The following is a 57,671-nucleotide window of genomic DNA, read 5'->3' on the forward strand; positions in this document are numbered from 1 at the left end:
GCTAGCTATAGATAACAGAAAACTATCTCTATTCATGCTTGAATAACTGGTCAACCCTTGAAATTGCTTTTTTATGACTTTTTCAGCAACCCCTATTTATGGCGGCTCAACTTCACCGTTATAAGGCTTCGTTATTTATGGCGGCTCAACTTCACCGTTATAAGGCTTCGTTTTTGGTTGGGACGATACTTGAGCCGCGTCTGCTTGAATTCAGCAGCAAGTTACTGCAATGATATCTGCGTCCGGTTAGCGCGAACGTTATACGTCGTTATAATAGCTCCAGAGGGTGCAATTGCATAGGTCAAAGTAGGGCGATCGCCTATCGCCGTAGGCTAGGTTGACAACAGGAAACCCAGCATCACTTTTCTCTGGCAGTACTAACCAGAAGCCAGATTCCACTTTAAGCTGCAACCGTGGATGCGATCGCAAGGCTAAAATGAGAGGGCGATCGCTTCCTTTCACCAGCCCTCAAACGAGGAGATTCTCAAATGCCATTAGCTGAACTCATGTCACAGACCCTACCAGATTCAAGCCAATATGGATGAGGTTTTCCGACTTGTGTGTACACAGTAAGTCTTTAGACCGGAAAGTGTCAACCCCACAATCTCCTACCTGCTTTCCCATTTAATCTTTCGTGAGTATCTGCCAATAAAGCTGGAATATCTAACTTTTCTGGACACCGAGGCAAACAGTCACCGCATTCTGTACAACGATCGCCTTTCATACCAGGGAACCAGTGACCTGCATTTTCAAACATTCCGTAACGATATTGTCCATAGTCTTTCATGTCGTATGCCACTACGAGATTACGTAAGCGCAATACCTCTGGAATATTGATATTTTCTGGACAGGGTAAACAAGCATAACACTGGCTACACTTATCAGTTTCCAAGGTAACTTTTTGGTGATTTTCTAAACGCCAGAAAGCAGAAATTTCTGCTGATTTTAGCTCTCCATCATCGTCAGCAACTTGCAAAGGTTCCATTAATTCATCTGGGTTTGCTGGCCCTATACTTAAAGTAGTAATACGGTTATCAGCAAGTAAAAATCGATAATTTAATTCTAAGGGTGAATACGGGTAACACAGGTCTTTAAGGGTTTGGGGTGGCGTGTAAAGGCGTCCTCCCTTATCAGCAGGGGAAATAATAAAAATGCCCATATCCTTATCGGCAGCTGCTTGAATCGCTGGTGCATGCCGTTGAAAAAAATAGTAATAATGCAGATTGACAAATTCAAAAAAATCTGTATTTATTGCAGCCTGAATTAACTCTAATGACCCGTGGGTGGAAAAACCAACGTGCCGGACTCGACCATCAGCAACAGCTTCCTCTACGGCTTGCATACAGCCATTTTTGGCTTGCACCCACTCCAAATGTTGCCAAGTGTTTAAACCATGAACACCTAAGCAATCCAAATAATCTAGCTGTAATCGTTCTAGGGATTCGTCGATGCACCGACGCATGGAGTCAGCATCAGCTGTCGCTGAGATTTTGGTAGTGATGTAAAGCGTTGTTCGGGGTACTGATAACCCAGCTTTTAGCGCCTGACCAAGATACTCCTCGCTTTTGCCGTAACCTCTGGCGGTTTCTAGATGATTAATTCCTAGCGCTAAGGCTTGTTCGATGGTCTGGTGAGCGTTTTCAACAGAAGCCAGGTAGCGCATTGTTCCCAGAGAAAAAACCGAGAGGCGCAGATTCGTTTTTCCAAAGCGTCGGTATTGCATCTTTAACAAAGAGTTAGGAGTTAACAGTTAACAGTTAGGAGTTGAAGCAAATAACTCATAACTCATAACTCATAACTCATAACTCATAACTCATAACTCATAACTTTGATTTAGCTGTCGCCATTACCAAAGCGCTTGATCAAATCTTCAGGACGGAGATTGGAAATAAATTCACGGAAGGCTTGCTGTTCGGCTTCATCTGCATCGCGGTCAACGGGGATAGAAGCATCGGCAATAACTTCTTCCATTACCCAAATTGGTGTATTTGTACGGAGGGCAATAGCGATCGCATCGCTAGGACGCGCGTCAATTTCTTTTTTGACCTCGCCTTGCTGGACAATTAAAGCTGCATAAAATGTATCCTTTTGCAGGGAATGAATAATTACCTTTTCTAGAGTCATGTTCCAAGTCTCTAGAAGATTCACAATCAGGTCGTGAGTTAAGGGTCTGGGAGGCTTCTGATTCTCCAGTGCGCCCATAATGGCCCTAGCCTGTTCCTGACCAATGTAAATTGGCAAAGCTCGCCGATCTGAAGAATCTTTCAAAAGTACGATTGGGCTGCGGGTTATGGCATCTAATGCTATGCCAGCGACTTTCATTTCAATCATTGGCTAGGCCTCTACAATCCTTTGAGAACCTTGGATGCTGTGTAACAAATAGTACCCCTTTTTAGGCGGTTTGGCGAGAGCAATAAACATAAGCATTTGTTCTCTATAATTGCTTCTATTAAACTCCGAACTTGTGGTGAAAACCAGAGTAAGTCAAATTGGTCTTCTTAAACAATAACCTTCTTACCCAAGTATGCCTTGTGAAGGATGCTAATGTGTTAATGTTCCTATCCGAAAAAAAGTCAGAAAATATACTTGGATGTTCTAGATTTATGTGACAATTACCAATTGATTTCTGCCAAAATTAGGCCATAAATAGAGTTAGTTTGACAAAAAAGCCGTGTTTACAGGATTAATCCAAGCATTAGGAACGATGGAACCCCTGGGGGGGGATTCTTGGCAAATTACTTGCATAAGCAATTCGTGTAAAGTAATTATGCAAGATTTGGCCTATGGTGATAGTGTTGCTGTAGATGGTGTTTGCCTGACAGTAGAAAAAGTTTTAAAAGACGGGTTTATCGCCACAGCTTCACCGGAAACGCTACGCCGCACGACTCTCGGAGGTGAGCCAACCCAACAGAGATATGTCAATTTAGAAGCGTCGCTAAGAGTGGGTGGCAAAGTTGGTGGTCATTTTGTGATGGGTCATGTAGACGGCATTGGGCGATTGCTAGTGGCAGAACAAACGGCGACTTCTTGGGAAATGACCTTTATTGCATCTGATGCGATCGCACGGTACATTGTCCCCAAAGGTAGCATAGCTGTCAATGGCATCAGTCTCACAGTCGCAGGATATGAGCCAGAACTCTGCCAATTTAAGGTGTCGGTAATTCCCCTCACATACACCGAGACAAATCTTCGCTATTTGGTGGCTGGCAGTTTGGTAAATCTAGAAGGGGATATTCTCGGCAAATACGTCGAAAAATTCCTTCATTCTGGCAACCCACACAGCAAACCCTCTGATGACAATAGTATAGATGGCATTACACCCGCATTCTTAGCAGAACACGGGTATCTCTAACATTTTAGATTTTGGATTTTGGATTTTAGATTAATTTAAAATTTAAAATCTAAAATCCAAAATTTCCAATCTAGCTGCCCGGTTGCTGGCTAACCTGAGCAGTTTGCAAGCCTCGTACTAACTGGCTGAGGGCGCTTTGTAATTCCACGCCTGGATCAGTAGCAACCCACCCATCTTGTGTTAAGTGGCGGACTTCAAAGTGCAGGTGAGGACCTGTGGAAGCCCCGGTGCTGCCAACTCGCCCGATGATGGTTCCAGGTTGTACCCATTGTCCAGGTTGAACAAGGATTTCTGACATGTGACCGTAGAGAGTTTGTTCAGCAGATTTGTGATTTAGGATAACGGTTAAACCATAACCACCCATCCAGTTAGCAGTTTCCACTTGACCAGCAGCAGCTGCCAAAACAGGTGTTCCCGTGGGCGCACCCAAGTCTGTACCAGCATGGAAACGTTGATTACCTGTGATTGGATGAACTCGCCAACCAAACAAAGAAGTAATCGGAGCGGGAATAGATAATGGATACATCATTCCCGTACCACTATAGGCAACTCTCACGGTGGAAGGCATTTGCGGCAATACTGATGCCAGCGAGAAGTCGTAAGCTACAGTGCCAGGGCGGGGGGCAATGTTGCCATCTGCCATTGGTGGAGGTAAAGTCCCACCACTCGGCGTGATGGGAGTTGCACTCACTGTTGTCGGGCTGAACTCGCCAGGACTCGGAATAAACCGATTCGGGCGAAATGCGCTCTTGCTGTTACCAGTAGAACCACTTTGAGCAGGACGCCATCTGCTGGTGTTGCCAGTAGTTGCAACCTGGCGCACGGGTGGTACTACTGGTAATTGGGCGTTTTCACTTCTTCTGAGCCAAGTAGGTGCTGGTTTACCATTAGAATTAGCTACACTCTTCTGGGGTACTTTGGCGCAAACTGACGGCAAAATAGCTCGACAACCACTGGAGCGTTCGGTGAGAATTACAGAATTTGGTGCTTGATAAGTACCTGTAGCACCATTGTCATAACTATTAGGATCAATAAAGGCGTTATTATAATCCTTGGTTTTCCCCACTGTTGCACTGACAGGGCTGTTTGAGTTATTTGATGGTTGAGCAACTTCTGGGAGTTTTTCAGGTAAAGAGCGGGTACGGGTATTGGGTTTTTCCGGTGTCACCCTTACAGGAGTGACTTGGGAAGCTTCTACCTTTGGCTCTGACTGTCTGATAATTACAACAGGTTGGGCAGTTTCGATTTTGGGTGTAGACTGCCTAACTGGATCTTTTGATTGAGCAACCTCTGGGTTACTTAGTCTCTGTCTGAGTCTGGTTCGCCGTTGGGAAAATTCCGGTTGCGCTTGAGCCGCTTCGGGTGCAACAGCCTGTTTTTTTAAGCCGAGCGAAGTCGTACCACTTCGTGGAAGCAAGCTACGCGTAGCGTCTCGCAGAGAGGCTTTAACTGGATTTATAACTGCTGTTGTTTGGGAACTTTCAACAGTGGGAACGATGTTGTCTACTTGTGTTTCCGTTTGGGCAAACACAAAGCCGCCACTGAGGAGGCTGAAGCTACTCAGCCAACAGAGGCTCTGAGCTGGTAGCGTCGAGGCAAAACGTTTTTTGGTCAGACTTGGCTGCCATAAGTAGTGCAAACGATGATGGGCAGAATTATTGCGCTGCGTCATTTGTTCTCTCAGTTGTGTGTAATTAGTCTAAAGAGATGATGCTAGTGGTTTGTCTTGCCCAAAGAGCGAAATTTTGAACAAACCTCAGATTTAAACGGAAGATTTATGGTATCCCAAACTGATTGTACCGGGTTCAATATAAATTTCCGGTGTAATTAGTTCCTTTGTATTGTATGATTCTAAATCAACTCGTAAATTTCCTTGAGGAGTCACTCCAACTACTGTACCTGAAAGATTATTGACGTACACCCGATCGCCCATGTTTGTAAGCAAATCTAGATAGCGAGACAAGAGTATGCTTACTCCTTCTTCCCAAAGGCACTCCATACCGGATTCTATTCCCAACAAGACTGTAGAGGTGAGCATTTCCAGACAAGGAATCGGTCTGAAGTCTTGGAATGCTTGCCACGATTCCAGATTTATTCCAGTTTCTGGTACTGGGTTTGTCCAGTTAATCCCAACACCAATTACTGCTTGGGTGATTTGTCCTTTGTTTACTTTGGTTTCCGTCAAAATGCCGCCGAGTTTGCGACCATCTAAAACTAAATCGTTAGGCCATTTTATCCCAACATCTATACCGCATTGGCGCAATTGAGACGCAATTCCCCAAGCTGTAGCAAAAGTTAGCTGATAGCTGTCAGTGGCCGCTATTTTTTGGTCGAAAGAAATGGCCACGGAAACGTATAGTCCCCCAAGGGGAGAAATCCACTGGCGGCCCCATTGTCCCCGCCCAGCAGATTGATGAGTTGCGATTACTACTGTTCCCGAAATAGCTCCTTGGTTAAGTAAGTTCCAAAGGGTTTGGTTGGTTGAGGAGACGCTTTCAAAAAAGTGGAGGGAAAATGGTAAATATGTATGTTTACGCCCTGCTTGCAAGGCTGATTCCAAGTTTTGCAGATTAAATCCCACAGCAGTTAACCCAAATTCCGTTGTTCAAGTTAGCATTGATTGGCTAATGAGTGATTTCTGTTTAGGTTTGGTTGAAGATGCACACTTGGCACTGGCGCAATTGGGAAGGACTGCCCTATTTAACTTGTAGTATTCTGGAACGTTGGCATCACGGCTTTTTTACCCAGCAGTTTTGGCCGCGATCGCCACAAGTTCTCACAGAAGTATTGCAACCAGAGGCATCAGTCTATCGCTTAAAGCAGGTTCATGGCAATACTGTTCTCACCCCCCAAGAAGTTGAAAGCTTTTTAAGCTCTGCTGGGGAGGATCTAGCATCGGCAGATGGTTTAATTAGCGAGCAGCCTCTACAAGCAGTCTGGGTAGCTAGTGCAGATTGTACACCCGTGCTGATTGGGGATGTGCAAACTGGACGGGTGGCAGCATTACACGCAGGTTGGCGGGGAACTGCGAAGAAAATTGTCCCCTTGGCGATCGCTCGATTACAATCTCAAGGCAGCAAACTCGATGATTTGAGAATTGCGATGGGACCAGCGATCGCTGGTGAAGTTTACCAAGTCTCTATGGAAGTGGCTGCCGAAATTGGAGCCAGCATTATACCACACAATGATGAAGAAAAAATTTTAATCGCATTACATGAGCTACCAAATTCACCTTTACTAGAAGACCCGAATCCTGGAAAGGTACGGCTGGATGTCCGGCGAGTGAATAGCTTACAACTGGAAAATTTGGGGATTAGTGCAGAACAAATTGCGATCGCACCTTATTGTACTTTCCAAACTCCAGAGCATTTCTTTTCTTACCGCCGAGAGAAAGAGAAAAAGGTGCAATGGTCTGGAATTGTTAGCTTTTCTGGTAAAGAATCTTGCTGAATGTGTACAAATTCTTGGACGATTTAAGAGTAAGCTGTTCCACAAATAACCTTGCATAATTAGGGCGCTCATGTTGCCCACCACACAAGAGTTATATTAATTTTTAATATGCAAACTAGATATGGTTTAGCTTATCAATACCAACTATCCTGTTAACGCTTCCTTCAACAACTCACGGTGCATTAATGCCCTATCTACTAAAGATTGTATTTTCTCTGGTGATAAAGGATCACCGTTAGCATAATGCTCCATCCAAGTCAGACCAATCAAATTGGGATCATCAGGTAAACTTGCTAAATCCCACCCAGGCATTTCTAAGTCTTCCATAAGACGATTTACCTTGGGATCATAACTAAGAGCAAAACAGCGACAACCAAGAGATGCTGCCATAATTAAGCTGTGCAGGCGCATTCCAATTGCCATTTCCACGCCGCGAAACACACCTTTTAAAAGTTGCGGATCTTCTAGACACAAAATCTGGCTGACGTCTTTAAGTTGGGGTTGAATGGCTTCGGCAATACTTAAATCTTCACTTTTTTGAAATGGCAGTAGTAAAATAAAAGCTTGCGTGGCTTTTTGAAAGTCAACTAAAGCACGAGTTAAGTTTGCCAGACGTGTTTCTGTAAGTTGGGGATGCGATCGCAAGGTTACCGCAACTCTCGGCGCAGGTAAATCCCAAAGTCCTGGTACTGGTTTCGACTCCAACGCCCAAACCGGGTCAGGAGCTATGATACAAGGAATCTGCCAATCAGATAATAAAGCAGCACTGGCGCGATCGCGGACACTGACTTTGGTACAATTACCAAAAGTTTGCCGTGCCAACCAACGAGTTTGCGGACGCACTAAGGGGCCGATACCCTGCGCCCAAGCAACAGTTTTCAAACCCATTTTCTGCGCTAATGCCATCAGTCCCCCATAATAAAAGGGGCTGATAGTACTGGTAACATCTTGAATGAGACTCCCACCGCCCCAAATCAAGGCATCACTTGAGCGCAAAGCTTGTATTACAGGTAAAGGAGCCATGCGATCGTAGGTTTCTACATTGTAGCGATCGCGCGTTGACTCTGGATTACCAGAAAGCACCACAGGGGTCACATCAGATGGTAACATTTGCAAAAGCGTTGCTAACAAAGCTTCATCACCACCATTACCTTTACCGTAATACCCAGACAATAATGCCCGCATCTTGACCATTTTAGATTTTGGATTTTGGATTTTAGATTAATAGCTTTTTTTAACAGACAAGTAGGGGCAATTCATGAATCATTGGTGTGAAGTTAACGTTAAAAGAGCGGTTAGAAACCGCGTTTATACAGACGAAACCCGCCTGCACGGGTTAAAAACATTAATTTTCTCTTAGTCCGCGCAGGCGGACGAGAGTTTGTGTAGCCGCGTTCGCCCTACAGCCCTTTGGGCATCCTACGGCAGGCGTGCCGGAGGCATCATTCCATTCGCCCAGGCTTAAGTTGACACCAATGTTCATGAATTGCCCCTACTTAAGCAACTTGTAAAAGGTAGGCAAACTTCCGCCACAGTCTACTAGACTCATTTCCAAGTTTGATTTTCAACGTAGCTATCTATATAAAGATGTGAAAACTCCTAACTCCTAACTTCTAACTCCTAACTCCTAACTTCTAACTCCTAACTCCTAACTCCCCACTCCCCACTCCCCACTCCCCACTCCCCACTCTATGCACACCCTTTCGATTCCCACTTGGATTATTCATATTTCTAGCGTTATTGAGTGGATTGTCGCTATTTGGTTAATTTGGACTTACGGCGAACTGACTAATAACCGCAATTGGTGGGGATTATCCCTTGCCATGTTACCAGCTTTAGTTAGCGCTATGTGTGCCTGTACCTGGCATTATTTCGACAACGCCGAATCTCTAGAATGGATGGTAACGCTTCAAGCTACCATGACCTTAGTTGGTAATTTTACACTTTGGGCAGCAGCCTTTTTGATTTGGCGTTCTACTAAATCTCCTGACACTGTTGAACCAAAACCTATCAAATCAGAGCAATGATTTCTAAAGAAACCCTGTTTGCACTTTCACTGTTTCCCTATTTGGGTTTCTTGTGGTTTATCAGCCGCAGTCCGCAAATGCCGCGTTTAGCGCTGTATGGATTTTACGGCACTCTCGTTTTTGTTGCCATCACCATCCCAGCCGGAATTTACGCTCAATTGCATTATGGCGAGTCTTTGGCCAATGTAGATTGGTTACATGGTGGTGCAGAACTATTTTTGACCCTTTCTAATATCTTGCTTGTGCTGGGTTTTGGACAAGCTGTAAGGCAATTAAAAAAGGGATTAGGGACTGGGGATTAGGGACTCAATACTTGGAAAACTTGGAAGGGATTGGGACTTAAACCAAGTAGCGATGCCTCCGGCGAGCTATGCTTACGCACGAGAAGAAAACTCTTCCCAGTCCCCAGTGACGCGACCCGTTAAAAATGAAGATATTAGTGTTTGATGGCATTAGAGTTATGAGGAAGAATTAAATGGATGTAATTCCAGCGATTGATTTACTAGAAGGTCACTGTGTGCGACTGTATCAGGGAGACTACGATCGCTCGCAAGTTTTTAGCGAAAATCCTGCTGATGTTGCCAAACAGTGGGTAGATGAAGGTGCTACCAGATTACATATAGTTGATTTAGATGGTGCCAAAGCAGGTAAAGTAGTAAACCTGGGGGCAATAGAAGCGATCGCTCATGCGGTGTCAGTGCCCATTGAAATTGGTGGAGGATTGCGCGATCGCACCAGCGTACAACAAATATTTAATCTCGGCATACAGTGGGCAATTCTCGGCACCATCGCCGTCGAACAACCCCAGCTAGTGCAAGAACTCTGCCAAGAATTTCCCGAACAAATTATCATCGGGATTGATGCCCGTAACGGCCTCGTAGCAACTCGCGGTTGGTTAGAAACCTCAGAAGTTTTAGCAACCCAACTGGCTGTACAAATGCAAGAATTGGGCGCAGCCGCCATAATTTACACAGATATCCACCGAGATGGTACACTCACAGGCCCCAATTTAGAAGCTTTACGAGAACTTGCAGCAGGAATTTCCATCCCGATAATTGCCTCTGGCGGGGTAAGTTCTGTCACCGACTTGTTGAGTTTGTTGGCGTTAGAACCTCAAGGTGTAACTGGTGTAATTGTCGGACGTGCTTTATATACTGGAGATATTTTACTCAAAGAAGCATTACGAGCGATCGGGCCTGGGCGGATTCAGGATATTCCACCGAATCTAGGTTTTTCTACCTTTGCTTGATATTTTCTGTCTTTAGTAGAAAAATCCACACACTGACTCAGAGTACCGAGTCCAGTGTGGGATTCTTAACCAGTCCAGCTATTTGTTTTAACTAAACAGTGAACGGTACGGAGGATGAAATGGTTGTAACACTGCAACTGCGCCAGATCGACGTTCAACCAGGGCAGTACTTGACATTGCGCGAGATCAGTTGGGCAGAGTTTGAAGCAATTCTAGAAGAACTTGGAGAACATCGCGCCGCACGAGTTGCTTACTATCAAGGGCTGTTAGAGATTCGCATCCCTTCACCAGAACATGAAGTTGACAAATAATTAATCGGCGACATGGTTAAAATTCTACTTGATGAGTTAGAACTTGACTGGGAACCTTACGGATCGACAACATTTAAGCGATGCCTAGGTTGATCTGCGCCTACGCAAATGGCAGCAGGTGTAGAACCGGATAGCTATTTAGGCAGTGGGTGCGTGAAGCGTTATCTCGGTAATCGACAATACCCGTAATCTAGATTAAATTGTATTAGACTTTAAAATTTAGTATTATTTATGTCTAGTCAAGAACAAAATTCCAACCAAGCATCGAAGCAAACACAGGCTAGTGGAACAAAGAAGAAACTACAACCTCCCCCAGACATCAAAAAACCAAAGAAAACTGAATAAAAAGCTTTCTAGTTTATTGTAGAGATTTAAATTAAATTATGTCTCTACAATTCTCATTAAAAATAAATCAGGCAAGAATTCAGCACCCAGGAATCAGAATTCAGAATTTAGAAGAAATCAAGCACACTTGATATATTGATTCATCAAATGTTCTCCTGAATCTTCAACTATTCTGACTTCTGAATTCTTACAAAATCAACTTATTTGTTTTTCGCTTGAGTCTTTGCCTGTTCTAAAGCTATTTCTTTAATAGCCTGATATGAATTAACATTTGAATTACCTTCAATAGCTTTAACCGCCAAATCCTGAACTTGTTTGAGAGCAGATTCAAGTTGTTTAGAAAGATTTTGAATCCGTGTCTCTTGATTAGTAATAGTTTGTTCTAGAGATTGCAATCTTTGTTCATAGAAACGCTTTTGCCCTTCCACTTCCTTAGAATATAAATCTGATTTTACTTTAGCTTGATAGTGGGCGATGCCTTTGCCTTCTTCTGTAGCTTTTTTAATAGCTGCTTCTTTATCTTTCGGAAAAGCCTCTACCTTGGTTTTTAATTCTTCAAATTGTTTCTCTCTCTCAGAAATTGCTTTCTCTCGTTCAGCCCACTGTTTTTCTGTTTCTTGTAGTAATTCTTCCAGTTGCTTATATAGTGCTTTCTGCTCTTGTTCGTATTCGTCACTTTGCAGTTGCCTCTGGAGTTCTAAATTATATTTATACTCTGACGCATCACGTTGTCGAGTTTTATGCAAGTTTTCATTCCGTTCTTTTATCGCTCGTTGCTGTTCCTCCTGTTCTTTTCCCCAAGTATTCTTTTGCTCTAGTATTTCTTGAAATAACACTTCAGAACGCTGGCTATATTCATCCTGATAAGCTTTAGTATTATCTTCATAGGCTTGGATAAGAGTATCCAAGATATCATCAGAAATCTCTAAATTATGCAACTGTGCTAATTGCTGGATTTCTTCTTCTAAATTCCGCCTAATTTCTTCTAACTTCGAGGCTTTTGTGGTTAGCTGTTCCGATAATTCATTAGCAGAACTGCCAAAACCTAATTGAATCTTCGCCAAGCTTTCAATTGTATTATTCATCTTTTGTTGGACACTAGAAAGCTGATTCATAGGTATTTTTTGTTCTAATTTAGGCTGTTCTTTACTTCCAAATTGGTTTTCTTTGGCAACTTGATCGAGTTCCGATTTCAGTGCTGCTTTTTCTTTAGCTAACTCCTCATACGCCTGAAGAATTTCTACCTTAGTATTCTTATCAGTCGGTTTTTTCACCACCACAACAAACCTCCTCTTCAGGAATTTAAAATGATTAAGATACTAGAGACTCAAAACTATTTAGGATTAGAACTACCAAAAGCCCTCATAGCTAAGTCTTGTGCTTGTTTTAATGCAGTTTGCAACTGAGCCGAAATACCTTCTATTTGCTCAGACTGTTTCTTAATTGTTTCTTCCAGAGATAGAATTTTTTGTTCATAACTCTGTTTGTTAGATTCCCATTCTCTTTCAAATAAATCAGCCTCAATTTTAGCTTTTTGGCTGCTTTCTTTAATTGCCTCTTCCCTAGCTTTCTTAACGGCTTCTTCCATCTCGTTAGGAAACGTAGTTACTTTTTGTTCATAGTCTGCAAAGAGGGGTTGGCGTTCAGCGAATATCTTTTCTCGTTCTGCCCAATCTTTCTGTTTCCTTTGAGAATTTTCTTGGATTTCCCTTTGTTGTTGGCGCTTTATCGCTTCGTAGCTGTCTGTATTGAATTTACGAGTATTTTCTAACTTATACTGAGATTCTTCTTGTTCTTGCTGGCGATCTTTGGCTAATAAATCATTATATGTTTGGAGTTTTTCTTCATACTCTGCTTGCTCTTTTTGCCATTCTTTTCGCCTGATTATAATTTCTTTTTCTAGTGCTTCCCTTTTGCTGATAGTATCTTGTTCGAGGTTTTTTAATTTTTCTTGGTGTTCTTGACTTAAAATGTCTAGAGTATCTGCTATCACTCTAATTTGTTGAAGCTCTTGTAGACGTTGAGTTTCAATTTCTATAGCTCGGTTCAATTCATCTAACTTAAAATTTTCTTGAGCTAGTTTTTCAGATAATGCATTGAGAATACTGCCAAACTCCAATTGTAAATCAGCTAAACCTTTGACAATACTATCAACTGTATATGCAGAAGCTGCTTGGAGAATTTCTTGACTTTTTGCCTTTTCTGCTTCCTCTTGTTTGGTTGCTATTTTAGATTCGAGCTTTTTTCTTTGGATAATAATTTGTTGAAATGCTTGCATTAGTTGTTGTTTGCTGTCCTTGACTCCAACTGTAGTCATCTTCCAACTCCCTCCAATAGGCAATGATTTATTGGGTAGCAAGCCATACCAATGACTACCCTATGCAGACATCAGAGTAGCCTTTAAATCGACATTTTTCTCACAGTGAAAATACTGAAATGATCATATAGGACACTTAGTGGAGTACGAATTTTCCACATATATGTTAGTTATGTCCTTCTGTTTTTCAGTTATGGTTTTCCCTTTGAGGCTTATAGTACTTTTGTACTAAAATAAATATACCTAATCTAATCTGCTCTTGTCAAGATAATCCTTGCCAATTTTTCGGGTATTATAGTTAGTGTCTTGACGATCAATGCCACAAGCAAAAACCATTAGCTTTTAGGTAATTTGAGTCTTGGGAACCAGGACTTCTGAGAAGAGGAGGGAATGGCAGACTTTCTAGTACTACTGAGTTCTGGAGGCTATTCCCGATGAATTGGGAGAGCTACGTCCGTCTTGCGTCGGGGTAGTTCACCCCTTCTAATTGATACAAGCACAGTCCTAGACTTTTGTGAGATCAATGTATACCAGTGAATCGACCAAATACTCTGCCAGAACGGAAATTGGGCAAACCAGCCGCATTCTAGTAGTAGAAGATGAAGAATTAATCCAGGAAATGCTAGTTGTCGCTCTGGAAGAAGAAGGTTACGGGGTAATAACTGCCCCAGATGGGCGGTCTGCCATAGAGTATCTCAAAAGTTTTGAAACCAACTCAGGGGAACTTCCTTTTGATCTGATCGTTCTTGATGTGATGCTGCCGCAAATCAATGGGTTAGATATTTGCCGTTTGCTGCGTCATCAAGGAAACCCAGTACCTATTTTAATGCTCAGTGCTAAGGGTAGTGAAACTGACCGGGTTTTGGGGTTAGAGGTGGGTGCAGATGACTACCTGACCAAACCCTTTAGTATGCGCGAGTTAGTAGCCCGTTGTCGCGCTTTACTCCGCCGCCAACGCCTAAGTAATTTACCACAACTACCAGTATTAAAATTCAAGGATGTCAGCTTGAATCCTCAAGAATGTCGCGTGGTGGTTCGTGGTCAAGAGGTGAGTCTTTCCCCTAAAGAGTTCCGCTTGCTGGAACTGTTTATGAGTTACGCCCGTCGGGTATGGTCACGGGAACAATTACTAGATCAGGTTTGGGGTCCCGATTTCGTCGGCGATAGTAAAACTGTAGACGTTCATATTCGGTGGTTGCGCGAAAAATTAGAGCAAGACCCCAGTCATCCCGAATATCTTGTGACTGTAAGAGGTTTTGGCTATAGGTTTGGATAATTAGTTTAGATAGTTGTTAGTTTTTAGTAGTCACCAAGAAACTAACAACTCAAATGCTTTTATTGGGATTTTCTCTGGGTTTAGCGGTAGGCATTGGGTTTTGGGTTTGGCAACAGGTTCAACTTAGCCGCTACCTGGGGCGCTTACTCCGACCGTTAACCTCGCATTCTTCCAAGATGGGACTGCTGCTGATTCCTGGGTTACGGCAGGAAATAGCGATGGTGAAGCAGCAGCGACAAGATTTGCAGCAGTCGTTGCAAACTTACCAAGACCTGCTAGATTTTGCACCCGTGGGATACTTGCAAGTGGATGAGGAAAATCAACTGCTGTGGTGCAATCGACAGGCGCAGGAAATTTTGTATCTGCAAAGGTGGCAACCAGAAGAGGTGCGCTTGTTATTGGAGTTGGTAAGGTCTTATGAACTTGACCATTTAATTGAGCAAACTCGTGATTGCCAAAAACCACAGATGGGAGAATGGATATTTCATCCATCTTTTGATGATGCGGCACAGATGCCAACAATAAAATCTCTAGCTTTGCGGGCATCTAGCTTGCCTTTACCCAATGGGCAAGTGGGAGTATTTTTAGAAAATCGTCAACCCCTATTAGATATAAATCAAGTACGCGATCGCTCTTTTTCTGATCTAGCGCACGAACTCAGAACGCCACTAACTTCGATTCGCTTGGTTGTAGAAACTTTACAAAATCGTTTAGAACCACCTTTAAATCGCTGGGTTAACCGCCTCATGCAAGAAGTTGATCGGCTGATTAGCTTGGTGCAAAGCTGGTTAGAACTTACCCAAATGGAAGCAAACCCAAATATGCAATTGCAAGCCAAAGCTGTAGAATTGCGATCGCTCATTACATCTGTTTGGGAAACACTAGAACCCTTGGCAGGACGCCAAAATCTATCTTTTTCTTATTCTGGCCCAGAAAATCTTTGGATTAAGGCAGATAGAGCCAGGATTTTCCAAGTTTTTCTCAACTTGTTAGACAACTGTATTAAATACAGTCCTCCTTCTACAAGCATTCACGTCCAAGCAAAAATCCGATCAACAGACAATAACGGGGGCGATGCTGCTTCCCAAATTCTGGAAATAAATCTTATTGATTCTGGAGTCGGCTTTTCTGAGGTAGATTTACCCCATGTTTTTGAGCGATTTTATCGAGGAGATAAAGCGCGAACCCATTCCCCCCAAGATAGTAACTCTATAGGAGCGATCGTTGGTAATGGTTTAGGATTAGCGATCGTTGAGCAAATTCTGATCGCTCACGGCGGTTCAATCAAAGCGATGAATCATCCAGAAACTGGTGGTGCGTGGATGCAACTCCAATTTCCTGAAGTTATGGCAAACTCCCTAAGCCAAGACTATAGTTAGTAATATCTTCACCTTTGAGACAATAAGTGTGAAAGCCGTCGATTATACTCCCAATCCTCAAAGACCACAACTCGCACGCGCCATTAGGCGCTTAGAACGGGATGTATTACGCATGGGTGCTTTGGTAGAACAATCATTTCGCCTCAGCCACCAAGCGTTATTTGCCCGTAATTTAACAGCAGCAGAGGAACTTCCTCGATTAGACAAAAAGATTGATCGCTTTTATAGACAAATTGAATCAGACTGTACAGCGATTATGACGCTGCAAGCACCTACGGCTCAAGATTTGCGCTGCTTGAGTGCCTTCATGCAGTTGGTGCGAGATTTAGAACGCATTGGCGATTATGCTGAGGATTTAGCTGAGATTGCGATTAAAATTTTTCCTTATCCACCTCATACGTCTTTGCCAGAAATTGAAGCTATGTCCCTTCACGCCCAGGCGATGCTAGCAACTAGCTTGAAGGCCTTGGGAGATTTTGATGAAGCAGGTGGTCGTCGTTTAAAGCACCTAGATGATACTGTAGACGATGCCTACGATCGCGTTTATGAGACTTTAGCCCAACAACGGGATGTACCTGGTGTGGTGGAGCCAATTATATTACTGGCGCTGGCAATTCGTTGTCTAGAACGCATGGCAGATCATGCCACTAATATCGGTCAAAGGGTAGCATACATTGTCACCGGTCAACGCTCTTAATTGATGTGCTGCCCAGATCCCCAACTTCTTCAAGAAGTCGGGGATCTAAATCCAGCTTAAGTAAGCGCCATTCCACCCTACTATCTTCTAATTATTTGCGCCTGTATACTTACTTGATAGTCAGACGATACTAAAATAATTAAAAATAAGTTAACTCAATATTTTACTAAAAGCTTACCTCTTCTTAAACTTGCACGATTAAAGTAACGGGTAAACAACTAAAAAAACTCTGGGTCTATCTCACTGATAGATATCTTAAACAAGAAGTTGTTGCCCTCAGAAGATTTTGAGTTAGTCCATAGTAGTCTGTCAGGTTTAATTTCGTAGTAATGACTTTAGTCCTGATCTTCTAAGCATTTTAGTGTTTACTACAAACCCTGAAAACTAAATTGACAAAGTACTAGCTCTGATTGAGAAGAATAGACTTTCAGATATACAGGTAAATTTTAATACAAATTATTAGAGTTTCTTAATTGTTGTGAATAGCGAGATTCCCTGATAATTATGTAATTACAGTTAATGATGTATTCCACAAGTCCTACTTTAAACTCTTCTGCCGTGTCAAATAGCTCTGCTTTCATCGGACAATTACCCCAGCAGATATTTACTCGTCGGGAAGTAATTCCACCTCACAATGACGTACTTTGGCGCATTGAACACGGTGCAGTTCGTACTTTAACGTGGAGTGAAGATGGAACATTCATCACTCTTGGTTATTGGGGACTGGGTGATCTGATTGGCTATCCTTTGTCTAAGGTCAAGCCCTACCAGATTGAATGTCTGACTGGCGTGGAACTAAGTATTGTACCACCCCATTTGTGGCATCAAGATATTAATGCTTTGTTGTCTCACATCCAACAGGCAGAGGATCTACTAAGTATTGTCCATCGAAAACCAATTTCGCTACGTTTATGGCAGTTTTTAGTGTGGTTGAGTGAAAAATTTGGTCGTGACGTAGATAAGGGCAAGCTAATTGATTTAAATGTTACCCATCAAGATATTGCTGAAGTCTTAAATACTACGCGAGTAACAGTTACCCGGCTCTTACAACAGTTGGAGGATGAAGGAACACTTCTGCGTCACAAACGCCGCATTATTTTGCGATCGCCAAATAAATTAATTGAAAATTATAGTTCAGCACTATATTAAATGACTTGTGTTTATCACAGCATAAAGGTATAATCATGACTGTGATTGTGTGTAGAATTCCTGAAAGTAAGATGTATTAAGCATTTTACCTTGATTGGATTAATAGGTGTGAGTGAGAGTAAAAACATGACAAAACAATTCTGGAATCTTTTTAAGGTCAGTCCGGTTATTGTAGCTTCTGCATTTTTCGCTGCGAATAGCGCCTTAGCTGCTGAAGTCAACAATCAGGTAACAAATGTTGCCCAGTTATCTGAATCTCAAGATTCTAACAACATCGGCCAGGTAACATCAGTTTCTCAGTTTTCGGATGTACAGCCTACAGACTGGGCATTCCAAGCTTTACAATCACTAGTTGAGCGCTACGGCTGTATTGCAGGTTATCCCAACAGTACTTATCGTGGGAACCGTGCTTTAACCCGTTATGAATTTGCCGCAGGTTTGAATGCCTGTTTAGACCGGGTTAACGAACTGATTGCTACAGCTACTGCCGATTTGGTCAGCAAACAAGATTTAGCTACTTTACAGCGCTTACAAGAAGAATATTCTGCTGAACTAGCAACTCTACGCGGTCGTGTAGATGGATTAGAAGCCCGCACCTCTGAGTTGGAAGCTAATCAGTTCTCCACTACCACCAAGCTGGTTGGAGAAGCGATTTTCAACATATCTGAGCCTTTTGGTGGTAACAGAGCAGTTGCTTCTAATGCTGCTGCTGCAGGTCCCAAATTAGATTCCAACACGACTTTTAGTGACCGAGTTCGTTTGAACTTGTACAGCAGTTTCACTGGTAAAGACCAGTTGCAAATCCGGTTAACTGCTGGGAATATCGTCAATAATAATACTGGTACTGGTGCGACTGGTACTAACATGACCCGCTTGGGCTATGACGTGACTACTGCGGACAACAGCGTTAGCATAGACAAAATCAACTATGCTTTCAACTTTAAGGACTCAGTGCGCGTCAAAGTTGATGCTAGCGGTGGTGAGTTATACGAAAACGTTGATGTTTTCAATCCTGACTTCAAGAGCAGTGGTACAGGCGCTCTTTCTCGTTACGGACGTTTTAGCCCCATCTACCGTCAAGGTCAGAATGGTGCTGGTTTGACTGTTACTTTCAATCCTAAGGGCCCTATTAGCTTGACTGGTGCTTATTTAGCACAGGGTAGTAATCAAAATAATGCTAACGGTACTACTACTGTTAATGGCTTTGGTGCTAGTAATCCCGGACTTAATAACGGGCTGTTCAACGGTGATAACACTATCTTCGGACAGCTATCTTTCAAACCCAACAAAGCCTTCAATATTGGTCTGACTTACGCCCACACCTACCTGGCTGGTAATGCTGCTAACAACCTATTCCAAAGTACAGGTAGCGCCTTTGCAAATAATCCCTTTGGTAGTACTTATACCGCAGCTGGTATTAGTAGTAATACTAAGATTGAATCCAACAACTACGGTGTAGAAGCTACCTTCCAATTTAGCCCTAAGTTGGCTCTTAGTGGTTGGGGAGGTTACACAACTGCATCTACTCTTACTGGTGCTGCTAGAGATGCAGAGATTTGGTACTACGGTGCAACACTTGCTTTGAGAGACTTTGGCAAAGAAGGCAACATTTTAGGTATTATCTTTGGTCAACCACCCCAAGTTACTGGTGGTAACGTAAAAACAGGTAGTACTTTTGACTCTGGTACCTCTTATCACTTAGAGGGTCTTTACAAGTACAAGGTTTCCGACAATATTCAAGTCACTCCTGGTTTGTTGGTAATTTTCAATCCAGAGAACAACAATAATAACGACACTGAATATGTAGGTACTCTACGTACTACCTTCACCTTCTAAAAATTGGTGATCAAATCTAAAGCTCAGAATTAGATAAACAAAAGCCCACCTTGAGGTGGGCTTTTGTTTAGGAAGAAAATTAGCTATGTAGGATTATAATCTGACTGATTCGATATATCTTTTGGGGGGCGATCGCTACTCCAAGCCCACCACACATAACCACAGTGACAATAGTAGAACTCTTGCCATTTGCGACGACGGTCTTCTGTAAGTACAGGCGATCGCCTATTTAGCCAAACTTTTTCAGCTTCTAGACTACTTGAGCGGCAGTTAGGACAGCAAAACTCGTAAGCGTGTGTTGCTTCATTCGTCCATTCAGGCGGGATAGGAACAAAAGCGTCCATGATTAGGACAGGGTATGGGGAGTGGGGAGCAGTATTCAAAAAGGCTGTCAAATAACACAATCAGTATTATTACAAATTTGTATATTCTATGTATAAATCTTATTTTACAAGGGTTTGCACTAGACATAGGAGTGAAAATTAATTCTGCGTTGCTCGAAATCTTTGGTAGGGAAAATTCATAAATTGTCCCTAGGTCATTTTCACTCCTATGTCTAGTTAATAAAACAGCTTTTTTAAATACTGCGATAGTATCTCACAAATCAAGGATTAACACAAACAAAAAATATTCGCAGCAGAAGGATGGCAAAAAGGATTGTTTGTGCATAGACAAACAATAGGCCCAGAGGAACGTTTTTTGTTTGGGGGGAGCATCCCAAATGTGCCATTCCCTTGATAGGCCTCATCCCCTAACCCCTTCTCCCATCTTTGGGAGAAGGGGAACTAGAATTATGTCTCCCCTCTTTGGGAGAGGGGCTGGGGTTGAGGGAAAAGATTTAAGCAAAAAGCGAATTGCTTCATTCCGCTTTGCGACCTTCGCAATGACATTGTGTAATTAATTCTGTCTGACTACTTATTTACGCAGACCTACTTAATTCACTGGTTGATATGCCGTAAAACGATGATTATTGTCAATAACTTTCCTAAAAAAGAGCATAAGAAAATCGGGTAAATATTCCCGTAATTCTCCGAAAAATATCTAAAAGGATAACTTGGATGTGCTGATAATTGTTAAAATCTTATTCCTAGTTGCCCGTTAAAGCCACGAATAGAATTGTAACCAGCGCCAACAAAAACGTTATCTGTAGCACTTACCTGAACACCACCTGAAACTGCAACACCTTTATCTTCTGAATAAAGTCCAACTCCTACATAAGGTGAAATAACAGGCAAACTGATAAATTTCAAAACATCTACTCCTGTAGCACCATCAGGGCCAGTTCCTACCTCAACCCCAAAGTTCAAAGCCCTAGCTCCTACAGCATAAGTTAAATCACCATCTTTTCCACCAACTGAAACCCAAGGTTGCGGTATAAGTTGAGCCGATGCTTGATTTGGAGCAAATAAAGCTAACAAACCTATAGATGTAATTAATGTTTTTGCAATAATTGCTATTTTCACGTTTTTTCCTACACTAACTGCTGCATTTTAATTGTTTTCTCACAACTAGCCTTGCTTCACACTAATGTTAACTAGGGTTTGTCTATGATGGCTAATCGTGACGAATTAAAAGTCATTTGAGTGCCCGATTAGTATAAGCATTATTTTAGCAATGTGATATTAATTACAGTTCTACAGAGTATTTATACAGTGTGTGATTTTGTTAGGTTTCACTTTGTTCAACCCAACCTACAAATATTTTATTTTTTCAGGGTAATAAAAAAGTACATACATCCCTACTCCCAAGTAGACACATCTCGGAGCGTATTAGGAATTTCTCCTTGAGATAAAGGAAACTCTAGCAAGGTTTCTCTATGACCTAAATACCCAGATTCAGCAAATGACAAAAGCATTCGTGAAAGCGCTAGCCAAACCTCGGTTTCGTATTCCCAATCACGATAACGCGAAGCTTGACCGGCAATTGAACGTAGCGCCCAGAAATAAGAATTTCTCACCACTGAACCAGGCTTTTTAAACTCTGGCAAATCTTCGTGGTGAATAAAAAGCACTTTATTTTCAATTCTGGCTCTCATAGCAATTTTGGATTTTAGATTAAAAGTGAATTTTCAGTTGGCTTGACAAGAGGCGGAGACTCTCGAAATTCCTTCCCATCCTAGAGGCTGGGAAGGAGGTAAGACAAGACTTTGGACTTATTTTAGTGCTATTCGGCTTTAAGAGGATGTTTGAAAAGTATTTCGCTGTGACTTTAGGCACTTTAGATCCCCCCTAACCCCCCTTAAAAAGGGGGGAACCGGAATCAAAGTCCCGAGGGATTTAGGGGGATCTAAAATTTTTGATACTGACAAGAGGACTTTTCAAACATCCTCTTAGAGGATGTTGCGATTTACTGACGAAGTGGCACTTCCTCTAGTATTTCTAAAAGCGATCGCTCTATAACTTCACTGACAAATTGATTGCCTTGCAAGTTGAGGTGAATGTGGTCGTGATACAAACCTTGGGGGTTGGTATTTGAATTGAAGCTCGGCAAAAAGTCTATATACTTAATTTGCTGTGTTTTAGTAAAGTCGCTCAAGCGCTGACGGGCTTTAATTTCGTAATCGCGGGGGCCTGGTTCACCAATTTCTCGCAGCAAGGGAGTCATCGCTAGCAGGAATTGGCTGTTGCTTTGATGAGTTATGGCTCGAATTTTACCGATCGCCTCCAGATTAATCCCGACGCGATCGCCTGGTTCATTTTCTAGTGCTTTCATTTCAGGAATTGGCTTTTGCTTGGCAATATAACGCTGCCATACTTCCACTAAGGCTAGGGGAGGTTTACTATCTCGATAGTTGCGATCGCGTCCTACTGGTAAAGAGGTAGGAGCAGTAGCAAATAAATCATCGGTATTAATTAATAACACTACCACTTGGGCGTTGAAATTGCTAAAGTTCTCTAAATAAGCTAATTCGTTCCTTGGCCCCCAAGAGTTAGCTGAAGCATTTAGCACTTCTACTTCCTGATAATTACTTCTAGTGGATGATGCCAGAGAACGCATCATCAAATTAGATATTGTATTAGTCTGATCTGTCCACCAACCACCATTAGCTATAGAATCACCTAACAGTAAAACTCGTAGCGCAGAAGGTGCAGGTATCTTTTTTATCGGACTACCTCGCATAGAATATTCATTAATTTCAATGCGATTACCAAAACGGCGAGTACCCTGGTTAGGAGCCAATAAATAACCAATCTGCTCATCGCCAATATAAATCAGAGGATTACCAAAACCAAAGAGCGATCGCAGTCCAATCTCGATGATCACAAACAATCCCACAACCACCGCCAAAATTACAATCAGTGCTATTTTCACCTACTCACACCCTCTTATACCGAGTTGCTTTTTAATGATACTGGGGGATTGGGGATTGGGGACTTCTACTGAGCGACTTGTGCCGAGTATCTCGACTTCGCTCGATGGAGCCGGAGCCGAGGTAAGCCGAAGTATTGGGGATTGGGGCATGGGTTATTCTCCTCATCTCACTCATCCCCACTCCTAAATTCCTCAAGTGAATTTAGCATCATCTGCAATTAGAAGGACTACAATCAAAACGGACAAATGGTTCATGCTCCAACAAGAGAGGATTACAAAGCTATGTCCGACTTAAATCGAGGAATTATGAAATTTGAGGGTGCAGATTCCCCCAAAGTAGTCACTATTTCTACCGTGTTGCTTTTGGGATCAATCGCTGCTCTCATCATCTGGGCGCTGCAAGCTGCCTATGCGCTAAACTAAAACCATTAGTAGCCTAGAAGGACACTTGTCTTAAACGGTTTCCGTCGTAGCCAAGTGTCCATTTAGCAACTAGTAATTGAATCCAGAATCCAGAATCCAGAATCCAGAATGGTTTTCCTTTGGGGATTCAATCGATTCTGAATCCTGACTCACTTCGACTACGCTCAGTGACCACCTGACTTCTGAATTCTTTCTGTTAAAAGCGCCCTAATAACCATCAAAAATTTCAGCAAAACTTTAGATTTGAGATTTGAGGTTTTAGATGGAAAATTTAAATCTAAAATCCAAAATCCAGAATGTTTGAACCTTGGGGTGTTTTAGTTATTTTAATTGTCTGCCCCCTCTTGGGCGGATTACCCTTAATTTCATGGATAACTTACGCCCTCAAGGGGAAGCAGTTATCGCAACTTGGTACACGAAACATTAGTGTATCGGCTGCCTTCTATCATGGCGGTAAATTTGTCGGAATTCTGGCGGTTTTGTCAGAAGCTTTGAAAGGAGTTGCGGCAGTCTTGCTCACCCGCTTTTTCTTCCCAGATGGCTCTTTTTGGGAATTGATTGCCCTGATTGCTCTAGTAATTGGTAGATATTGGATAGGGAGAGGAGCAGGTACAACAAATGTTGTCTGGGGATTTATCGTACATGATCCACTGGTAGCAATATTTGTATCTTTCTTTGCAGGTATTAGTTTGATGATTCTGCAATCAAGAAAGGTAGTTAAATTTGGGGTTTTGCTGCTTTTTCCTCTGTTTGTGGCACTTCTACACCTTAGCGATATTCCCAGAATAGTTGCTGCTGTGGCCTTAGCTGGTTTAATGGGCTGGATTTACACCAAAATTCCTGATGATATGAACCTGCCAACCCAAGAGGCACAAACAGAATCGCAAGCGATGTTGGAATTTTTACGCCGCGATGTCTACGACGGGCTACGCCAACGCACAATGGTTTCTTTAGATGAAGAATTAGATGCTGCCATTGTCGGAGAAAAGGCCGCGACGTTATCTCAAATTAAGCGTTGGGGTTATCCAGTGCCGAAGGGGTGGGTACTCGCCCCAATCGATGATCCTGAACTCTTGACAGAATTTCTCCAGCCATCAGAATTATCGCCTTTGGTAGTGCGTTCCTCTGCGATCGGAGAAGATTCAGAACACGCTTCTGCGGCTGGGCAGTATGAAACAGTTTTAAATGTTACTAGCCCAGAAGCATTACAATCAGCGATCGCTCAAGTTCAAGCTTCTTACAATCATCCTTCTGCTGTGCAATATCGGCGCGATCGCGGCTTAAATGATACAGCTATGGCTGTGTTGATTCAACAACAAGTCCAGAGCGTATATTCTGGCGTTGCTTTCAGCCGCGATCCCATTACCCAACAAGGTGATGCGATCATCATTGAAGCCCTTCCAGGCAGCCCGACGCAAGTCGTTTCGGGAAAAGTCACACCAGAACAATATCGCGCTTTTGTCGTTGAAGCAGAAAATTCTTACTCTATACAATTAGAGGGTCAAGGACGAGTTCCACAAGCATTAATCAAGCAAGTTGCATACTTAGCTTACCGACTGGAAAAACGTTATCATGGCACTCCTCAAGATATCGAGTGGAGTTACGACGGTCAAACCCTTTGGGTGTTACAATCTCGACCAATCACCACACTGTTACCCATCTGGACGCGCAAAATCGCCGCCGAAGTGATTCCGGGAGTAATTCACCCCTTAACATGGTCAATTAATCGTCCCTTAACTTGTGGAGTTTGGGGAGAATTTTTTACTTTAGTTTTAGCCGAACGCGCTTTCGGGTTAGACTTCAGTGAAACAGCAAGTTTGCACTATTCGAGAGCCTACTTTAATGCATCCCTCTTAGGAGATATTTTTCTCCGCATGGGACTACCGCCAGAAAGTCTGGAATTTTTAACCAGAGGAGCTAAATTAAGTAAGCCGTCTTGGAAGTCAATCTGGGAAAATTTGCCAGGACTAGGAAAGTTGCTGAAGCGGGAATTAAGTTTAGAAAAGGACTTCAAGCAGGATTATCATAAACGCTTCATTGCTGGGTTGTCGCAGTTGGCACAGTCAGATGTAGATAACTTAGAACCGCCAAGGCTGTTAGCAAGAATTGATTTTACCTTAGAGTTACTGCGTCAGGCAACCTATTATAGCATTTTAGCACCCTTGAGTGCTGCTCTGAGACAGGCGATTTTTCGGGTGAAGGATGGGCAAATTGATAATAGTGTAACTCCAGAGATTGCAGCATTGCGATCGCTCAGTGCGATCGCCACAGATGCCAAGCAAGTATTACTTGAGTTTGATCCACAGCAAGTATTTGAGCAATTAGAGCAAACCCCAGAGGGAGAAAAGATCCTGCAAGCATTTAACGAATTGCTTCAGGATTACGGCTATTTAAGTGAAGTGGGAACTGATATCTCCGTTCCCACTTGGCGGGAAAATCCCCAAATGATCAAGCAGATGTTTGTGCAGTTAATGCAGGGGAACGAACCACAATCAGGTGCGAAAGACGCGATTAATAGTATCTTTGCTAGTAAACGCAAGCGCTCTTTTGTGCAACGGCGTGTGGATATCAAAGGAAGAGTTACTGAAGTTTATTCCCGGTTTTTGGCTGAATTGCGGTGGAGTTTTGTTGCCTTAGAGAAGATTTGGTTAAAGTCTGGTTTACTCAAGAAAACAGACGATATCTTTTTTCTCAACTTTGATGAAGTGCGGCGTTTAGTTGTAGGTGAAGATTCCAGTTTAATTGAGGAATTGGATGAGTTAGTGGAATTGAGGCGATCGCAATTCCGGCAAGATAGCGAGATTATTCAAGTCCCTCTTTTAGTCTACGGCAATACACCACCTCACCCCTTAGCCCCCTCGGAACTTTACTCTGACCAAATTTTACAAGGTATTGGAGCCAGTCACGGGCAAGCCGAAGGTAGAGTAAAGGTGTTGCGAAACTTACAAGATGTGCCAGACATTGACCGAGATACGATTCTAGTAGTGCCTTACACAGATTCCGGCTGGGCACCATTGTTACTAAGGGCTGGCGGATTAATTGCCGAAGTTGGTGGAAGACTTTCTCACGGTGCGATCGTGGCTCGTGAATACGGGATTCCCGCAGTTATGGATGTTCATGGTGCTACATGGATCTTGCAAGATGGTCAACGTGTACGGATTGATGGCTCTAGGGGAATTGTAGAATTATCTAATGATTTAAGACCCGATTGATTAGCACTTCTGGTAAAAAACCTAACCCCCTTCTCGACGTGCGAAAGGGGAAAATTCAAAGTGTCTTTCCTTTGGGACTGACAAATAAAAAAACATCCTAAATTTTTTGTGGGATGGGTGTCCCCACCCGTCCCAGATTTAGAGCGCTCATGTTGCCCACCCGACAAAATGGATAATTTATTTCTTGTCAGTCCCTAAGACCTAAAAATTGGCATTTAAACCCACACGAAAAGTAAATCCAGGGCTATATATGCGATTAACTCGCTCATATTGCTCACCGAGTAAATTTTCTAAATAAACTGTCAGTCCTAAATTGCTAGTTAGAGGTATACGCCCACTCAAATCTAAATTCACGAAAGACGGTGCAAAATCTGTAGCCTTGTCATTAGAGTTGGCAAAAATGGATCTACGAGCGCCACTATTGTAGGTAACATACAAATTAGCCTGCCAACCGGAATTTTGATAACCCACGCCACTTTGAAGTACAGAGTAGGGAATCAAGCCTAACTGTAAACCATTCTCTGAGCCTGTTTTAATTTGAGAATCTGTATAAGTATAGTTGAGAAAAGTTGACCAGCTAGCCGCAATTTTCAATTGCAATGCAGCCTCCAAACCATTGGTATCTACTAGTCCAATGTTTGACCATTTTCCGGCGATGACTCCCAAGCGATCGCCTATACTACTACCAAAGTAAGTAAACTGTCCAATTAGATTTTGAGAAAAATTGACATCTACTCCCGCAGTCCAAGTTGAGCCAATTTCTGGTCTTAAATTAGGATTAGGTTCCCAACCATGAACTGTATCATAAACATATAACTGATCTAACCCAGGATTGCGTTGTCCCCCTGCCCAACTTCCACGCACTGCTACTCTTGGTGTGAGGGCATAACGTAATCCAACACTAGGGTTTAAATAATTTCCAAACTGGCTATCAAAGCTTTGCCTTAGTCCTAAATCTATCAGAAAATTATCGCTAATATTCCAAGTATTGACTGCAAATAAAGCTGTATTGAACAAACTCCGATCTTCAGTTTCGTTTTTGGCAATACTACTAGGATTTGTACTCAAAACATCACCGATTAAGTCGGTGTTTTTCAAATCTAAACCCCAGCGTAACTTATTATTGTTAGTAACTTTCCACTCATGATCCACCCTGGCTGTAAGTTGTTGTGTATCCAAAGCTCCAGTACGGTAAAATGCTCCTGTCGGCCCATAGGTGCTAAAATAATCTTGGTTATAACCAATTGAGGTTGTCAGATTAGAGCTTTCACCATTACCTAGCCGAGTTTTCCAAGATAAGCCAACATTTAAACCATCGTGGTCTAATCTATCTCTTTGGAGAGGGAAACCGAAATAAATTAAGCCGCGACGACTGCTGAGTTTACTAACATCTAAATTTAAAGAGTTTTTTTTATCTAAATCTAGTCCAATGCTACCAAAGTAAGTACTTGTAGCTGTGTCTGCATTCGATAAAAACCCCTGACTATCACGATTGGCTGCACCTACTGGGACACGGTAACGGTTATCTGTAAAAAGTCTTTCAAAGCTCAAGTTGTACTTGATATTAGCAGATGAGCCACCATAAGTCACTTGTTGATTATTTAAACTCAATGAGCCAAATTCTGCGCTACCACTCAATTTAGGTTTACCATAACCTTCCTTGGTAATGATATTCACAACTCCCCCAAAGGCTGAGGAACCATACAAAGCGGAAGCTGTACCGCTATATAATTCCACTCGCTCAATCGCCTCTATGGGAATACTATTTAAATCGGTTCCACCATGATAAGTGTTAACATTATTATTAATTGGTCTGCCATTAATCAAAAATACAGACTGATTAATTGAGGCTCCCCGATAGTATGTACCTGTGTGAATATCTGCACCATGACCTGCGTCATTGATTGCAAAACCAGGCATTCTTTTCAAAATATCGGCTAAACTTGTAGCACCCTGCTTTTGAATTTCTTCTCGATCAATGACGTAAGTTGGAGTAGATTGAGGTAGGTTGTATGGTTCTGCGATCGCTTCTATAGAAATATCTGCATCATCGCTCGGAGTTTGCTCTGTTTCTCGATTAAGTTCACTTGGTGTAGATTGTTGAGTTAATAATTCGGCATTAGTGGCGGGTAGCTCAATTTCACTCAAACTTGGAATATCTGATAATATATTCGTGTTTTTCCGCTTAATTTCAATATCGTCAGCAAAGGCAGGAAACGCTATCAGTAAACTTGGTAAAGCAACTGGTAGCAACAAAAAATACTTTTTCACGTTCTATTTCACACTCAGTAAAAACAGCCACTAAGTAGCATTGTTGCTGTAATAGTAAAATCGTGTCAAAAGACACGCTGTCATATTTCCATAGTTCAGATGATACTGTTGGTCAATTCACTACAACGATTCTCCTTTGAATGCAACCTCACCTCCATTGCTCTTTTCTTTTAGGCTAGGGTGTACACAAAAGTCCATGACCACTTGATTAGTTATTAAACTCAAAGAACCCCTAAGAGCAAGCAGGGCTAGGGTGTAGGAGAGTTCCAAGAAATAAATTATCCATCTTCTGGGGTGGGCATCCTGCCCGCCCTGAATATAGGACGGGTGTTCGCGTAGCGGCACGTAGTGCGGACACCCATCCCACAAGAAAATTTGGGATGTTTTTTTTATTTGGAAGTCCCTAGACACAAGTCCTAAAAACCTAACTTGATAGTTTTTCTCCAGGCTCTTGCCCTCTGCCTCAACTTTTGCGACTTAAGGAATAGAGATTTATCTTACTACTGATAGAGCAAATAATATTATTTTCCAACTAAATTTAAATGTTAGTGTTATTAACTGAATTATTAGTAACTTAAAGTTTTAACTAATTATTCAAAAAGACAAACTAATTATTTAGAACATTATGTATGTATCTTTATGGCCAGGGAACGTATATCCTTTAGGTGCAACTTGGGATGGTAAAGGGACAAACTTTGCTTTATTTTCGGAAAATGCGACAGGGGTAGAGCTTTGTTTATTTGATAACGATGACCAAGAAACTCGCTTCCCTTTGACAGAAAAAAACAATTTTGTTTGGCATGGTTATTTACCAGGAGTTGGGCCAGGTCAAAAGTATGGATTTAGAGTGCATGGGATGTGGGCACCAGAGGTAGGTCATAGATTTAATCCAAACAAACTATTAATTGACCCCTACGCTAAGGCAATTGACGGTGAGTTTAGTAATGATCCATCTGTCTTTGGCTACTCTCTAGACGCTGAGGAAAAAGACTTAGTTTTTTCTGAATTAGATGATGCCAAAATAATGCCTAAATGTGTTGTGGTTGATCAATCCTTTGATTGGGAAGACGATCAACTCCTTGGTACACCTTGGCATACAACTGTTATTTATGAAACTCACGTCAAAGGTTTTACTAAACTACATCCAGCTATTCCAGAAGAGTTGCGTGGAACTTATGCTGGTTTGGCTCATCCAGCTGCAATTCAACACCTACAGCAATTAGGAATTACAGCAATTGAGTTGATGCCAGTACATCACTTTCTATCTCATCCTGGACATTTAGAAGATAAAGGATTAAAGAATTACTGGGGCTACGATTCCATCAACTATTTTGCCCCCTATTCTAGTTATAGTTCTAGTGGAACTGTGGGTCAACAAGTCACCGAATTCAAGCAAATGGTGAAGGCACTACATTTTGCTGGAATTGAAGTGATTTTAGATGTGGTCTACAACCACACTGGTGAAGGAAATCATTTTGGGCCAACGCTATCTTTGCGAGGTATTGATAACTCTGTATATTACCGTTTGGTAAAAGATAATCCTCGCTACTACATGGATTTTACCGGCTGTGGTAACTCTCTGAATGTGCGTCATGCTCAAGTTCTGAAGTTAATTATGGATAGCCTGCGCTATTGGGTAACAGAAATGCACGTCGATGGCTTCCGATTTGATTTGGCCTCGGCGCTGGCACGGGAATTATATGAGGTAGATAACCTGTCAGCTTTCTTTGATATTATTCATCAAGACCCAATTTTGGCAGATGTGAAGCTCATTGCTGAACCTTGGGACTTAGGAGAAGGCGGCTATCAAGTCGGGAACTTTCCACTGCGTTGGTCTGAGTGGAATGGTAGATATCGGGATACAGTGAGAGATTTTTGGCGTGGTGTAGATGATAGTTTAGGACAATTTGCTTACTGTTTTACTGGTAGCCCTGATTTATATCAAACAAATGGGCGCAACCCAAATGCAAGTATTAATTTCGTGACTGCTCATGATGGTTTCACATTAAATGATTTGGTCAGCTACAACGAAAAGCATAACGAGGCAAATGGGGAAGAAAATAGAGATGGTGAAAGCCATAATAGATCCTGGAATTGTGGTGTAGAAGGCGAAACTGACAATACAGAAGTAATACGTTTGCGCGAACGGCAACGACGAAACTTTTTAGCAACCCTAATGTTATCTCAAGGTGTCCCAATGCTATTAGAGGGAGATGAAATTGGCTGTAGTCAAAAGGGAAATAATAATGTTTACTGCCAAGACAATGAGATTTCCTGGCGGCATTGGGATTTGCAAAAAGCGAACTCGGATCTACTATATTTTACACGTGAACTAATTGATTTTCGTCATCAGCATCCAGTATTTCGACGGCGCAAGTGGTTTCAAGGTCGCCCCATCCACGGTTTAGGTATTAATGATATTGCTTGGTTTAATTCTGATGGCAGTGAAATGACTGAGAAGCAGTGGCTAGTTAGTTATGCCAAAGTAATGGAGATTTTTTTGAATGGGCAGGGAATCGCTACTCCAGGGGATCGTGGTGAGCGGATTATTGATGAAAGTTTTCTGGTATTTTTTAACGCTCATTACGAGTTAATTGAGTTTGCTTTACCCAATGAATTTAAAGACAAGATATGGGAGATAGTAATTGACACTAATGAACCTCGCTTTTTAGATCGGGGAAAATTAGTTTCGGGTTCTCAAACTGTACCAGTTACAGATCGCTCTCTGATGGTGTTACGGCTTATGAGTTAGTAGTGCGAGGAGAAAAAAATACTCAACTTTATAGGAAAATATATTTTCCTATAAAGTTGCTATAATGCTTCAGCGATTTTTACTCGTAACTCTAATTAGAAAACGCAAAGCTTCATTTACTGCTTCCGAATTGGGAAACATTTCTGCAACATCAGGTTGTAAATAAACTGTGAATTTTTCAATATTATTAAAATTATATTCACCATTTATCGTATTAGTGTCTGCCAAACCCTGATTTGATTGAAGCTTATTCTGTATTATGGTTGTTTGGCAAGATGCAGCATTTAATTTATTAACGAGTGATTCCCAACTACTAACTTTCAGATTAAAGTGAGCTTTTGCATCCCGTAATGTTTTAAACTGTTGCTTCAGAATATCAGCAGTATAAGTATGCTTGTTAGATACGTGTTTCTCTGCATTTAGGTCTGACTCAACCAGATCAACTACTTCATTAATAAGTCTGTCATGATTTTCGGCAATTTGAGCAGCAGCCCCTAAAATCCGAGAAGTTGCTTGTATCTGTACATCAGTCTCTTGTTTAAGGCGATCGGCAATATTGCGAATTTGATCTCCCAGCTTCGCTTTAGCTTTTTTTTGCGTAGATGGTAGTGATTTATTGCTCATGAGTATGCTTGTTTATTCAGAAAGTATGTCTTTAATTGCCAGCCAGATGCGTTTAAACTTTTGTACCAAACCCATAGGATTGTTAGTTGTTTCTTCTTCCACCGAATCAACTAGAGATTGAATCCGATCCATACGCTCTGCTACAAGGTAAAGACTGTTTACTGCTTCATCCTTACTTGCTAAAGAGTCACGCAATAGCACAACCATGTGGGCAATTTCTCGTTTTAGTTTTTCATTCTCGGCTTTCCGGCGAGTTTCCCATCCCTTAATACTAGCTTTGGAACGACGCTCATGTTTGAGTTCTGCTTTAGCCTCATTGTATAAAGTCAAATACATTTCTCGTTCAGAGTTGGCTGCATCATATTTGGTAAGCAATTCAGTTGCTTTTGCTTTTTGTTCATTGTAGAGATAGAGCGTTTGTTGATGGCTTTGTTGTTCATCGATATAGAAGCGATAGTTTTGAGTGACTTGTTCTTTTAGCTCATTAGCTTCTAGTTGGCAAGTTTGGATCTCTCGTTGGTTAACATGAACTAGCTGGGATATTTTCGCTTTTTCTTCGTTGTAAAGGTAGAGTGTCTTTTGATGACTTTCTTGCTCATCAAGATAGAAGAGATAATTTTGAGTGAATCGCTCTCTTAGCTCATTAGCTTCGGTTTGATAAGTTTGAATCTTTTGCTGAACATGAACTAGTTGTGTTGCAGCTTCCTCATTTTCTTTCGCACGTTCTTGTGCTTCATCGCGTTGGGCACGAACAGTCATCAATAGCTGTTTAAGCTCATGAGGAGAAGGTGGTTCTATATGCTTTGAGTGAATATGAATAGGAGGTTTGCGCCCTAGATTTTTCATTGCGATAATTTAAGTTACTATGTAAGTATTCGTGATATTTAACTATAAAAATTTAGTTTAGCCGAGATGAACTCATTGAAGTGTGATCTCGGTTCTATTAGTAATATGATCTGACTCTGTGTTGATATAGCGGTTCTCAGTTTAGTGAGGTACAAGAACCCCTCACCGCAAATGAGGAGCTTGCTCTGGTGTAACTCATTTGATTAGGAAACGCTATATATCTTTTAGTCTGCTTCAAACGCTCAAATTCCCAAACGTGCAATCTCGAAGGGCTAGAGATATTGCGCTTAATAAGCAAGCTAACCTTTGAAAGGCGAAGGATAATAAGCTTCAAAGCCTCTTCCCTTGTAACAATTACGAATTACGTTAGCATTGAGAAAAATAGACGCTTCACAAACACATCAGCCTACCCTATGGCATCCCAAAAACAGTACTAGTAAAGCCACTTGAAAGTGAATCGGCTTACTCACCAGATGTGCTGATATTAAATCGCCCCAATTTAGTAAACGAACCTCTGTGGAAAAAAGAATCTACGTAAGCCAAGCGGAATCAATACCTTTAGTAGTTGAGGTAGTCAGTAGCAATTGGCGTGATGATTTTTTAAAAAAAGCTGCTGACTATGAGGCTGTAGGCATCCCAGAATACTGGATTGTAGATTGTGCCGCTTTAGGCGGTAGGCGATTTATTGGCAACCCTAAACAACCAACTGTCTCGCTTTACACCTTAGTTGAGGGAGAATAGCAAGTCAGCCAGTTTCAAGGTAGCGATGCCTGCGGCGGTAAACAACGCATTATCTCACCTATTTTCCCCGAATTAAATTTAACCCCCGAACAGATTTTTCAAACCGGTGGATACCCTGTGTAGCCCTGACAGTATTAGAAAAGTGCGATTTCAGTTGCAAGGGAAATTTGTTGTCGCAAATTCTTTAATAAATCTAGAGTTTTTTTGTAGGCGACTTTCTTTCCTTGATTTTCAAAGTACTCAGATGCTTTTTGTAAATCAGATATAGCTCCTAAATGATATCCTAAGCGATAATGAGCTACTCCCCGATTAACGTAAGCCTGGGCGTTACTGGGGTTAAGTCTGATGACTTGAGAAAAATCACGCACTGCACCAAAGTCATCTCCGTTTTGTCCGCAAGCACAAGCTCGGTTAAAGTACGCTCTATAATCGTTAGCATTGAGACGAATTGCTAAACTAAAGTCCAGCATCGCAGCCTGGGTATCTTGTAAGACAAAATGCGCTAAACCTCGGTCATTATATATATCTGCAAGCAGTAAGCTAGTTATTCGAGGTATCTGGGTTAGAGCTAAATTAAAGTCAAGAATTGCTTCTGAGTCTTTCCCATCGCCAGCATAGGCTAGCCCTCGGTTGTAGTAAGCTCGAAAATCGTAGGGTTTAAGTGTAACGGCTCGATTATGATCGACAATGGCAGCGCGATAATCACCTTGTCTGTAGAGTGCTACTCCCCGGTTCAGATAAGCCTCAAAGTTATCAGGTGCAAAATTTATCGCTTGAGTACAATCTGCGATCGCTTGATGGTAATCTTGTAGTTGGAGATAAGCAAGACAGCGATCGCTATAAGCCACAGCATAATCTTTCTTAAGTTCAATCGCCTGGTTAAAATTCTCTATTGCTTCCTGGTAATCACCCTGTCGCATCTTATCTACACCGAATTCCAAGAAATCACCCGATGTAATTTGCGTGATAGATATAGGTGATGAATGTGCGGATGGAGTCAAACAAATAAAAGGTAAAGCAATAATTACACTGAGAAATAATCGCCAGAAATTAGTCATAAACATCCTGTTTGGCAATTTCGGCAAGAACAAAATTAGCGGGACAAAAAGCCCCGCAAATTGTTAATTTTTGAAGTTAGATTTTAGTCTACTTCTTCCAGTCCTTATCTGCTTGTTCAAGCACATAAGCAGCTACATCTGCAATTTTGTCAGCTTTTAAACGAGCGCCGAAGGCGGGCATAGCACCTTTACCTTTTGTAACCTGGGCAATAATCTTGTCTGCTGAGTACATATCATACTTTTCCAAGTCCGCCTTCTTCAGGCTTTTGGCAGCATTAACCAGATTCTTACCTCCTGCGTGACAAGAGGCACAATTGGCACTAAATACTTTAGCTCCACTAGCAGCATCTCCTGCCAAAGCTGGACTACTGAAGGCAAAGGTGAAGATTGCTATGCCTAACAGTATGACTGTAATCATTTTTCTCATTTCGTGTTTCCTCTGCAATAACGGCTTATTCGGTGCAATATCCTCCATAATTGTGAGTTGACCCGTTGCCATAGTCAAACGACAGGCTGTCAAACTTCGCTTGATTAAAAGCTTTCTCTAGTTCCCAGACTCTGACTGCGAATGCCTTTGGAAGCCCCAACTTCCGCGTTGGCGCAGCCTCTCGAAGAGAAGCAAGTTAGGGTACTTCACCAGATCCTAATTGAGTAAGTGCATCTTCTGTAACGCGACAAATTCGCCAATTATCTAATATTGATGCTCCCATACTAAGGTAAAATGCTTTAGCTGACTCATTCCAATCCAAGACACTCCACTCTAATCGCCCACAATCACGTTCTACAGCTATCTGAGCTACTTTAGTCAGAAGAGCCTTACCAATACCTTGCCTGCGATATTCTGGTAAAACAAATAAATCTTCCAGATAAATTCCTGGCTTAGTCAGAAATGTGGAATAATTATGAAAAAATAGGGCAAAACCAATAGCTTGTCCCGCAGATTCCGCTAAGATTGCCTCTATATACCTCCGCGAACCAAATAAATGCTCCTGAAGTGCCAGAGCATTCCCAGTAACAGCGTGAGATAATTTTTCATACTCTGCAAGCCCCTGAATTAATTTAAACAGTACGCTGCAATCGTCTGCTTGGGCAAAACGCACAATCAAATTGCTATGGGAAGTCATTAGTCTATAGTCCATAGTTTATAGTCCATAGTCTATAGGCAACTGGGCAATTTTTTTGAGTAATGACTGATGCTGTTGGCGAAATATTTCTTAATACTCCAAAGCTTTCAGAAGTCTAGTATTTTGTTGGCTGAAGTTTTTGGTCAATCTATGCTCTCGAAAAAAAAACTATTTTCGGAGTTAGTTGACGACACAAAAACTGCATGAACGAAAAACGCCTAAAAAGGCACAAAGTCAACAGCCTAGGCGTAGCCCGCCTTCGGCATCGCCTATCTCTCAGAATGCCAGCGCACATCCCCCACCCCCTAAGATCATGTTCAGATGTGTTTGCCCTTGTCTACCCGTGCTTTGTAGTTGAGTAAGTCCTGAATAAGTATAAAAACTGAGGTTAATAGCTGCTCACTAAGTTTAAATTTATATTACCTACTCATAATCTTTCCTTAATCAAAAATCTCCAAATAAGAACTTAAGCAGCTAAGTAATGATTAAAAAGACGACCCAACTCAGAAATTTGTTAGTTTCAAATAATTTAGAATTTTTGATGGAAAGCCACAATGCTCTGAGTGCTAAGATTGCCGAAGAGGCAAATTTTCCAGGAATATGGGCTAGTGGACTTTCTATTTCTGCCCAGTTGGGTGTACGCGATAATAATGAAGCAAGTTGGACTCAGGTGCTAGAAGTAATTGAGTTCATGTCTGATGCAACTTCTATTCCTATTTTGCTAGATGGTGATACTGGTTATGGCAATTTTAACAATGTACAACGCCTGATAAAAAAGCTAGAGCAGCGCAATATTGCAGGTGTATGTATTGAAGACAAACTATTTCCTAAAACCAACAGTTTCATCAATGGGGAAGCTCAACCTCTAGCTGACATTGACGAGTTCTGTGGCAAAATTAAAGCGGCAAAAGATGCCCAAAATGATGATGATTTTGTCCTGATTGCTCGTGTGGAAGCATTTATTGCTGGCTGGGGACTATCAGAAGCTTTAAAGCGAGCCGACGCATACTATCAAGCAGGGGCTGATGGCATTCTCATTCATAGTGCCTTGAGAGTACCCGATGAAATTTTAGCCTTCAAGCGTGAATGGGGCGATCGCTCTCCAGTGGTAATTGTGCCTACAAAATATTACTCCACTCCGACTGAAGTATTCCGAGATCATGGATTTTCTGTTGTCATTTGGGCAAATCATCTCTTACGTGCTGCGGTTGCTGCAATGCAACAAACTGCTCAAACCTTGATGACAGAAGAAAACTTACTGAATGTTGAAGAATCTGTGGTTCCCGTTGCAGAAATATTTCGACTACAAGGAGCGAAGGAACTCTTAACAGCAGAAAAACTTTATCTGCCCCAAACTGAGCAAAAAGTCAGATCCATTGTCTTAGCCGCCTCTAGAGGTATTCAATTGGGTAAACTGACGGAGGACAAACCCAAGTGTATGTTAGAACTGCGCGGTCAACCCCTGCTAGCATCGATTGTTGATACCTACAAGAAAGTAGATGTGAAAAATATTACAGTCGTCCGAGGTTACAAAAAAGAAGTCGTGAATCTGCCTAACCTCGATTATGTAGACAACGATGAATATAATTGCACAGGCGAACTTGTTTCACTATCTCTAGCTTTGCGGGATGCCTTCACGGATGATCACGAGTTGATCATCGGATACGGGGATGTTCTGTACAAAAAGTACATTCTGCAAATGTTATTGGATTCAGACCACGATTTCACAGTGGTTATAGATGCAGATCAAAGCATTAACCCCAATCTTATCCGCCAAAATTATGTAACTTGTTCCCTACCAAACTCAAAGACAGCTTTCTATACTCCTGTAGAACTCAAACAGATTGGTCGTGACTTACCCACTGAAGAAATCTGTGGGATGTGGACAGGATTACTGAAAGTTTCTAACCAGGGCAAGCATACATTGTGGGGAATCTTGAAGACAATGCTTTTGGATGAGGAGGTGCGACATGGCGCTAGGATGCCAGCCTTGTTGAATGAATTGATTAACCAGGGATATTCGGTAAATGTGATTTACATTACAGGGCATTGGCTGAATGTAGATGCTATCAAAGATATGATTCAAGCTGGGAGCTTTTAAATGATTACCGCAGAAAGCTTTATTAACGCAGCTAAAGAAAAAGGCTTTGGTTTTTATACAGGAGTACCCTGTTCTTATCTCACACCATTTATCAACTATGTGATTGACTCACGAGATTTGCGGTATGTAGGTGCTACTAATGAAGGAGATGCAGTAGCGATCGCTTCCGGTGCAGAATTGGCTGGGATGCTCCCTGTGGTGATGTTTCAGAATTCAGGGTTAGGAAATGCTGTTAATCCCTTGACATCCCTCAATCAAATTTTTAAGATCCCTATCCTGATTATTGTGACATGGCGGGGTGAACCCAATGGCGCACCTGACGAACCCCAACACCAGCTAATGGGAGCTATCACCCCGCAATTACTGGAATTGATGCAGATTCCTTACTCATTTTTCCCCACAGAAACTGAGGATATTGAGCCAACTTTAAACTGTGCCCTTGAACATATGGTGCAGCACCGCAGTCCCTATGCTTTGGTGATGAAAAAAGGCTCAGTGCAATCTTGTGCTTTAAACTCTCAATTAGCGGTTAAGCCACTTTTAACTGCACCTACTCCTTCCCTCATCCATTCAGAACCTACTTACACCCGTCACGATATCCTGAAAACGATTCAGGTAGCTAGCCAGTCAGATGATGTGCTAGTAGCTACTACAGGTTATTGTGGAAGAGAACTGTATGCCTTGGAAGACAAAGAAAATCAGTTGTATACAGTAGGTTCGATGGGATGTGTATCCAGTATTGGCCTTGGCATCGCCCTAGCTCAACCACAAAGACGGGTGATTGTCATCGATGGGGATGGTGCAGCGTTGATGCGTATGGGTGCTTTAGCCACCATCGGCTATGAACGACCAACCAATTTGCTACATATTCTGCTAGATAATCAAGTCCACGAATCTACGGGTGGACAGTCTACAGTATCCCACTCTGTTGATTTCTGCGCTATTGTTGCGGCTTGTGGTTACATCAATGTAGTTCATGCTACCACTCTTGAGGAAGTAAAAGACGTAATTGCCTACCCATCTGAAGAATTAACTTTCCTCTACGTCAACATTAAGCCGGGAATTCCCGAAAAATTGCCCCGACCGAAAATTACTCCCGACCAAGTTGCTCAACGTCTTCGCCAGTTTATGGAGGTAGTATAATGTACCGGAATATCTTACTCAATCCCGGCCCCGTCACAATCACAGATCGTGTGCGTCGTGCCCTCCTGCGGGAAGATTTGTGTCATAGAGAACCTGAATTTGCGGAAATTACCAAAGATATCACACAAGGTTTAGCCAATGTTTATCCCGAAGCCGCTCAGGAATATGTAGCGGTCATGCTGACAGGTTCGGGAACCTGTGCTGTAGAAGCCATGCTTTCTAGCTTAGTGCCTGATGATGGCAAAGCCTTAGTGGTATGCAACGGGGTTTACGGCGATCGCATGGCAACGATGGTAACAAGACACAGGAAGGCATTAGAAGTAGTAACTTCTCAATGGCATGAACCGATGAATCTGGCAGAAGTGGAGAAGCGCCTTCAGCAAGACTCTAGCATCACCCATGTGATAGCTGTACACCATGAAACCACTACCGGACGCTTAAATGATGTGGCCAAGCTAGGGCAAATTTGCCAAAGCCGGAATGTAGCTTTGTTGCTTGATTGTGTTTCCAGCTTCGGCGCAGAAGCCATTGAGTTTGCCGCTTGGAATTTGGAAGCTTGTGCCGCCACTGCAAATAAATGTCTGCATGGGGTGCCAGGATTATCTTTTGTCCTGGTTAAGCGATCTGTGTTTGACTCCCGCCCTACTGCTGCTGGTAGTTTATACTTAGACCTTTATCCCTATTACAAAGAACAAGTACAGGGATACTCCCCCTTTACCCAAGCAGTTCATATTGCTTACGCCCTGCAAGAAGCGCTGAAAGAACTTGCCCAAACAGGGGGTTGGACGGCGAGACATTACCATTACAGCACCCGACAAGGACAGATTCGCCAAAGTCTTCAGGAACTAGGTATCAAAACCTTGCTGCATGAGCAGGATTATTCTTGTGTACTGACATCCTTTCAATTGCCTTTAGGTTACAGTTACGAACAAATTCACGACACCTTGAAGGATGCAGGTTTTATTATTTATGCAGGTCAGGGGGGACTGAAAAATGCGATTTTCCGCATAGCCAATATGGGTGATATCCAACTTAATGATATGGAACGCCTGCTGCATAGTTTGCAAATGTTATTTCAACCCGCTTTAGCAGTCAAAGTATAAATATTACCTGTTTTGTGAAAATATGTCTTGGTTGGCGATCGCCCTTGTCTTATTATCCGCTGCCATCCATGCCACTTGGAACCTTTTAGCACATTCCCAAAAAGTTAATGGTGCCATGTTTCTCCGCGTTTCTTTAATCATCGGTCTATTTGGTTTTATACCAGTAGTGATGGGTGAATTGCGGGGAGATGGATTTCCCTTGTCTGTTTGGGGTTGGGCACTACTGACAGGTTTTTTACAATGCTTCTATTATCTGGGTTTGACAATGGGCTACCGCCTCGGTAATTTCAGCGTCGTCTACCCTATCGGTCGTGCTTTACCTATTTTGTTTCTGGCATTAATTGATGTTAGCCGAGGGCGAGTACTCTCCTCTCTTGGTTGGTTGGGGATTACTCTGGTGATTATCGGTTGTATGATAGCGCCACTGAAATCTTTGCGAGACATAAAGTTAACTGACTACTGGAATCAAGCAACTGTTTGGATTTTAATTATTATGTTTTCTACTGTTGCCTACACGACAGTGGACAAGTTAGCTGCCGAACTGATACCTACTGGTGCAGGGGCAGCTGCCCGCTATAGTGTACTACAATCTATTTTTACCATACCCTTCCTTTGGGTAGCGCTGAAACTTACAGGGGAACCCATAGACAAACAAAAGGGATTGGCTGATTGGAAATGGTCTACATTATTTGCCCTATTTGTTTTTGGTTCCTACTGGTTAATGTTGTGGGCGTTCCAGCTTAGTCCTTACATTAGTTATTTGTCAGCGATACGGCAGTTCAGCATCGTCATTGGTGTAGTAGTTGCCACAATATTCTTCCGCGAACCCTCACCAGCTTTGCGTATTACTGCCACAGTAGCTATTACCTTGGGCATGATTTGCATCACCCAAGTTTCCTAATATGGGTAGTGTGAAGTAGCCATTTCAACGCATTCATCCGTACTACATTTTCACCTCTCTATTAATTCTTGAGTTATCGTCCTTACGAGGTTTTCTTGTGCAAAATGCTTAATCCCACATTTCGCACTTCATTGTGTAATATATATACTGTTGAAGTGCGGAATGTGGGCTATATGTAGAGATAGAAGTCTTTACATCGTCCCACGGAAACCTGCTACTTGCTTGAGACTACGTTTACAGCAAGAGTTCAGCTAACAAAATACTGGACTTGTGAAAGCTTTGGAGTATTAAGAAATATTTCGCCAACAGCATCAATGACTAAACGAAAGCCGAAAAAAGCTACAAAACGCCCGGTTTTTGCGAATTGCAGTAGGTGAAGTTTAAAAAATATACAGATACAAGCTCTCTAAATTCGCTACTAAGGTGGATTTAATAAAGAGCAAGTTTTGTAAAGTCTTAATGCACCTAAAATCTAGGATGGTGCGTTACGTTACGCGATAACACACCCTACGAAATTTAAAGTTTTGCACTTTATTTGATCCATGCTTATTAGTGGAGCTAATTAAATCAGGTATTGCATCCCGATTTTGAGCAATGTAATTAAATCAACCAACCTTTTAAGCGTTTGGCTATGTGGGGACGGCGCAACTTCCGCATAGCTTTGCTTTGAATTTGACGCACTCGCTCACGAGAAAGATTGAACATATTGCCAACTTCTTCTAAAGTACAGGGTTCGCTGGTTGTCAAACCATAGCGCAGAGAAATCACATCTTTCTCCCGTGGAGTTAACACGTCACCCAAAACTTCCCAAATCTCCTGACGCATCATGTTTTCATTCATTTTTGCTTCTGGAGACAGGTTATCTTCATCCTCTAGCAAATCCATCAATTCGGTGTCTTCTTCTTTACCTACACGATGGTTGAGAGAAAGTGCTTGTCGCCGTAGTTGTTGGAGCTGGCGTAATTGTTGGACACTAATTTCCAAAGTTTCTGCCATTTCCCCTTCGGTGGGATTACGAGAAAGTTTTTGCTTAAGTTCCCGTTGGGCTTTTTTCAGCTTGTTAAGCTTTTCAACAATATGTATAGGTAGCCGAATTGTCCGCGCATCGTTAGCTATCGCTCTGGTAATCGCTTGTCTAATCCACCAATAGGCGTAAGTAGAAAACTTATATCCTTTATCGGGATCAAACTTTTCTGTAGCGCGATTTAAACCCATCGCTCCTTCCTGAATTAAATCCAGAAAAGGCACTCCCCGATTCAGGTATCGTTTAGCAATAGAGACTACTAATCTCAAGTTTGAGCGAATCATTTTGCGTTTCGCTACTCTCCCTTGATACAAGCGACTTTCTAGTTGCTTTTCCGTCATTTCTAGCTCGGAAGCTACTTCTAATTTACTGGGTTCCTGTCCCAGTTTTGACTCTAAAGCTGCTTGGATTTCTCTGACTTCCTCTAGGAATCTGACTCGCCGCGCTAACTCTACTTCTTCATCAGCTTTTAATAGCGGATAACGCGCCATTTCCTTAAAAAACGCGCCCACAGCATCATCATGTTCGGTTTTGTTGTATCCCGAAGGACGAGCCGCCGCCATGTCATCTCCATCGCGTTCATCTGATTCCAGATTTTCTACTACAATTGGAGATTCTTCTTCTGCTACTGCATTTAAACTATCGAGTGATGGTTCTTCACTATCAGCAGCATTCTCCAGTATTTCCGTTTTTCCCAATTTAACAATATTCATAGTTTCCTTTAGGGATTGTTGCTTTGTTTGGTACATAATTTAGTTACAGCTACTCATTTGAGGCTTGGTAGTTTTCCCTAATGGACGATGCACCCCTTTATATAGCGAAATACAGGCTGATGCTAATTTATCTACAGAAATAAATTGACCTCTACCTAGCTGATGCAGGTTACGGTTATATACAACCTATAATCAAACCGACTTCGCACCTCACAGAACTTTATTCTTAGACTTCCAACAGATATATTCTTCATTTTTTTCCGAATTATCGAATATGTCAAACCCCCTCAAACTTTCTCAACCTTAACAAATATAAAAATCTCAGTTAAATATCCAAATTTCTTAAATTTTCATATATTTTTCATGTCTTCGGCGTTGTAAGTCACTGGATAAAAATAAAACCTGCTACTGCGGTTATATATTCCCGATTTGATTTAAAGTTACCGACATGATACAAGTTACAAGAGTAGCAGCTTACTTTCGGGATGTTCTTACTTTGTATAAAAGCATCTCATAAGCAGAAAGGCTTGAATATCTATCGATAGGCGGAAAAAGGCTACTCCCTATTTAGTAGAGAAAGTAACTGTTGCAGCAAGAGCCGACATGGTTTTATTTGTATAGTGGGTACAAAATATTTATTGCACGTATAGTTGATACGAATTTGTCTAGTAGATTACATAAGAGGAAACTTATCAAGTATTATGAATAATAACAGTATTGAGAATTACCATTTAAGTCTAAAAAAGCCCAAAATTAGAGTTTAGTTAGCTAGGTTAATTTTAACCAGCTAGTGAGGTAAATATCTAACTATAAAGTCAGTAACTATGTATATTAATGACGTAAAATTATCTTCTTTAGTGGTGGCACAAGCTGGTGAATCATATCAGTCAGGTGCAACTGTTAATGGGTGGGTTGAAGTACTGGTAGACTGTCCAGGAAGTACGGGACTATTTACTTATCGATTACCAGCCCAGTTGGAAATCAAACCAGGGGATATTTTAAGCGTGCCATTTGGGGCACAACAATTAGGAGCGATCGCTATTCGGTTACTGGCACAACCAAATGTTGATTTACCACCAGAAAAAATCCGGGAAGTAGAAGATATAGTCAGCGTTGGGTTTTTCCCAAGTGCTTATTGGGAATTACTCAATCGAGTTGCTGCATATTACTATACGCCCCTGATTCAAGTAATCCGGGTTGCATTGCCGCCAGGGTTGCTGGGGCGATCGCAGCGTCGTATCCGCCTGGTTAGAGGCGAGGGAACTGGGAAAAGTAGTTATTTACTGGCATCTCCTAATCCTTCAGCTTTTCTGACTGCGACTGCGCGGCAAGTTTGGGAACTTTTGCAAGGGCAGCCGGCGGGGGATTATAGTTTCGCCTACATCCAACAAAAAGTCAAATCTGCTTATCGGGGAATTCGGGAGTTGTTGCGATTTGGTTTAGTAGAAAGCTACTTAGAACCGCCACGACTAACTCGACCAAAGTTGCAAAAAGCAGTCACCCTTACAGCTACAATCGACGATGAATTAACCACTCGCCAACGAGAGATTTTGGAAGTGCTACGGCGACAGGGTGGGGAGTTGTGGCAAAATGAATTGTTGCAGATTTGCAATGCTAGTTCCTCTACTCTCAAGACGTTGGCACAAAAGGGTTACATCGTTGTTGAAGAACGAGAAGTATTGCGAACAGAACAAGGCCCAGCAATAGCAGGGGATGGTGCTAAATTCTTAACTAGTGCCCAAGCTAGCGCCTTAGCGACAATCCAGACACTAGATGGATTTGCTCAAGTTTTATTGCATGGGGTGACAGGTTCAGGAAAAACCGAAGTATATTTGCAAGCGATCGCACCTCTCCTCAACCAAGGCAAATCCGCCCTTGTCTTAGTGCCAGAAATTGGACTCACACCCCAGCTAACCGATCGTTTTCGCGCCCGTTTTGGCAATAAAGTCAGCGTTTATCACAGCGCCCTTTCCGACGGTGAACGTTACGACACTTGGCGACAAATGCTCACAGGAGAACCCCAAGTTGTTATTGGTACTCGCAGCGCCGTTTTCGCCCCTTTGCCCAACTTGGGTTTAATAGTTTTAGATGAAGAACACGATAGCAGCTTTAAACAAGATTCCCCCATACCCACCTACCACGCCCGCACCGTTGCCCAGTGGCGAGCCGAATTAGAAAATTGCCCCTTGGTGTTAGGTTCCGCTACGCCTTCGTTGGAAAGTTGGGTAAGCGTCAGGAGGCAGGAGGCAGGAGGCAGGGGGCAGCAGGCAGGAGGCTATTATTTAAGTTTGCCTGAGCGCGTCAACTCCCGCCCTTTACCGCCGGTGGAAATAGTTGATATGCGCCAAGAGTTGCAGCAGGGAAATCGTTCGATATTTAGTAGATCCTTGCAAACAGCTTTACAAGAGTTGCAAGAAAGAAAACAACAGGGAATTTTATTTATCCATCGCCGGGGACATAGTACTTTTGTCTCTTGCCGCAGTTGTGGATATGTGTTGGAATGCCCCTATTGTGATGTGTCGCTGGCGTATCACCACACCGAAGAAAAAGCGCCGGAATTATTGCGGTGTCATTACTGTAATTATGGGCGATCGCACCCGAAATTTTGCCCTGATTGTAGTTCCCCTTACCTAAAATTTTTCGGTAGCGGTACTCAACGGGTAACGCAAGAACTAGCGCGACAGTTCCCAGAGTTACGGTTGATTCGTTTTGATAGCGATACCACCCGCAACAAAGGCTCACACCGAACTCTACTCACCCAGTTTGCCAACGGCGAAGCAGATTTATTAGTTGGTACGCAAATGCTCACCAAAGGTTTAGATTTACCACAGGTGACACTTGTGGGTGTTGTCGCCGCCGATGGATTGCTAAATTTATCAGATTATCGCGCCAGTGAACGGGCATTTCAAACCTTGACTCAAGTCGCTGGACGTGCTGGTAGAGGTGATGATCCGGGTATGGTGATTGTGCAGACTTATACTACAGAGCATCAGGTAATTGCAGCCGTGCGATCGCACGATTATCTGTCTTTCTCTCAAGCTGAATTAGAACAACGCCAAGCACTCAATTATCCTCCTTATGGACGGTTAATTTTGTTGCGCTTAAGTAGTCTTGACCCCATTCAAGTGCAAAATACGGCACAAATTATTGCTACAGACTTGAGTACAGAAGAAGAATTGGAGATATTAGGCCCAGCACCAGCGAGTATTTTACGGGTAGCTAATCGTTATCGTTGGCAGATATTGATTAAATTTGCCCCCCATGCATTACCACAGTTGCCAGATTGGGAAGAAGTGCGATCGCTTTGTCCTTCGTCTGTGAGTTTAACTATTGATGTAGACCCCATCAATATTATGTAATCTATAGCTTTTTAAGGGGGATTTAGAGGGATCTAGAACGTTTTGCTACCGACAAAAGGACTTTTAAAACATCCTCTAAGCTAATCGGCATTCAAGTTGCATAATCAGGGCGGGCAAGATGCCCACCCCACAAGATATTGAGAAAATTTTAATATGCAAATTAAATGTGTTTTAGCTTAGTCTTGACACGCGAGTAGGGTAGGTTATGGACACGCCGAAATAACAAATGCTTAGGCGTAGCCAACCGTAGGCATCGCTCAATTCTGTAACTTCATCGGTAAACTGAGAGTGAATGCTGTTTGACCAGAAGGTGTTAAGTCAAGGGTGAGATCGCCACGATGTGCCCTTGCAATTTCACGGGATAAGCTCAGTCCTAAACCAATTCCATCTACTTTGCGGGTGCGTGAAGGATCGCCGCGATAGAAGCGGTCAAAAATGCGATCGCGATCGCTCGGTGGAATATCTTGGGATGCATTGGCAATGGTAACATCGAGAGTTGTGGAAGTTTGATCAGCGCAAATCTGTATCCAGCCATTGGTAAGATTGTATTTGATGGCATTACTGAACATATTTTGCAAAACTTGAATCAGAAGATCGCGATCGCCCATTACCCGTAGCCCATCGGTGAAGTCAGTTTGCACAATCAACTGAGGAGCTAGCATTTCTAAATCTTCTAGCATCTCCATCAGCAACTCAGACATATCAACCTCAACCAGATATAAACTCATTTTTCCCGCATCTGCTAGAGATAGCAGTAAGAGTTTCCGCATAATTCCACTGAGGCGGCGCACCTCATCCAACAAGTTGCTTAAGCGCTGTTGCACTTCACTACCGGGATCAACCTGTTGCAGCGTTCGTTCCAGTTCGCCTTGCAAAATAGTCAGTGGGGTTTTCAGTTCATGAGCTGCATCACCACTAAAGCGGGAAGCTTGGGTAAAACTGCGTTCCAAGCGTTCCAGCATGAGATTAAACACCTGAATCAGTTCGACAAATTCAACATCGATTGTCCCAATGGGAATCCGTTGATCTAGCCCTTTGACAGTCACTTGTTGAATCACGCCCGTTAATTGATGGATGGGACGCAAAGCACCACCAGAAACCAACCATGCTCCCACCGCAACCAGCAAGAGCGCTCCCGGAATTGAAACCAGAAAAATATTACGAATAGTAGCCATCTCTTGATTGACGGCTTGCAGACTAACGCCAATGGCAACCTGAACATTAGGAAATTTAGCTGCCCCAATCCGCCAAGCTGTTATTCCCGTTTCCTCAGTGACAAATTGAGGGGAACGGGGACTAATCAGGGGTGGCCGATTTCTCACATCACCGGGAAAATCTAACGCGAAACCGCGTCGGGAAGGGGGAGAATTGGAAGCCTCTCTTTTTTTAGGAGAGAAGTTTTCCAAATCTCGTGAAAAATCAGGTAAAGGTGGAGGTTCTCTAGGAGGAGGCGGTGGTTGAGGTGTTAACTGAAGACGTTGAACCAGCAGACGATTCACATTGACATCGGCAGGTAAGGAGTTAGATTCATAAAGTGTGTTGCCCTTTGCATCAAGCACCAGCAGAGCAATGGGGGTTTTTATATTTGTTCCGCCGCCCAAGGCATAAGGTAATGAGTCTGGGTAAAGCTGCCATCCTTCACCATCAGATGAACGAGTTGGCCGCATTAAGTGATTTAATAGTTCTGCATCCAGGCGGCTAATCTTAGCATTGTAAATCTGAAACCAGGAAACTGCACCAAATCCGACTAATGTGCTTCCAGCCAGAGCCGCAGACAACAGGGCAATGCGGAGTCGAAAGGAAGGGAGTTTCATGAAGAAACTTCTGGCTTGCGAAACCGATATCCAACCCCTCGAATACTTTCAATCCACACTGCTTCATCAATGGGGTCAATCTTTTTCCGAATTCGCTGGATACAAACATCCACAACATTAGTGTTGGGGTTAAAGTCATAGCCCCAAACGTGTTCTAGAATTTGGGTGCGAGTAAAAACCCGTCCGGGAGAGCGCATGAGATACTCCAGAAGATTAAACTCGCGGCTGGTGAGTTCTATCACCTGCTGATTGCAAGTGACTTCCCTGGTGATGCGATCGAGCTTGATAGTCCCAACACAAAGCATATTTTGGCGTAGGCGTAGCCCGTCGTAGACATCGCTAACACTTCGGCGCACAACAGCATGAATTCGAGCCGCTAACTCTTCGACAAAAAACGGTTTAGCGATATAATCATCCGCTCCCAAATTTAGCCCTTCCAAGCGATCGTCTAATTCATTCCGAGCCGTCAACAAAATTACCGGAGCATTTCGACCTTGCCGCCGCAACAGTTTTAGAATCGATAGTCCATCCTTTCCCGGCACCATAATGTCGAGTACAATCACATCATATTCGTTGGCTAATGCCCGCAGATATCCTTCATCACCGTTATCGCAGTAGTCTACAACAAATCCTTGCTCTTTGAGTCCAGCCCGGACAAAGTTAGCAATTTTCGCTTCATCTTCGACAAACAGAACGTTCACAAGCATTTATTAATTCACATATTGTTCCATTTTAAATTCATTATTTTTTGTTCAAATTACAAAACTGTAATTTAGAAAATAGGTAAGCTGTAATTTTGAGATGGCTCAATTAGAAATATGAACACCCTACCTTTTGAAGGTTGATTTTTATGAATATTCGTCGAGTCTTAGGCGTAGCAGCAATTCCTTTGGTAATTGGCGCATTTGGTTTTATTTCACTCAATCAAGCAAATGCCGCTAATCAATTCGCTCAAATTGCCCAAGCGCCATCACAGCCCAACCAACCATCGAACGAACAACATCGTCCACCCCATCCTGATTTTAAAGCAGCTGCGACCAAGTTAGGAGTAACAGAAGCACAATTAAAAGCTGCCTTGGGAGTCCCTGCAAATCCTCCAAATCCAGGCAATCAGCGTCCACCCCGACCTGATTTTAAAGCTGCTGCGACGAAGTTAGGAGTCACAGAAGCACAGTTAAAAGCTGCCTTGGGAGTCCCTGCAAATCCTCCAAATCCAGGCAATCAGCGTCCACCCCGACCTGATTTTAAAGCAGCTGCGACCAAGTTAGGAGTCACAGAAGCACAGTTAAAAGCTGCCTTGGGAGTCCCTGCAAATCCTCCAAATCCAGGCAATGAGCGTCCACTCAAACCTGATTTTAAAGCTGCGGCGGCAAAGCTGGGTGTCACTGAACAACAGTTGATCGATGCACTAGGTGTTCCACCTCATCCTCCTGGTGCTGATCGTCCTAATGCACCCAAATAGCTGAACATTATCTAAACCACATCTAGTTTGCATATCTAAAATTTATATAACTCTGGGACTAGGGACTGTTTTCAAACTCGAAGATCCCCTCTAACCCACGCCACTCGCTCCACTTGGGGAGACGCTGCGCGTAGCAAGATCCCCGAAGGGGTACAAGTCGGGAAACCGCAAGGGCACACTGGCAACTCTATTGCCTCTGCGGTTTAAAAGTAATTTATTTAACCACAGAGGCGCAGAGAACACAGAGTCAAGAGGGATTCTTTGACCAAAATTTTTACCCGCATTGAAAGGGCTTTTTTTTGTAATTCGACAGACTGGTTGTGATTCGATAACTTATTTCTACACCGTAGGTCTAAAGCTGAGGGGATTCTAGTTTCACAAGTGATTAGCCAGACTTAATATAAAATCTCTAGCAGATGATTAGGTAAATTGGCATGACTGAAACTACAGAAACGATTTTCAGCAAAATCATTAGTCGGGAAATTCCGGCTGATATTGTTTATGAGGATGATTTAGCCCTGGCATTCAAAGACATCCATCCCCAAGCGCCCGTTCACATCGTGGTAATTCCCAAAAAACCCATTGCTACACTAGCTGATGCTGAATCTGAAGATCATGCTCTGTTGGGGCATCTTTTGCTAACCGTCAAACGTGTTGCCGAAGATGCTGGACTGAAAAATGGTTATCGAGTTGTGATCAACACTGGTGATGACGGCGGTCAAACAGTCCATCATTTACATTTGCATATTTTGGGAGGACGGCAGTTAGCCTGGCCTCCTGGTTGATAAAACCAGATGAATTGCCTTTCTAGATGCGGTTCGGAAGTAGGGGCAATTCATGAATTGCCCCTACTTCATTCTGGCAGCGCATTTTCACTTGAGGGTGCGGTAGTGTAAAAACAACTCACTTCCAATCTGACGAGTTTCCACGAGTTGGAGATGAGGAATAGCATTGGCAACAAAACCCTCTCCTTCTACTGGGCTAGGGGCATGCTTTCCTCCATAAATGACAGGCCAAATTGTCAACCACCAATCGTCAATTCGTCCTGCCTGCGCTAGAGAAGCTGTTAAAGAGCCGCCTCCCAAAGCAACGATCTTGTGAATACCCCGCTCTGCCATCATGGTGTAAGCCCGCTCCCAATCCAGGTCTGTATCTCCCAAATCAATTAATTCAGCCAGTTTTTGCAAGGCTGTTGCATCAGAATTGCGCTCCAAACCAGTGCGTGTGGTAAATATCCATCGCTCAATGTCTTGGGTTAAAAAAGGCAAGTCCAGCGATAGGTCGAGGGAACCTGAGACAACGCAGGTAATGGGCTGGGGAGGCTGACCCCGAACCTCACGGGCTGCCAACAGTTCGGGATTGCGAATTGTAAAAGTTACCCCCTCAGTCCGAATCGTCCCTGCTCCTACCAGGACTAGATCAGCAAGGGAGAATTGATACTCCAGATGTGCCTGATCATCTGCATCAGAATAACCGGGTACATTAGGATCTACAGGGCTAATCTTTCCATCTGCCGTCATGGCAAGAACCACAGTTGTTTGGATAGCTGACATGATTATGTTTTAACGATTCTTTATAATTTTACCTTTTTGAATTCTTGGCGATGAATAGTTGTTGCATTGTGTTTTAAATCACCTTTTAAACGATAGTTTGAGGTGCTAAAACAATTGTTGTTGGATGATTGTATCTACACAAGAGTCTAACAAGAGTGATTTTTTTACACTTAAGAGACTGTCATGGCCAAACACATATTTGTGATCGCACTTGTCTTAATTTTAATTTTGGGGTTTACATCTCCAGTTAAAGCTGCAACTCCCCGTTCAACTTGGGTGCAAAATGAAATTTACCAATACAATCATCCCTTTGCTTCTCAATTGCCTCAAGAACTGGCAACAAAGATGCTAAAGATGACAGCTAGCCCCTTTGCCTTTTATCGGGGGACAGATCACATTTTTTATCGTGATATGCAGACGTTGCCAAGTTCAGGATTTGTAAATTCTTCCACCTCAGCCATCTGGTTAGAGGGAGATATGCATCTGCAAAATCTGGGAGGGATCAGAGATAGCAATGACAACAACGTTTTTGACACCACCGACTTTGATGAAAGCTATCTTGGCCCCTACGTTTGGGACTTGCGACGAATGGCAGTTTCCATTCTGTTGGCAGCTAAAGAGAATGGTCTGAACTCAAGTGATGCTCAAGATATTGTCCGCAATTTCTTGGATGCTTATCTGAATAAGATGAGTGACTTTAAGGGAACCAACGATGAACTGTCATACCGTTTGGAATCTAGCAATACCAACGGTGTGGTCAAGGATTTGATTCAAAAGGCATCAGATAGCAGCCGTTCTAGCTTGCTAAGTAAGTACACGCAGTTAAATAACGGTAGCAATCGAGTATTTCAGACAACCTCGGAACTCCAGCCTGTATCCAGCAGCACCTATTCAGCCATTGCTGGGGCTATGGGTACTTACATCGCCTCAATTGCTAGCAGTAAGCGCTACAACAACAGTTACTATACCCTCAAGGACATTCGACTTAAATTAGGTTCAGGCATTGGTAGTCTTGGCAAGTACCGATATTACTTGCTGATTGAGGGGCCAAGTTCAGCAATCGAAGACGATCGCATTTTAGAGATGAAGCAGGAAGGCAGTAGCGCCGTGGCGATGGCGTTCCGCCCACCGGAGGCGATCGCAGTTCCAGGTCTGCTGCCAACTTCAGTCTACGGAAACCATGAAGGGGCAAGGGTGACAATCGCCACGAAAGCGATGCTCTCAAATACTGACCCCTTGGTTGGCTACACTACGGTCAACAGCATCCCCTTTATGCTCCATGAAAAATCACCCTACCAAGTGGATTTTGACTATACTTTGCTAACCACTAAGTCAAAATTCATGGATGCGATGGGTTATGCAGGGAAGGTGGTTGCCAAGAACCATGCAATCTCTGATAAAGACTACGATGCTGCAATTGTTTCCGTCAGTGTTGATAAAGAAGTGACTGATATTGTCAGCAGTAACAAGGCTGTATTCAAAGACGAAATTGTTAACTTTGCTGTGGACTATGCAACTCAAGTTGAGTATGACTACACGAGTTTTGTAAATGCTTATAACCAAGGGCTGACACTATACTAGTATTATTAGTTTTTGCTAGCACTTGCCGAAACTTCTTCAGATTCTTCTACAATTTTCGGTTTTACCTCAGATGTAAATGTTGATGATTGTGAAACTTGTTCAGGTACAGAAACAATGATATCAGCACCATTGATGATTGCTCCTAATAACCCTAGTTCAGATTCAACTAATTGATCAATAGCTTCACCTAGCATATTTTCTTCTGTATAGTGTGGTCGTGCCACTATCACAATCCCATCGCTGTAGGGTTGGACTAATAAGGGATCGTTGGATATGCTGAGTGGACTAGTATCTAAAATAACTAAATCAAAACGTTCTCGGACATCCTCAATCAGCCGTCGCATTTCGCTAGATTCAAGAATAGCAGCAGATTGCCGCACAGGTCCAGGGCTGGGAACAATATATAAATTTTCTACATCAGGAACTAAACGAATACATTCACTCAAATTAGCGTAATAACGTAGGGGTTCAATAGTGGACTCAGGGTCAGGAATTACTTTTAGGGATGTACAACGGGAAGGCGATCGCAAATCCGTTTCGATAATCAAGGTTCTTTTACCAGCACGGGCAGATGCTACACCCAAGTTATATGCACTTGCGGTCTTACCCTCTAGGCTGCTGGTGCTAGTAATCAACACTACCTTTAAGGTTTTACCACCAATCCGCCGCAGATTACTACGGAATTTCTCATAAAATTCTAAATAAGGAGAATCGGCGGAAAGTATTACCGGCACAGCTTCAAGATCCAAATCATCAACAGGCATTAAAGGCAATTCTCCCAACAGTACCACTTCCCGTTGCTTGAGGCTCTCGCGGATATCCTCCCTGGTTTTGAAAGTCCCTTCCATTGCTCCCAACAAAAATATCACCCCGCCACCAATCACCACACCTAAGAAACCACCCACAGCAAGGGTAATAGGTACACTTTTAGGGGGTTTGATGTCGGGAATAACTGTGGGGCGTCTGGCAATGCTGAGGCTGCCGGTAGTTTCTGCCTCAGCTGTTTTAGCATCGGTTAGCTTCACCTGCATTTGGTCATAGATGGCTTTTTTGAGTGCAACCTCCTGTTCTAAACGCGATCGCTCTAATTGCTTATTGGGTATCAGAGAATACTCTTGCCGTAGTCGCGCTTCTTGTTGGATTTCTTGAGTTAGTTGTTGTTGCAGTGTCTCCCGTTGAGTTTGCAAAGACACCATTTGGTTTGCCAATTGCTGACGGGCTGGATCTAAACTACTTTGGGTGCGAATACCTGCAACGTTACCCTGAAGTGGAGCCGCCGTCCCATCACCACCTAACACCTCAGCAGCACGTTGTTGTAGCAATTCCTCAGCAGCTTGTTTTTGACGCAGCAACTGAACCATCGTTGGGTGTTCCGGTCGCAAATCTTTTCTGAGTACGGCGATTTGCGACTCACTTTGATAAATTTGCGCTCGCAAGTTACCAATAATTGGATCGGCACTCAAAGCAGAAGAAATATAAGCCTGTCCGACTGTTAAGCCTAACTTATTTTGGATACTGCGAACTTGACCATCAACCCCAGAAATAGTTAATTGAATTTGCCGTTGGAGGTTTTGGCTGGCTGTAATGGCGGTTAACAAGCTACCATTCTCTGCGGCTAATATTGCCGTTCGTTCTACGCGATCGTACTGTTCCAACTTCTTTTCCGCAATTTGCAATTCTCGTTTAGCTTGTGGTGTGCGATCGTTAATCTTTTGAATAATTGCTTGTAATCGCCCAGTATTAATATCACTGCTCAACTTGACCATTGCTTGCATCAAATCTGCCAATACCTCTATACCTCGCTTGGCATCAGTATCTACATATTTTAATTCCAATATATTAGATTCTAATTCTCCACTCCTGGCATTTTTTTTAGGTAAAGAAAGGACGACACTAGTACCAAGCTTTGCCGGTTTGACACCAACTTTCTCTGCCACTGTCGCAATTATCTGGTTAGATAGTAAAACTTCTTCATTTAGTTCCTTTCCTTGCTGCTGGATTTGATTACCAGTTGTAGAGAAAGAAACTGGTGGTCCACTGTAAGTAAGTGCGGCAGATGCGATATAGCTAGCAGGTGGATCTGGTTGCATAGCCACCACAGTTGACCCTGCTATGACTAAAACAAAACTAGCTAGTCCAATCCACTTATATTTATCAAAAGCAATAAGATAGCGCTTAACAATTGGTGGGGTCATGGTCGCTTCGCTCCAATTAAAAATTAAAAATTAAAAATTAAAAATTTAGGAAGCAACAAATTCAAGATAGTGGCTTTGATACAAAAACGCTATCAACTTCCTACTGGAAATATCGGTTCATATCTTTAATATTTTTCCATTAATCAATGCAAAAATAAGTTGGAAATGTGGCTTCCTCCAGTCCCAAATATTTACAGATTGTATCCTTATTTTAGATTTACTAATTTGATCCACCACCACCGAAGTTATCAAAAAACCGGAGAAAGGATTGAACATTGAAGAAAGGTTGAGTAATAGTAGTCAGTAAATTACTAATTTTACCTATGAGGTTACGACCAACAACAATAACATCATTATCTTGAAGCGCCACATTTTGAGACGCATCACCGCCTAGAGCTTTTTTAGCATCAAGTTTTTGGGTAATAGCTTTGCCTCGTTCCGGGTCAAAGCGAACTAAAGCAATATCCCGGAGGTTAGCAGTGTCGAGATTTACTCCTCCCAAAGCATCTACAAATGTACTGCCGTTAGGCAGTGCTTGAGTGGAAATACCTCCCGCAGCATAGTTTAAAACCCGGACTCTAATCTGTGGTACAGCCAAGGATGAACGTGCTACCAAATTGCGGTCATAACCGTCATCATTACCGACTTCACGACGGGGTACGAGGATCGCATCTCCGTCTTGTAAGCGTAAATTAGGGATTGAACCGCCATTTTGCAGTGCTGCATATAAGTCAATACTTTGTGAAATCACCGAACCATCCGTTAATTTCCGACGTATTTGCACTTGTCGCAGGTCTGCATTGAATGTTGAACCACCAGATGTTAGCAAGGCATCAGCAACGCGGGGTGTTATTGAATTAATCGGATAAATTCCTGGTCGAAATATTTCCCCGCTAATGGTAACTTGAACTGGTCGCGCCCCTGCTAAGGATACTACTACAATTGGATCTGGTAAAATGCGACTCAAACTCAAGCGGATTTTTTCTTGAGCTTCTTCCAAGGTTAAACCTTGTAATGACACCGTTCCTACTTGCGGTACTATAATGTTGCCTTCTGGACTAATTGCAGCTTGAAAACTGAGGTCTTGACGCTGCGTTGCTAAGGCTAAAACTATTACTGGATCAACCACATAACGATTTAAGCCCAAGCGAATTTTTTCTTGAGCTTCTTGGAAAGTTAAACCTTGTAATGAAATTGTTCCCAATAACGGCACTACAATATTACCTTCTGGGTTGATTAAAGCTTGAAAGCTCAAATCTGGAAAGCGCTGAACCGAAACGCTAATTCCATCTCCTATTCCTAAACGGTATGGGCCAGGAGGACGCTGAAGCACAACGCTAATTGTATCTCCTGGTCCCAAGAGGTAGCGGCTGAATTGGGGCGAAATTTCGTTATTCACACCTAGAGGTGCAACCTCAGTACCTGGCAAAGGCGAGGGGGGCTGCCTTGGTGATTGTCCTTGCAATGGAAAGGGCTGGGCAACAACGAGTTGGATAGGTGTTATTAAGAAAACTCCCACTTGAAGACTGACAAAAGACAGGGCGCTGAATCCACGCATATAATAATAACTGGGATCTATGAACATCGGTGTAGAAAATACTGATAGAGGAATGAGTCGCGCCGAGTGGTTATTTTACTCTAAGAATGTCCTAGATGTCTCTTTTATCTGCAAGTATTTACTCAGAAAATTGCTAAATTTAATTTTTAACTTCATAATTTTTTTAACATCTTTGAGTTTCGGTTTGAAGGCAATTCATAGAGATCCTATTGATGAATCTCTGCACAAAGGAATCTTTAACAGACTCTACAAAGGGCCTGCCATCAATACAGTTTGCACTGTTTCTCCTATAGACTGAGCTAAAGACCAAGATGTTTCTACCTGCCCTAAAGGTTCCATTGGAATTAGAATGCTCACCCCCACCCAAGGAGTGCGTTGCTTACGCCACTGTGCTAATTGATCCGCTAAGAACCAGTGTAAAGGTGATGGATTTCCCCCGTCTGGCATGGCGTACCATTGCAAAACTGCGAAGGTTTGCTGTGGTGTGGAGGCGCGAAAGAACCTAGCTTCTACTTTGGTTTCGACATTAGATGTCAACTTTGCAGACGGTTTCACAGTAAATTCCGCAGAGCGAAATTGAGCTACATCCCACTTTCCCCAGCGTGACCTTCCCCAGCCGTTAACCTCTGTCCACTCTACCTCTGGTTGATCCTTAGGTCCATTCTGCGGCAGCAACAGCAGGATTGCTTGGGATTCGGAACCTTGTTTTTTAATTACCTGCAAAGACCATTGATGTTCGCCAATTTGCTGTTCTGCTTGTTCAATGGTTTGCCAACCAGGAATGGCTAACCCAGTCTTGCGGATGTGTCTTAACTCGTTGAGGGTAGTAACAGGTGGCAGTTGTTTCCATTGCCAGTGTCCTGTCAGGTATCCGGGAACCCCTGCCATTGCCAGCAGTAGTAGCAATAACAAAAGTGCTGCTACTTGACTCAATTGGTTTTCTTTGAAAAACTTGGAGAAGGAAGTCATCAGTAAAATTTGCAATACTTAGGCAGAATTTTACTTTATAAAATAACACCGTGAGTTCAGTAATATTTAGGAGTTACACATCGGGGAGGAAAATTAAGGGAGTTTGGAGTTAGGAGTTTGGAGTTAGGAGTTAGGAGTTTGGAGTTGTTTATTGGGATGGGAAGAATTCAGTCCCAATCCCCAATCCCCAATCCCCAATACTTCGGCTTCTCTACGAGACGCTACGCGTAGCTTGCTTCCCCGAAGGGGTACGCTCAGTACAAGTCTCCAGTCCCCAATACTTCGGCTTCTCTACGAGACGCTACGCGTAGCTTGCTTCCCCGAAGGGGTACGCTCAGTACAAGTCCCCAGTTCAACTTTCTGCTTCTTGCTGAGTTTCTAGAGATGCCGAGAAATAGTTATTAATCCAATTCAGTAAGGGCACTAATGACACCAACATACAAG

48 protein-coding genes and 2 pseudogenes (1 of these 50 running past the window's edge) are annotated in these 57,671 nt (G+C 42.6%); 24 read left to right on the top strand and 26 right to left on the bottom strand.

Annotated features, from left to right (window positions below; all coding sequences use genetic code 11):
• Positions 1 to 258: 258 nt before the first annotated feature.
• The 3 genes from V7K50_RS26505 to V7K50_RS26515 form a co-directional block, all read right to left on the bottom strand.
• On the bottom strand, positions 259 to 462 hold the full coding sequence (locus V7K50_RS26505; protein WP_334965348.1) for a hypothetical protein: 204 nt from the start codon (positions 460 to 462) through the stop codon (positions 259 to 261).
• A 130-nt stretch (positions 463 to 592) separates the two neighbouring features.
• Positions 593 to 1,723, bottom strand: a complete 1,131-nt coding sequence (locus tag V7K50_RS26510) for an aldo/keto reductase (protein WP_334965350.1) — start codon at positions 1,721 to 1,723, stop codon at positions 593 to 595.
• A 110-nt stretch (positions 1,724 to 1,833) separates the two neighbouring features.
• Positions 1,834 to 2,331, bottom strand: coding sequence for a bifunctional nuclease family protein (locus V7K50_RS26515; RefSeq protein ID WP_012406891.1), 498 nt, complete (start codon positions 2,329 to 2,331; stop codon positions 1,834 to 1,836).
• A gap of 340 nt (positions 2,332 to 2,671) precedes the next feature.
• Here V7K50_RS26515 and V7K50_RS26520 point away from each other — a divergent pair, with 340 nt between their 5' ends.
• Entirely contained in the window at positions 2,672 to 3,352 is a 681-nt protein-coding gene (locus tag V7K50_RS26520; RefSeq protein WP_334965352.1) for a riboflavin synthase, read from the top strand.
• Positions 3,353 to 3,422: 70 nt separating this feature from the next.
• Here the strand turns inward: V7K50_RS26520 and V7K50_RS26525 are convergent, their stop codons facing one another.
• The gene (locus V7K50_RS26525) at positions 3,423 to 5,024 is read right to left on the bottom strand and encodes a M23 family metallopeptidase (protein WP_334965354.1); all 1,602 of its coding nucleotides are present in this window, start codon (positions 5,022 to 5,024) and stop codon (positions 3,423 to 3,425) included.
• Between the two features lie 90 nt (positions 5,025 to 5,114).
• Positions 5,115 to 5,933: a biotin--[acetyl-CoA-carboxylase] ligase gene (locus V7K50_RS26530; RefSeq protein WP_334965356.1), complete on the bottom strand. Its 819-nt coding sequence runs from the start codon at positions 5,931 to 5,933 to the stop codon at positions 5,115 to 5,117.
• Positions 5,934 to 6,010: 77 nt separating this feature from the next.
• On the opposite strand from V7K50_RS26530, the gene pgeF reads away from it, so the two are divergent.
• The gene (gene pgeF / locus V7K50_RS26535; protein ID WP_334965358.1) at positions 6,011 to 6,802 is read left to right on the top strand and encodes a peptidoglycan editing factor PgeF; all 792 of its coding nucleotides are present in this window, start codon (positions 6,011 to 6,013) and stop codon (positions 6,800 to 6,802) included.
• 144 nt (positions 6,803 to 6,946) lie between these two features.
• Here pgeF and csaB read toward each other — a convergent pair whose 3' ends face one another.
• Positions 6,947 to 7,987, bottom strand: a complete 1,041-nt coding sequence (gene csaB, locus V7K50_RS26540; RefSeq protein WP_334965360.1) for a polysaccharide pyruvyl transferase CsaB — start codon at positions 7,985 to 7,987, stop codon at positions 6,947 to 6,949.
• 506 nt (positions 7,988 to 8,493) lie between these two features.
• Here csaB and V7K50_RS26545 point away from each other — a divergent pair.
• The 4 genes and pseudogenes from V7K50_RS26545 to V7K50_RS26560 all read left to right on the top strand — a co-directional run.
• Positions 8,494 to 8,829 (top strand): DUF2499 domain-containing protein, encoded by a 336-nt coding sequence (locus tag V7K50_RS26545; RefSeq protein ID WP_334965362.1) that lies wholly within the window; start codon positions 8,494 to 8,496, stop codon positions 8,827 to 8,829.
• A complete protein-coding gene (locus V7K50_RS26550; RefSeq protein ID WP_334804503.1) occupies positions 8,826 to 9,131 on the top strand; it encodes a DUF3593 domain-containing protein in 306 nt (101 codons plus the stop codon). The genes V7K50_RS26545 and V7K50_RS26550 overlap by 4 nt, the downstream gene beginning before the upstream one ends.
• A gap of 173 nt (positions 9,132 to 9,304) precedes the next feature.
• Entirely contained in the window at positions 9,305 to 10,078 is a 774-nt protein-coding gene (gene hisA / locus V7K50_RS26555; protein ID WP_334965364.1) for a 1-(5-phosphoribosyl)-5-[(5-phosphoribosylamino)methylideneamino]imidazole-4-carboxamide isomerase, read from the top strand.
• A gap of 119 nt (positions 10,079 to 10,197) precedes the next feature.
• Positions 10,198 to 10,467: pseudogene (locus tag V7K50_RS26560) on the top strand (Uma2 family endonuclease); the annotation flags it as partial.
• 467 nt (positions 10,468 to 10,934) lie between these two features.
• On the opposite strand, the gene V7K50_RS26565 reads toward V7K50_RS26560, so the two are convergent.
• Together V7K50_RS26565 and V7K50_RS26570 are read right to left on the bottom strand one after the other, a co-directional pair.
• Entirely contained in the window at positions 10,935 to 12,014 is a 1,080-nt protein-coding gene (locus V7K50_RS26565; protein WP_334965366.1) for a hypothetical protein, read from the bottom strand.
• 53 nt (positions 12,015 to 12,067) lie between these two features.
• The gene (locus V7K50_RS26570) at positions 12,068 to 13,051 is read right to left on the bottom strand and encodes a hypothetical protein (RefSeq protein WP_334965368.1); all 984 of its coding nucleotides are present in this window, start codon (positions 13,049 to 13,051) and stop codon (positions 12,068 to 12,070) included.
• A 523-nt stretch (positions 13,052 to 13,574) separates the two neighbouring features.
• On the opposite strand from V7K50_RS26570, the gene V7K50_RS26575 reads away from it, so the two are divergent.
• From V7K50_RS26575 to V7K50_RS26595, 5 genes are all read left to right on the top strand, one after another.
• Positions 13,575 to 14,327: a response regulator transcription factor gene (locus V7K50_RS26575; RefSeq protein ID WP_334965370.1), complete on the top strand. Its 753-nt coding sequence runs from the start codon at positions 13,575 to 13,577 to the stop codon at positions 14,325 to 14,327.
• A 53-nt stretch (positions 14,328 to 14,380) separates the two neighbouring features.
• Positions 14,381 to 15,706: a sensor histidine kinase gene (locus tag V7K50_RS26580; protein WP_334965372.1), complete on the top strand. Its 1,326-nt coding sequence runs from the start codon at positions 14,381 to 14,383 to the stop codon at positions 15,704 to 15,706.
• 28 nt (positions 15,707 to 15,734) lie between these two features.
• Entirely contained in the window at positions 15,735 to 16,403 is a 669-nt protein-coding gene (phoU, locus tag V7K50_RS26585; RefSeq protein WP_334965374.1) for a phosphate signaling complex protein PhoU, read from the top strand.
• A 519-nt stretch (positions 16,404 to 16,922) separates the two neighbouring features.
• Positions 16,923 to 17,552 carry a Crp/Fnr family transcriptional regulator gene (locus V7K50_RS26590; RefSeq protein WP_334965376.1) on the top strand — a complete coding sequence of 210 codons (630 nt, stop codon included), beginning with the start codon at positions 16,923 to 16,925 and terminating at the stop codon, positions 17,550 to 17,552.
• 126 nt (positions 17,553 to 17,678) lie between these two features.
• Positions 17,679 to 19,388, top strand: a complete 1,710-nt coding sequence (locus V7K50_RS26595) for an iron uptake porin (protein WP_334965379.1) — start codon at positions 17,679 to 17,681, stop codon at positions 19,386 to 19,388.
• 83 nt (positions 19,389 to 19,471) lie between these two features.
• Here the strand turns inward: V7K50_RS26595 and V7K50_RS26600 are convergent, their stop codons facing one another.
• The 4 genes from V7K50_RS26600 to V7K50_RS26615 all read right to left on the bottom strand — a co-directional run bounded on the left by V7K50_RS26600 (position 19,472) and on the right by V7K50_RS26615 (position 22,700).
• Positions 19,472 to 19,732 carry a hypothetical protein gene (locus V7K50_RS26600; RefSeq protein ID WP_334804494.1) on the bottom strand — a complete coding sequence of 87 codons (261 nt, stop codon included), beginning with the start codon at positions 19,730 to 19,732 and terminating at the stop codon, positions 19,472 to 19,474.
• A 729-nt stretch (positions 19,733 to 20,461) separates the two neighbouring features.
• Positions 20,462 to 20,851, bottom strand: coding sequence for a hypothetical protein (locus V7K50_RS26605; RefSeq protein ID WP_334804492.1), 390 nt, complete (start codon positions 20,849 to 20,851; stop codon positions 20,462 to 20,464).
• 275 nt (positions 20,852 to 21,126) lie between these two features.
• On the bottom strand, positions 21,127 to 21,423 hold the full coding sequence (locus V7K50_RS26610) for a hypothetical protein (protein WP_334965381.1): 297 nt from the start codon (positions 21,421 to 21,423) through the stop codon (positions 21,127 to 21,129).
• 311 nt (positions 21,424 to 21,734) lie between these two features.
• Positions 21,735 to 22,700: an SGNH/GDSL hydrolase family protein gene (locus V7K50_RS26615; protein WP_334965383.1), complete on the bottom strand. Its 966-nt coding sequence runs from the start codon at positions 22,698 to 22,700 to the stop codon at positions 21,735 to 21,737.
• Positions 22,701 to 22,755: 55 nt separating this feature from the next.
• Between V7K50_RS26615 and V7K50_RS26620 the strand changes: the two genes are divergently transcribed.
• The 3 genes from V7K50_RS26620 to V7K50_RS26630 all read left to right on the top strand — a co-directional run bounded on the left by V7K50_RS26620 (position 22,756) and on the right by V7K50_RS26630 (position 26,335).
• A complete protein-coding gene (locus V7K50_RS26620) occupies positions 22,756 to 22,887 on the top strand; it encodes a hypothetical protein (RefSeq protein WP_334965385.1) in 132 nt (43 codons plus the stop codon).
• A 95-nt stretch (positions 22,888 to 22,982) separates the two neighbouring features.
• Positions 22,983 to 23,123 carry a hypothetical protein gene (locus V7K50_RS26625; protein ID WP_041565237.1) on the top strand — a complete coding sequence of 47 codons (141 nt, stop codon included), beginning with the start codon at positions 22,983 to 22,985 and terminating at the stop codon, positions 23,121 to 23,123.
• A 296-nt stretch (positions 23,124 to 23,419) separates the two neighbouring features.
• Complete coding sequence (locus V7K50_RS26630) at positions 23,420 to 26,335, top strand: glycerol-3-phosphate acyltransferase (RefSeq protein ID WP_334965387.1); 2,916 nt, start codon at positions 23,420 to 23,422, stop codon at positions 26,333 to 26,335.
• Between the two features lie 201 nt (positions 26,336 to 26,536).
• Here the strand turns inward: V7K50_RS26630 and V7K50_RS26635 are convergent, their stop codons facing one another.
• Positions 26,537 to 28,606: a TonB-dependent receptor plug domain-containing protein gene (locus V7K50_RS26635; RefSeq protein WP_334965389.1), complete on the bottom strand. Its 2,070-nt coding sequence runs from the start codon at positions 28,604 to 28,606 to the stop codon at positions 26,537 to 26,539.
• Between the two features lie 625 nt (positions 28,607 to 29,231).
• On the opposite strand from V7K50_RS26635, the gene glgX reads away from it, so the two are divergent.
• Entirely contained in the window at positions 29,232 to 31,358 is a 2,127-nt protein-coding gene (glgX, locus tag V7K50_RS26640) for a glycogen debranching protein GlgX (protein WP_334965391.1), read from the top strand.
• A 69-nt stretch (positions 31,359 to 31,427) separates the two neighbouring features.
• Here the strand turns inward: glgX and V7K50_RS26645 are convergent, their stop codons facing one another.
• Positions 31,428 to 31,982 (bottom strand): hypothetical protein, encoded by a 555-nt coding sequence (locus V7K50_RS26645; protein WP_334965393.1) that lies wholly within the window; start codon positions 31,980 to 31,982, stop codon positions 31,428 to 31,430.
• A gap of 12 nt (positions 31,983 to 31,994) precedes the next feature.
• Entirely contained in the window at positions 31,995 to 32,828 is an 834-nt protein-coding gene (locus V7K50_RS26650) for a hypothetical protein (RefSeq protein ID WP_334965395.1), read from the bottom strand.
• A 394-nt stretch (positions 32,829 to 33,222) separates the two neighbouring features.
• On the opposite strand from V7K50_RS26650, the pseudogene V7K50_RS26655 reads away from it, so the two are divergent.
• Positions 33,223 to 33,692 (top strand): annotated as a pseudogene (locus V7K50_RS26655) (Uma2 family endonuclease); the annotation flags it as partial.
• Between the two features lie 11 nt (positions 33,693 to 33,703).
• Here V7K50_RS26655 and V7K50_RS26660 read toward each other — a convergent pair.
• The 3 genes from V7K50_RS26660 to V7K50_RS26670 form a co-directional block, all read right to left on the bottom strand.
• Positions 33,704 to 34,627, bottom strand: coding sequence for a tetratricopeptide repeat protein (locus V7K50_RS26660; protein ID WP_334965397.1), 924 nt, complete (start codon positions 34,625 to 34,627; stop codon positions 33,704 to 33,706).
• An 88-nt stretch (positions 34,628 to 34,715) separates the two neighbouring features.
• Positions 34,716 to 35,054, bottom strand: coding sequence for a cytochrome c6 PetJ (gene petJ / locus V7K50_RS26665; RefSeq protein WP_334965505.1), 339 nt, complete (start codon positions 35,052 to 35,054; stop codon positions 34,716 to 34,718).
• A 196-nt stretch (positions 35,055 to 35,250) separates the two neighbouring features.
• On the bottom strand, positions 35,251 to 35,751 hold the full coding sequence (locus V7K50_RS26670) for a GNAT family N-acetyltransferase (RefSeq protein ID WP_334965399.1): 501 nt from the start codon (positions 35,749 to 35,751) through the stop codon (positions 35,251 to 35,253).
• A 481-nt stretch (positions 35,752 to 36,232) separates the two neighbouring features.
• On the opposite strand from V7K50_RS26670, the gene aepX reads away from it, so the two are divergent.
• The 4 genes from aepX to V7K50_RS26690 are packed head-to-tail and all read left to right on the top strand — an operon-like array spanning position 36,233 to position 40,999.
• A complete protein-coding gene (aepX, locus tag V7K50_RS26675) occupies positions 36,233 to 37,852 on the top strand; it encodes a phosphoenolpyruvate mutase (protein ID WP_334965402.1) in 1,620 nt (539 codons plus the stop codon).
• A complete protein-coding gene (aepY, locus tag V7K50_RS26680) occupies positions 37,853 to 38,995 on the top strand; it encodes a phosphonopyruvate decarboxylase (protein ID WP_334965403.1) in 1,143 nt (380 codons plus the stop codon).
• Positions 38,995 to 40,098, top strand: a complete 1,104-nt coding sequence (locus V7K50_RS26685; protein WP_334965404.1) for a 2-aminoethylphosphonate aminotransferase — start codon at positions 38,995 to 38,997, stop codon at positions 40,096 to 40,098. The genes aepY and V7K50_RS26685 overlap by 1 nt, the downstream gene beginning before the upstream one ends.
• Before the next feature lie 22 nt (positions 40,099 to 40,120).
• On the top strand, positions 40,121 to 40,999 hold the full coding sequence (locus tag V7K50_RS26690) for an EamA family transporter (RefSeq protein ID WP_334965405.1): 879 nt from the start codon (positions 40,121 to 40,123) through the stop codon (positions 40,997 to 40,999).
• A gap of 600 nt (positions 41,000 to 41,599) precedes the next feature.
• On the opposite strand, the gene V7K50_RS26695 is transcribed toward V7K50_RS26690, so the two are convergent.
• Complete coding sequence (locus tag V7K50_RS26695) at positions 41,600 to 42,772, bottom strand: RpoD/SigA family RNA polymerase sigma factor (RefSeq protein WP_334965407.1); 1,173 nt, start codon at positions 42,770 to 42,772, stop codon at positions 41,600 to 41,602.
• Positions 42,773 to 43,560: 788 nt separating this feature from the next.
• On the opposite strand from V7K50_RS26695, the gene priA reads away from it, so the two are divergent.
• Positions 43,561 to 46,095, top strand: a complete 2,535-nt coding sequence (gene priA / locus V7K50_RS26700) for a primosomal protein N' (RefSeq protein ID WP_334965409.1) — start codon at positions 43,561 to 43,563, stop codon at positions 46,093 to 46,095.
• A gap of 257 nt (positions 46,096 to 46,352) precedes the next feature.
• Here priA and V7K50_RS26705 read toward each other — a convergent pair whose 3' ends face one another.
• Both V7K50_RS26705 and V7K50_RS26710 read right to left on the bottom strand, forming a co-directional pair.
• Entirely contained in the window at positions 46,353 to 47,909 is a 1,557-nt protein-coding gene (locus V7K50_RS26705; protein WP_334965411.1) for an ATP-binding protein, read from the bottom strand.
• Positions 47,906 to 48,610, bottom strand: a complete 705-nt coding sequence (locus V7K50_RS26710; RefSeq protein ID WP_334965507.1) for a response regulator transcription factor — start codon at positions 48,608 to 48,610, stop codon at positions 47,906 to 47,908. Before V7K50_RS26710 ends, V7K50_RS26705 begins: the two co-directional genes overlap by 4 nt.
• Before the next feature lie 149 nt (positions 48,611 to 48,759).
• On the opposite strand from V7K50_RS26710, the gene V7K50_RS26715 reads away from it, so the two are divergent.
• Positions 48,760 to 49,371 carry a hypothetical protein gene (locus V7K50_RS26715; protein WP_334965413.1) on the top strand — a complete coding sequence of 204 codons (612 nt, stop codon included), beginning with the start codon at positions 48,760 to 48,762 and terminating at the stop codon, positions 49,369 to 49,371.
• A gap of 434 nt (positions 49,372 to 49,805) precedes the next feature.
• Positions 49,806 to 50,156 carry a histidine triad nucleotide-binding protein gene (locus tag V7K50_RS26720; protein ID WP_334965414.1) on the top strand — a complete coding sequence of 117 codons (351 nt, stop codon included), beginning with the start codon at positions 49,806 to 49,808 and terminating at the stop codon, positions 50,154 to 50,156.
• 87 nt (positions 50,157 to 50,243) lie between these two features.
• Here V7K50_RS26720 and V7K50_RS26725 read toward each other — a convergent pair whose 3' ends face one another.
• Positions 50,244 to 50,924, bottom strand: coding sequence for a RibD family protein (locus V7K50_RS26725; protein WP_334965416.1), 681 nt, complete (start codon positions 50,922 to 50,924; stop codon positions 50,244 to 50,246).
• Between the two features lie 183 nt (positions 50,925 to 51,107).
• Between V7K50_RS26725 and V7K50_RS26730 the strand changes: the two genes are divergently transcribed.
• Complete coding sequence (locus V7K50_RS26730) at positions 51,108 to 52,505, top strand: DUF2252 domain-containing protein (protein WP_334965418.1); 1,398 nt, start codon at positions 51,108 to 51,110, stop codon at positions 52,503 to 52,505.
• 5 nt (positions 52,506 to 52,510) lie between these two features.
• On the opposite strand, the gene V7K50_RS26735 is transcribed toward V7K50_RS26730, so the two are convergent.
• The 4 genes from V7K50_RS26735 to crtB all read right to left on the bottom strand — a co-directional run.
• Complete coding sequence (locus V7K50_RS26735) at positions 52,511 to 54,700, bottom strand: GumC family protein (RefSeq protein ID WP_334965420.1); 2,190 nt, start codon at positions 54,698 to 54,700, stop codon at positions 52,511 to 52,513.
• Positions 54,701 to 54,920: 220 nt separating this feature from the next.
• Positions 54,921 to 56,285, bottom strand: a complete 1,365-nt coding sequence (locus tag V7K50_RS26740) for a polysaccharide biosynthesis/export family protein (RefSeq protein ID WP_334965422.1) — start codon at positions 56,283 to 56,285, stop codon at positions 54,921 to 54,923.
• A gap of 219 nt (positions 56,286 to 56,504) precedes the next feature.
• Positions 56,505 to 57,227 carry a cyanoexosortase B system-associated protein gene (locus V7K50_RS26745; RefSeq protein ID WP_334965424.1) on the bottom strand — a complete coding sequence of 241 codons (723 nt, stop codon included), beginning with the start codon at positions 57,225 to 57,227 and terminating at the stop codon, positions 56,505 to 56,507.
• 352 nt (positions 57,228 to 57,579) lie between these two features.
• On the bottom strand, positions 57,580 to 57,671 hold the 3' end of the coding sequence (gene crtB / locus V7K50_RS26750) for a cyanoexosortase B (RefSeq protein ID WP_334965509.1). 802 nt of this gene lie beyond the right edge of the window; 92 of the gene's 894 nt are visible here — the last part of the coding sequence; the start codon falls outside the window, past its right edge; the stop codon is at positions 57,580 to 57,582.

The sequence above is a fragment of the Nostoc sp. genome, assembly GCF_036917135.1.
Taxonomy (GTDB): Bacteria; Cyanobacteriota; Cyanobacteriia; order Cyanobacteriales; family Nostocaceae; genus Nostoc.

What these genes read in the sequence shown, in the direction of transcription:
- V7K50_RS26740 (WP_334965422.1), bottom strand. Translation starts at nt 56,285, where the DNA reads ATGTTCATAGATCCCAGTTATTATTATATGCGTGGATTCAGCGCCCTG.
- V7K50_RS26705 (WP_334965411.1), bottom strand. Translation starts at nt 47,909, where the DNA reads ATGAAACTCCCTTCCTTTCGACTCCGCATTGCCCTGTTGTCTGCGGCT.
- V7K50_RS26525 (WP_334965354.1), bottom strand. Translation starts at nt 5,024, where the DNA reads ATGACGCAGCGCAATAATTCTGCCCATCATCGTTTGCACTACTTATGG.
- V7K50_RS26745 (WP_334965424.1), bottom strand. Translation starts at nt 57,227, where the DNA reads ATGACTTCCTTCTCCAAGTTTTTCAAAGAAAACCAATTGAGTCAAGTA.
- V7K50_RS26690 (WP_334965405.1), top strand. Translation starts at nt 40,121, where the DNA reads ATGTCTTGGTTGGCGATCGCCCTTGTCTTATTATCCGCTGCCATCCAT.
- V7K50_RS26730 (WP_334965418.1), top strand. Translation starts at nt 51,108, where the DNA reads ATGGCCAAACACATATTTGTGATCGCACTTGTCTTAATTTTAATTTTG.
- V7K50_RS26670 (WP_334965399.1), bottom strand. Translation starts at nt 35,751, where the DNA reads ATGACTTCCCATAGCAATTTGATTGTGCGTTTTGCCCAAGCAGACGAT.
- V7K50_RS26550 (WP_334804503.1), top strand. Translation starts at nt 8,826, where the DNA reads ATGATTTCTAAAGAAACCCTGTTTGCACTTTCACTGTTTCCCTATTTG.
- V7K50_RS26595 (WP_334965379.1), top strand. Translation starts at nt 17,679, where the DNA reads ATGACAAAACAATTCTGGAATCTTTTTAAGGTCAGTCCGGTTATTGTA.
- V7K50_RS26545 (WP_334965362.1), top strand. Translation starts at nt 8,494, where the DNA reads ATGCACACCCTTTCGATTCCCACTTGGATTATTCATATTTCTAGCGTT.
- V7K50_RS26510 (WP_334965350.1), bottom strand. Translation starts at nt 1,723, where the DNA reads ATGCAATACCGACGCTTTGGAAAAACGAATCTGCGCCTCTCGGTTTTT.
- V7K50_RS26660 (WP_334965397.1), bottom strand. Translation starts at nt 34,627, where the DNA reads ATGACTAATTTCTGGCGATTATTTCTCAGTGTAATTATTGCTTTACCT.
- priA (WP_334965409.1), top strand. Translation starts at nt 43,561, where the DNA reads ATGTATATTAATGACGTAAAATTATCTTCTTTAGTGGTGGCACAAGCT.
- V7K50_RS26580 (WP_334965372.1), top strand. Translation starts at nt 14,381, where the DNA reads ATGCTTTTATTGGGATTTTCTCTGGGTTTAGCGGTAGGCATTGGGTTT.
- V7K50_RS26590 (WP_334965376.1), top strand. Translation starts at nt 16,923, where the DNA reads ATGATGTATTCCACAAGTCCTACTTTAAACTCTTCTGCCGTGTCAAAT.
- V7K50_RS26570 (WP_334965368.1), bottom strand. Translation starts at nt 13,051, where the DNA reads ATGACTACAGTTGGAGTCAAGGACAGCAAACAACAACTAATGCAAGCA.
- V7K50_RS26720 (WP_334965414.1), top strand. Translation starts at nt 49,806, where the DNA reads ATGACTGAAACTACAGAAACGATTTTCAGCAAAATCATTAGTCGGGAA.
- V7K50_RS26715 (WP_334965413.1), top strand. Translation starts at nt 48,760, where the DNA reads ATGAATATTCGTCGAGTCTTAGGCGTAGCAGCAATTCCTTTGGTAATT.
- V7K50_RS26735 (WP_334965420.1), bottom strand. Translation starts at nt 54,700, where the DNA reads ATGACCCCACCAATTGTTAAGCGCTATCTTATTGCTTTTGATAAATAT.
- glgX (WP_334965391.1), top strand. Translation starts at nt 29,232, where the DNA reads ATGTATGTATCTTTATGGCCAGGGAACGTATATCCTTTAGGTGCAACT.
- V7K50_RS26600 (WP_334804494.1), bottom strand. Translation starts at nt 19,732, where the DNA reads ATGGACGCTTTTGTTCCTATCCCGCCTGAATGGACGAATGAAGCAACA.
- V7K50_RS26650 (WP_334965395.1), bottom strand. Translation starts at nt 32,828, where the DNA reads ATGAAAAATCTAGGGCGCAAACCTCCTATTCATATTCACTCAAAGCAT.
- V7K50_RS26625 (WP_041565237.1), top strand. Translation starts at nt 22,983, where the DNA reads ATGTCCGACTTAAATCGAGGAATTATGAAATTTGAGGGTGCAGATTCC.
- V7K50_RS26725 (WP_334965416.1), bottom strand. Translation starts at nt 50,924, where the DNA reads ATGTCAGCTATCCAAACAACTGTGGTTCTTGCCATGACGGCAGATGGA.
- aepX (WP_334965402.1), top strand. Translation starts at nt 36,233, where the DNA reads ATGATTAAAAAGACGACCCAACTCAGAAATTTGTTAGTTTCAAATAAT.
- aepY (WP_334965403.1), top strand. Translation starts at nt 37,853, where the DNA reads ATGATTACCGCAGAAAGCTTTATTAACGCAGCTAAAGAAAAAGGCTTT.
- V7K50_RS26630 (WP_334965387.1), top strand. Translation starts at nt 23,420, where the DNA reads ATGTTTGAACCTTGGGGTGTTTTAGTTATTTTAATTGTCTGCCCCCTC.
- V7K50_RS26685 (WP_334965404.1), top strand. Translation starts at nt 38,995, where the DNA reads ATGTACCGGAATATCTTACTCAATCCCGGCCCCGTCACAATCACAGAT.
- csaB (WP_334965360.1), bottom strand. Translation starts at nt 7,987, where the DNA reads ATGCGGGCATTATTGTCTGGGTATTACGGTAAAGGTAATGGTGGTGAT.
- V7K50_RS26610 (WP_334965381.1), bottom strand. Translation starts at nt 21,423, where the DNA reads ATGAGAGCCAGAATTGAAAATAAAGTGCTTTTTATTCACCACGAAGAT.
- petJ (WP_334965505.1), bottom strand. Translation starts at nt 35,054, where the DNA reads ATGAGAAAAATGATTACAGTCATACTGTTAGGCATAGCAATCTTCACC.
- V7K50_RS26645 (WP_334965393.1), bottom strand. Translation starts at nt 31,982, where the DNA reads ATGAGCAATAAATCACTACCATCTACGCAAAAAAAAGCTAAAGCGAAG.
- hisA (WP_334965364.1), top strand. Translation starts at nt 9,305, where the DNA reads ATGGATGTAATTCCAGCGATTGATTTACTAGAAGGTCACTGTGTGCGA.
- V7K50_RS26575 (WP_334965370.1), top strand. Translation starts at nt 13,575, where the DNA reads ATGTATACCAGTGAATCGACCAAATACTCTGCCAGAACGGAAATTGGG.
- V7K50_RS26515 (WP_012406891.1), bottom strand. Translation starts at nt 2,331, where the DNA reads ATGATTGAAATGAAAGTCGCTGGCATAGCATTAGATGCCATAACCCGC.
- pgeF (WP_334965358.1), top strand. Translation starts at nt 6,011, where the DNA reads ATGCACACTTGGCACTGGCGCAATTGGGAAGGACTGCCCTATTTAACT.
- V7K50_RS26695 (WP_334965407.1), bottom strand. Translation starts at nt 42,772, where the DNA reads ATGTACCAAACAAAGCAACAATCCCTAAAGGAAACTATGAATATTGTT.